Below are 57098 nucleotides of genomic sequence, written 5' to 3'. Positions count from 1 at the left end.
AATGAAGATGGCGCCCATCATGTGGTCGCCAGCCTCTATCAAGGACTGAACGACGTAGGCTTCACCATCCCTGCCAACGGCTGCACCTACTGGGTCGGGCCGGCAATGGGGTCGACGGATTACAAGGATGTGGAAGACCCCGGCGAGAAAATTGGCAAGACCAATGCCATGCTGGCGCGCAACGCCGTGCACCTGGCCAAGCTGCTCAAGCAGGCCGGTTACCCGGGCGCCTCGCTATAACGCTGCGCAAAAAGAAGCCATCGCGAGGATGGCTTCTTTGCAGCTGTAGGTCGGGTGACCTGTCAGGCCAGCGTCTTCAACGCTTCACGGCTAAAGGGCAGGATGTCCTGCATACGCCCTTCCTTCACTTTCAACGCCCAGTCCGGATCGCAGATGAGCGCGCGCCCTACTGCGACCAGATCGAACTCCTGCTTGTTCAGACGCTCCAGCAAGCCTTCGATATTGGCCGGCTGCGCCACTTTGTCAGTCTTGACCATGAACTGCAGAAATTCGCCATCAAGCCCCACGCTGCCGACGGTAATGGTGGGTTTTCCAGTCAGTTGACGGGTCCAGCCAGCAAGATTGAGCTCTGAACCTTCGAACTCTGGCTCCCAGAACCGGCGCGTCGAGCAATGGAAGATGTCCACGCCTGCTGCAGACAGCGGCTCGAGAAATTCGCCCAGCGCCTCGGGCGTGGTGACCAGGCGCGCGGTGTAGTCCTGCTGCTTCCATTGGGAAAAGCGGAAGATAATCGGAAAATCCGGACCTACCGCGGCACGTACCGCCTCGATCAGCTCGATGGCGAAGCGCGAGCGATTGGCCAGACTGCCACCGTATTCGTCGGTGCGCTGGTTGCTTCCTTCCCAGAAGAACTGATCAACCAGGTAGCCGTGCGCACCGTGGATCTCGACACCATCCATACCGATGGTCTGGGCATCTTTGGCGGCCTGAGCAAAGGCCGCGATCACGTCCTGAATGTCCTGTTTGGTCATGCCGTGCACAACCACCTGGCCATCCTTAAGCTTCTCCATCGGGCCATAACCCGGCACTTCCGGCTCCGGCTCGGTTCCCACGTGGCGAACATTGCCCACGTGCCATAGCTGCGGAACGATCTTCCCGCCTTCGGCGTGTACGGCATCGACCACGGCCTTCCAGCCGGCCAGCGGAGCTTCGCCGTAGAAGCGCGGCACCTGCGGATAGCCATTGGAGGCCTTGTGCCCGACCGTGGTGCCCTCGGTGATGATCAGCCCTACACCCGACGCGGCACGACGGCGGTAGTACTCGACGACGTCCGCGGTTGGCACGCCGTTGGGCGAGAAAGAACGGGTCATCGGCGCCATCACGACACGGGTCGGCAGTTGCAAGCTGCCGAGTTGGAAGGGTTGGAACAGGGCGTTCACGGCTGCGGTCATTGCTGTCTCCTTTGGCTTGAAGCAAAAGCGACCGGTCGTCTCGCCGATCGCCAAAAAAAATCAGCGGGGCGTCAGCAGACGCTCCAGCTGGGTCAAAAATATGCTCAATGGCGCTACGCTGCGGCCCACCTTCATACGCAGCAAGGCGCCTTCCCAGGCATTGCCGATGAATTCAGCCAGCGCCAGGCAGTCGGTGTCGGCATCGACCTCACCGGCTGCGCGCGCCTGCTCAAGGCAGCTCGCCAACAGCTGGACCGAACGCATCAGGATCGCCTCGACCTGCTGGCCGATGGGCTGCGAAAGCTCGGCCATCTCAAAGCTCAAACTGCCGATGAAACAGTGATACTCGGGACATTCCTGCCGCGAAAAATGAGCCACAACCTCAGCGTAGTACCCGAGAACCCGTGCCCGCGGGCTCTGCCGAGCATCGAGCAGCGCTGCCTGATAACGCTCAAGCCGCGGTTGATAAAGATGCTCAAGCGCCTGCAGGGCGAAATCTTCCTTGCTGGCGAAGTAGTGGTAGAAGGACCCTTTGGGGATGCCGGCTGCCTGGACGATCTCCAACACGCCGGTGCCGTGATAACCACGACGAGTCATCACCTGAGCCCCTTTGGCCAGGATCAGGTCACGCTTGTCGTTGCGGGCTTGGTTGCTCATGACGACGAGCATATGACCGGTCGTCTAGGACGAACACCATCATCCACGGCGCTTATTGCCGTGCAGTTCTGTCGCGATGGTGCTTTTTCAGAAGAGCGGTCAGCGAACGCCAAACAACCCTGAACGGAGATGGCGCGCTCAGGCGAGCGCGCTTTCGATGGCCTGGATCAGCGCTGGATCATCCGGCGCCGTGCGCGGGGAGAAGCGCGCCAACACGCGTCCGTCTTTGCCCACCAGAAACTTCTCGAAATTCCAGCTGATATCGCCAGGGAAGTCAGCGCCCTCGCCCGCCAACAGGCGATACAACGGGTGACGCTGCGAGCCATTGACCTCGAGCTTGCTGCTGATCGGAAACGTGATGCCGTAGTTCTCATCACAGAATTTCAGGATGTCCGCGTCGCCGCCCGGCTCCTGAGCGGCGAACTGGTTGCAGGGAATGCCCAGCACGCCGAAACCCCGATCCTGATAACGTTCATGCAGTGCTTGCAGACCTGCATATTGAGGCGTGAGACCGCACTCGGAAGCCACATTGACCACCAGTGTCACCTGGGATTTCAACGGCGCCAGGGGAAGTTCCTGGCCCGCAAGGCCGGGCAGAACCAACTCGTGAAACGCGCTCATGTGTCTCTACTCCAGAGTAAAAAAGCGCTCCGGCAGAACCGAAGCGCTTCCATGGCCCGATCGAATCGGGCTTTCGCTGACCAGCCGCCTGCGGGCGCCAATCAGTGTTGGTGACCACCTTCACCATGCACATGGCCGTGAGCGATTTCTTCGTCGCTGGCTTCACGTACATCAACAATCTTCACTTCAAAGTTGAGGCGCTGACCGGCCAGAGGGTGGTTACCGTCGACGATCACATCGTCGCCTTCGACATCACGAATGGTGACGATCTGCATGCCGCCGTCCGGGCCGGACGCATGGAACTGCATGCCCACCTCCAGTTCATCGACGCCTTCGAACATCGCACGATTAAGCGTAGCGACCAGCTCCGGGCTGTACTCGCCATAGGCATCCTGCGGCTCGATGGAGACCTTCACCTCGTCACCACCCTGCTTGCCCTCCAGGGCTTTTTCCAAACCGGCAATGATGTTGCCCGAACCGTGCAAATAGACCAGCGGCGCGCCGCCGGCCGAGCTGTCGATCACTTCACCCGCATCGTTGGTGAGTGTGTAGTCGATTGACACAGCCTTGTTAGCGGCAATCTGCATGAGGCGAAACCTTTGTTGAGGGATGTAAGGCAAAGTCTAACCGCGACCTGCATTGATTGCGAACCGCCGCACGATTTAGGGGACCATCGGCAGCAAGCAAAAACAGCCTGAAGTCATGCGTAGGACGCTACCAAATACAACCTTTGGAGAGCATCGCTGCCCCATCAGGTGTGCAAGAATTCACGCCTGTAAATGTAGGCGACCTATTTCAACAATTAATTTCGCATCCAAGGAGCACCGATGTCAGCTCGAAACATCCTGGTGATTAACTGCGGCAGCTCGTCGATCAAATTCGCGCTGGTCAACGAAGCCCAAGCGACTTTCCCCCTGCAGGGCCTGGCCGAACGTCTCGGCACCCCGGAAGCCGTCGTGCACTGGCAGCTGGGGGACACCAAGCAGAGCCTGAACATTCCGGGTGCCGATCACCGTGCCGCACTCGAAAAACTCCTGCCGGTGGCTCAAGAGGCCGCAGGCGGCAAGCTGGACGGGATCGGCCATCGTGTGGTCCATGGTGGCGAACACTTCACCGGCTCCAGCCTGATTGACGAGCCGGTGCTCAAGGCAATTCGCGACAGCGCGCAGCTGGCGCCACTGCACAACCCGGCCAACCTGGTCGGAATTGATGCAGCGATGGCCCTGTTCCCGGGTCTGCCGCAGGTCAGCGTGTTCGACACCGCTTTCCACCAGACCATGCCGGAGCATGCGTTCCGCTACGCCGTGCCGGAATTCCTTTACAAGGAACACAGCGTCCGCCGCTACGGTTTCCACGGCACCAGCCACAACTACGTCAGCAAGCGTGCCGCCGAGATGACCGGACTTCCGGTCGATGACAGCTGCTGGCTGACGGCTCACCTGGGCAACGGGTGCTCGACCTGCGCCATCGTCAATGGCGAAAGCCGTGACACCAGCATGGGCCTGACCCCGCTGGAAGGCCTGGTAATGGGCACTCGTAGCGGTGATGTCGACCCTAACCTGCACAGCTACCTGAACCGCACCCTGGGCTGGAGCCTGGAGCAGATCGATCGCATGCTCAATCACGACAGCGGCCTGAAAGGTCTGTCCGGACTGTCCAATGACCTGCGCACGCTGCAGGAAGCCCGGGTTGCTGGGCATCCCGGCGCCACCCTGGCGTTCGAAGTCTTCTGCTACCGCCTGGCCAAGTCCCTGGCAAGCATGGCCTGCGCGCTGCCGAAACTCGACGGACTGATTTTCACCGGCGGCATCGGTGAGAACTCGACGGCTGTGCGCACCCGCACCCTCGAACACCTGAAACTGTTCAACTTCAAGCTGGACGAAGACGCCAACGCACGCTGCACGCGGGGTGTCGGCGGGGAAATCCAGGCGGCAGGCAGCCCCCGCGTGCTGGTGGTACCGACTAACGAAGAACGTCAAATCGCGCTGGACACACTGGCGCTGCTCGACGCCTGATAGCGCGCCGACGGTTAGACGCACTGAACGAACCCGACGACCGCAAACGGCGTCGGGTTTCGTCTACTTGGCATCGCCCTTCGCCCGATAGGAGATCATCATGCATACCTTATTCCTCGCCCCCTGCGGTTTTGGCGGCGGCCTCAACTCCATCAGCCTCGGCCTGATCAGCGCACTCCAGCGCGCCGGGTTGAAGGTTGGCTTCTTCAAGCCCATCGCCCAGCCCTTCCCCCACGATCAAGGCCGTGAACGCTCTTGCGTTCTGGTAGAACGCACCCTGAATATCCTGTCGCCCGAGCCGTTGCCATTGGAGCAGGTCGAGCGTCAGCTGGCCGATGGCGAACTCGACCTGCTGCTCGAGGACGTGGTCAGCCGCTATCAGGAGGTTGCCGCGGGCAAGGACGTGGTCATTGTCGAAGGCATGGTGCCGACGCGTGAGTTCAACCACACGTCAAGAATCAACACCCATCTGGCGAAAAGCCTGGACGCGGATGTCATTCTGATTGCAGCGCAAGGCAGTGACACGCTCAAGCGTCTGGCCGAGCGCATCGAGATCCAGGCCCAACTGTTCGGTGGCGCCAAGGACCCGAAAGTGCTGGGCGTGATTCTCAACAAGGTCAAGGGTGACGACGGCGCGCCCGCCTTCATCGACGGCCTCAAGGCGCAGCTGCCCCTGCTGGGCACTGCAGATTTCCAGCTGCTTGGCGCAATTCCTTTCGCCGACAAACTCAACGCTTTGCGGACGCGCGACATCGCCGAACTGCTCGACGCCAAGGTGCTTCATGCCGGTGAAGCGGAGCAGCGTCGCGTCGACAAGATCGTACTCTGCGCCCGCGCCGTCCCCAATACGGTGCAGCTCCTGCAGCCAGGCGTTCTGGTGGTCACCCCGGGCGACCGCGACGACATCATTCTGGCCGCGAGCCTGGCTTCGCTCAACGGCGTCAAACTCGCAGGTTTGTTGCTCTGCAGCGATTTTGCCCCGGACCCGCGCATTCTCGAGCTGTGCAAAGCAGCGCTCGATGGCGGCTTGCCGGTGATGACCGTGCAGACAGGTTCCTACGATACGGCAACCAATCTCTTCGGGCTGAACAAGGAGACCCCAGCGGACGACATCGAGCGCGCCAGCCAGGTTACCGACTTCATCGCGCAGCACCTGCAACCCGAACTCCTGCATACCCGCCTCAGCGTGCCGCGCAGCGAATTGCGACTGTCGCCACCGGCATTTCGCTACCAGCTGGTCAAGCGCGCCCAGCAGGCAAACAAGCGCATCGTTCTGCCGGAAGGCAACGAGCCTCGCACCATTCGCGCCGCAGCCATCTGTCAGGAACGTGGCATAGCGCGCTGCGTGCTGCTGGCCAAGCCGGAAGAAGTCCAAGCCGTTGCGCGCGAGCAAGGCATCCAGCTGCCGGCAAGCCTGGAAATTCTCGACCCTGAACTGATCATCAACCAGTACGTCGAGCCGATGTGCGAAATGCGCAAGGCCAAGGGCCTGACTCCGGACGATGCGCGTGAGCAGCTCAAAGACACCGTGGTACTTGGCACCATGATGCTGGCGCTCGACGAAGTGGACGGCCTGGTTTCCGGCGCCGTGCACACCACTGCCAATACCATCCGCCCGGCATTGCAGCTGATCAAGACTGCACCTGGCTACAGCCTGGTTTCTTCGGTGTTCTTCATGCTGCTGCCGGATCAGGTACTGGTCTACGGTGACTGCGCGGTGAATCCGAACCCGAACGCCACCGAGCTGGCGGAGATCGCCCTGCAGAGCGCCGAATCTGCAGTCGCCTTGGGCGTAAACCCACGCGTGGCGATGATCAGTTATTCCACCGGCACGTCCGGCAGCGGCGCCGAGGTGGAAAAGGTTGCTGAAGCCACTCGCATCGCCCAGGAGCGCGCCCCCAGCCTGCCAATCGACGGTCCGCTGCAGTACGACGCTGCGTCGGTCGCCAGCGTCGGCAAGCAAAAGGCGCCCAACAGCCTGGTCGCCGGTCAGGCTACGGTGTTTATCTTCCCTGACCTCAACACGGGTAATACGACCTACAAGGCGGTTCAACGCAGTGCCAACGTGATCAGCGTCGGCCCGATGCTGCAGGGTCTGCGCAAGCCGGTCAATGACCTGTCCCGCGGTGCTCTGGTAGACGACATCGTGTTCACCATCGCGCTGACCGCTTTGCAGGCCGATAACCAAAAGGCCTGATGGCACCTCGCGCCCGGCCAGCTGGCCGGGCGCTTCGCAATCTCTAGCACTACTTTTTGGCCTTGCAGTTCAGCCCGCAATCGGTACTCTTGCCGCCTTTATTGACGGACATAAGACCCAATCGATGCTGAGCGTCCTTCCTGCCCCGCTCCGGGGCGTCCTGGCCGGCCTGACACTGGCATTGAATACCCTCTTCTGGTGCTGGCCGCTCTTTGCGCTATCACTGCTCAAGCTGGCATTGCCCATCCCGCGTATCCAGCGAGCATTGCGCTTTGGCATGCACTGGATCGCCGAGTCCTGGATGGCGGTCAACAGCTTCTGGATGGACCAGGTGCGCCGCACCGAGTGGGACGTACAGGGACTCGACAAGGTCGACCTGCAGCACTCTTATCTGGTTACCAGCAATCACCAGAGCTGGGCTGACATCCTGATGCTGCAATACCAACTGAACCGGCGAATGCCGATCCTGAAGTTCTTCCTCAAGCAGGAGCTGATCTGGGTGCCGGTTATCGGTCTGTGCTGGTGGGCGCTGGAGTTTCCCTTCATGAAACGCTTCAGCAAGGAGTACCTGACAAAGTACCCGGAAAAGCGCGGCGAGGACCTGGCGACCACCCGCAAGGCCTGCGAGCGCTACCGGACCAACCCGGTGTCGGTGTTCAACTTCCTTGAAGGCACTCGCTTCACCGAGGACAAGCACACTGAGCAGGCATCGCCCTACCGTTACCTGCTCAAACCCAGGGCCGGCGGCATAGCCTTCGTGATCGATGCCATGGGCGAGCAATTGACTTCGCTAGTCAACGTGACCATCCACTACCCGGGCGGCAATCCCAGCTTCTGGGACCTGCTCTGCGGTCGGATAGGTCAAGTCGTCATGCGCATTGGCACGCAGCCGATCCCTGCCGAGTTCCTGCACCGCAGCTACGATCAGGACGAGGCCTACCGGCTGAGCTTTCAGGAGTGGGTCAATGAGCTCTGGAGCGACAAGGATGCCGAACTCGAAAAGCTACACCGGCAATACCCGCCTCGCGATGGCGCTTCAGGCTAACCCGACCGGCCGACACTAGTCGGCCTGTCGATGTTCCAGCTGTAGCCAGTCGATTGACCGCGGAAATTCCAACGCGTCCTCTACGGCCAGTCCTGGCGCGACCAGAAAACCCTGCATCACCTGGCAGTCGTGGGCGATCAGCCACTCACGCTGAGCCAGGGTTTCAACGCCTTCGGCGATCACCTCCAGCCCCAGATTTCGGCCCAGATCGATAATGGTGCTGACCACCGCGGCATCGCGTGGCGAATCAAGCATATTGGCAATAAACAGGCGGTCGATCTTCAGCGTATCCAGATCGAAATGGCGCAGGTAGGCAAGCGATGAGTAACCGGTGCCGAAGTCATCCACCGCCACCCTCACGCCCAGCTCACGCAACTGCCGAAGCTTGTCGCAGCTTTGCTCCAGATCCTGCATCAGTGCGCCTTCGGTGACCTCCAGCTCCAACTGGCGAGGATCTAGCTGATACTCATCGAGCAGGCGTCGCAACTCGTCGATCAATCCGGCCCGGCCGAACTGCACCGGGCTGACGTTGAAGCTCAGCACCAGCTTGTCACCGAATCGCTCACGCCAGTCGCGGCACTGAGCCAGCCCCTCACGCAGTGCCCACTCGCCGACCCGATCAATCAGCCGGGTCTCTTCCAGCAAGGGGATGAACACACTCGGCTCGACCGCACCGCGCCCCGCGTAATTCCAGCGCAGCAAGGCCTCGAAGCCTCGCAACTCGCCTGTCTCAAGCACGACCTGTGGCTGGTAAGCCAAGGCGAAACCATTGCGCTCGATGGTGCTGCGCAAATTCTCTTCCATCATCAGGCGCGCATGGGCCCGCCCATTCATCTCACCGGAGAAGAAGCGATATTGCTGCCGACCGTTGCGTTTGGCCTCGTACATGGCCATATCGGCCGAGCGAAGCAGCTCCTCGACGCTCTGGCCGCAATCCGGGAAATGCGCGATGCCGATACTGGCGCCGAGCGTCACGTCGGTCCCTTCGATGGTATGTCGAACCGAAATCAGCTCAATGAGCTTCTCGGCGACCTTGGCGGCATCTTCCGGGTGGTCCAGCGAGTCCAGCAGCGCGGTGAATTCGTCTCCGCCCATCCGCGCAATGATGTCGTAGGGCCGCATGCAGGCCTCGAGCACGCGCGCCACGCGACAGAGGATCTCGTCACCGGCATCGTGGCCCAGCGAATCGTTGATGCGCTTGAAGCCATCGAGATCGATGTAGAGGATGGCCATGCGTTTGCCGTTCCGGTCGACCCTCGCCAGCGCCGAATCCAGTGCCTGATGAAAGCCACGTCTGTTGAGCAGGCCGGTCAGCGAGTCGGTTACCGCCTGGGTCTCCAGCTGCACGTGAAGACTGCGCACCACGGACATATCCAGGGCGATGACAACCATTGAGCGCTGCTGACGAGGCAATGGCGATGACGACAAGGCCACGGGCAGCGTGTCGCCGTTGGCGGTGAACAGCTGCGCTTCATGAAGACGGTAGGTGCTGCCGCTACGCCAATGCTGGTAGAAATCGGTGTCGCGCCAGGACTGAGGCATCTGCGGCGACGCCAGATGCTTGATCAGTGCGGTCCCCTGCAGATCGTCGACACTGGTGTGCAGCATTTTGGCAATCGCCGGGTTGGCGAAGTTGATGAAACCGTCCTCACCCACCACCAGAATTCCTTCGGCGGCATTGCTCAGCACCGATGCGTTGAACGCGCGGGCACTGTCGAGCTGCTGGCTGAGGACCTGCAAGTCACGCCGATTGTGCTCATGACTGAGCAGCGTATTGATCTTGTGCTTGAGCACCTGCGGATCGAACGGCTTGAGAATGAAATCAACCGCACCCGTGGCGTAACCTCGCAGTACCGACTCACGGGTGTGCGCGATGGCCGAGACAAAGATGATCGGCGTGTAGCGCGAGTGCGGACTGCCGCGCATCAGGCGCGCCACTTCGAACCCATCCATGCCGGGCATCTGCACATCCAGCAGCACCAGCTCGACATCCAGGTCGAGCAGGGCCTGAAGTGCGGCTTCGCCAGAATTAACCGTATGGACCTGCCAGTCACCGTCGCCGAGCAAGGCCTCCATGGCCACCAGGTTCGCTTCGCGATCATCGACGACCAACAATGTACGGGTCCGAGGCTGAGATTGGGGTTGCGACCACGCCATCAGCCAAGCTCCCAGTACAACGTAATGCGGCTTCCGCTACCTGCGCCGACAGGGACGCCAGCTCGGCTTGATCGATGCGTCACACACTTCTCCTTACGGACTTGCATGGGGGCCATCAGTACGCTCCAGACGCCGCAGCAGTTCGACCAGCCGGGCGCTGTCGACCGGTTTGAACAGGATGTCGTCGGCACCGGCCGGAAGCCTCTGCTCTGTCACAGCCGTATCAGAGCCGGCTGCCATTGCCACAATCGGCACCTGACAACCATAGTCGTTTCTGAGCTGATGTATCAGGGCGGGGCCGCCGTTATCCGGCATCGCCAGATCCACCAACGCAAGATCGAACGCATCTTGATCGAAGCGTTCCAGCGCCTCGGCACAGCTTGTGACGGGCACCACCTGCAGCCCCTGCTCGTCAAGCAACGCACTGACGGCATAGATCGCCCGCACGTCCGAATCCACCAACAGCACCCGCTGCCCTAGCAGGGGATGTTCCAGTTCGCCTATTCCCCAAGCAGCAGCATCAACCCCGCCGGGCTTAAGTGCATCTTCCATATGCTCAATTCCTTCTGTTTTTGACAACGCAACCGCCGAATAACGCTTAAGCCGCTGCAGATTCTTTTCCGATAACGTATCTCGACTGGTCAGGATCACCCGGACGTCTTTGAGCGAGCGCAGGCGGTCAAGCGCATCGAGCAGCTCCAGCCCGCTTTCGCCTGAGAGATCGAAGTCGACGATCAGCGCTGCATATCGGTGCTCTGCATAGGCCAGTCGGGCCTCTTCACTGCGTTGGCATTCGCTGACCCGGTAACCGAGCCGCTCGAAATATTCACGCAGTTGACGGCGCCGCTCCGGATCAGTTTCCAGCAGCAACAACCGAGTCGAATTGCCTTCCTGCCGCGACAGATCGACAAACAGGCGCTCCAGCTCCGACTGGGCCACGGGCTTGAGCAAGTAGCGTGAACCGTCATCCGACCAGCCCTGCGGCTGAGGCACGCAAGAAATGATATATACCGGCGTGTCCTGATGCTTGGGGTCGGCTCGCAACGCCCGATGTATCTGCCAGCCGCTGACATCAGGAAGCAGAACATCCAGGATCACCGCCGCGAAGCTGTCGTGAGCGAGTGCATCCAGCCCCTCTTGCCCAGTACCGCATATGACACTGGAAAAACCGTGGGACTGTGCCACCTCGGCCACTACCGAGGCGAAATCGACATCGTCCTCGACAATCAGCAGACCACCACCCTGACCACGGCGCTGCATGGGCCGCAGCGTCCGAATCTCGGCTGTCGCAGACGCTTTCAAGGGCAGCTCGACGGTGAAACTGGAGCCCTGCCCCGGCGAACTTGTAAGACGGATCCCGCCACCCAGCACCTCGGCGAGCTGCCGCGCGATAGCAAGCCCCAACCCCGTGCCGCCGTATTGGCGGCTGATTGAGCCGTCGATTTGCTGAAACGCCTGAAAGATCCGTTCGTGTTGGTCCTCGGCGATGCCGATACCGGTGTCAGTCACGCAGATCTGCAGCATGTCTTCGTCGCCAGGACTTTCGGCCGGCCGGCTGCTCACGTGAATATCAACGGAGCCCTGCTCGGTGAACTTCAAGGCGTTGGTCACCAGGTTGCGCAAGATTTGCTGGAGCCGTGCACGGTCGCTGACGAGCGACGGCGGAACCTCAGGGTCGATCCGGCTAGTAAGGGATAGTCCGTTCTGATCGGCCATCGGTTGCAGTGCAGCCATAAGCTCCGCCAGCAACTCGCCGATATCGAGCGGTTCCGACTTGATTTGCATGTGGCCAGCTTCGATCTTGGCCAGGTCAAGCACGTCATTGATCAGTTGCAGCAGATCATGACCGGCCCGATGCATGATGTCGGCGTGGCGAACCTGCTTCTCGGTCAGGTTGCTCGCCGCGTTCTGTCTCAATTGATCGCTCAGGATGAGAATACTGTTGAGCGGCGTGCGCAGCTCGTGCGACATGTTGGCGAGGAACTCGGATTTGTACCGGTTGGCGGTCATCAACTCATTTGCTTGATCCCGTAGACGCCGCTCCGCGGCTTTGCGGTGAGCGATATCGATCACCACCGCCTGCACCAGTTGCTCTTCTCCGCTGCGCAGTGGCGACAGGCCGACTTCCACGGGCAATAAATGGCCATCCCTGTGGCGGCCGAACAGTTCGCGATTCTCACCCAGGCGACGTGATTCGAGCGACTGGCCAAACCGGTGACGCACCTCGATATAGATCTTGCGCATCGACTCGGGGATCAGCATTTCAACCGGCTGACCCAGCAGCTCTTGTCGGCTGTAGCCGAACAGCAGCTCGGTCTGACGGTTGACCATTACGATCTGCCCTTCTTGATCGAACAGCAGAAAAGCATTCGGCGAGGCTTCGACCACATTACGGAAGCGCTCTTCGTCACGCTTGCGCTGCTGCAAGTCCACCAGATTGAGCAGGTGGTGAACGGTCTTGTCGCGCTTGAAACTGGTCAGACTGAGCGAAACAGGTACGGGAGTGCCATCTTCCCGCAGGGCTTGGCTCTCTTGCTGATTGGCGTCCAGCAGATTCCCGTCCGCCGCCTTCTGGAAAGCTGAAGGGATGTAGTGACTGAGGCGCTCACCGGCGAGCAATCCCGCACTGCTGCCCAGCAGCGCAGCGGCGCTCTGGTTGGCTAGCTCTATGCGTCCTTCATCGCTACACAACACAGTGGCTACCGGCAGCTGTTCGATCAGTTGACGAAACCACGCCTCACGCTCCTGAAGCTGCGCGCCGAGCGCCTGGCTGCTGCGCAGGGTTCGTTCGCGCAAATACAGGTAGCCGCCAATCAAGAGAGAGAACAAAGCGGCTGCGGTCAGCGCCGCCGCAAGATTGAACGCCCGCCCAACCCGATTGAGGATGGCTTCGTATTCCGGTGTGCTGGCGACTTCCAACTGCCAGCTGCGGCCGTACATGTAGATATTGCGGACGCGATGGAAGCTTGCATCTTTACTCACCGGAGCGCGCCCGACCAGCAACGGCTCGTTCGGGGCAGCGGCGTCGAAGAGCTGCAATTGAAACAGCTTGCTGCGCGAGCCCAATACCCCTTCCATCAGATCGGTCAGCCGAAAAGCGCCGTGAAGCGTTCCGGCAAATGATTCCTGCCGTTCCTCCAAGGTCGTGATTGGCGCCCGGGCGCGGTAAAGCGGCAGATACAACAAGATCCCTACCTGGGCATTCTGCTCTGTCTCTTGCTTGAGTCGCACCGGCCCAGTGAGCATAGGGGTGCCGATATTGCGCGCCGCCATAACGGCTTCCCTGCGCGTCTCTTCACTCAGCATGTCGAAACCCAACACACGCCGATTACGCCAGTCGAGCGGATGGATGAAATCGACGATCAGGTAATCGCCGCGTTCACCTCGGGGATACATGCGGAAATCACCGCGACCGCTCTCGCGAATTTCGGCAAGGGTCGAATCGAGGTTGTCCGCGCGCGCATAGCGAGCGAGCGCAATGGCCTGGATACCGGGGTAGAAATCCTGAAGCTGAAGCTGATCGGAAGCTCGATTCCAATCCTGCAGACTGACCTCATCACTGCCGACAAAAAGTCCTGCCAGTCCGCGCAGGACCATCTCGTACGCGCGCATACGCTCACGCAGAGTGCTTTCGACGTCATTGACCGCCAGGTTGAATCGCTGGGCCTGCTCAGCGCGCACGCGCATTTCCTGAACATGCCATTGCCAGCCGACCCATCCTCCGAGCCCCGCCATCAGGGCCAGCGTCACTACCAATGGCAGCCAAGGCTTACGAGAATGGAGAGCGGAACGATCATCCATTCGACCTCCTCAGTGCCACTACATGGCTCGCTGTCACGAGCTTCAGAGTCGTGGATCGCTCAGAGGTTCAATTGAAGCGATAAAAAGCTATAAAGCTGACGCCACCAAAATGGCACAAGCAAAATCCGCGACGACCTTGCCTGTGCCGGGCCGCTTAGAGCGGTCTCAGATTGATTTCCACACGACGGTTCTGCGCGCGACCAGAAGCGGTGTCATTGCTGGCAATCGGCTGGCTCGAGCCCGCGCCATAGGAAGAGATACGCGACGCTGGCACGCCATTGCCTTCCAGGTAAGCCGCAACGCTACGGGCGCGACGATTCGAAAGGTCCTGGTTGAGTTGCTGCGAGCCGGTGCTGTCGGTATGGCCGGTGATGTCGATACCGTTCTTGTTGAATTCTTTGAACACCTGAACCAGCGAATTGAGCGTTGGGTAGAAGCTGCTGGAAATATCGGCGGAGTTGCTTGCGAAGGTGATGTTGCCCGGCATGATCAGCGTCAGGTTATCGCCTTGACGCTGGACCTGTACGCCAGAGCCCTGCAGCGTCTGGCGCAGCTTGGCTTCCTGAGTATCGACGTAATAACCATAGCCGCCGCCCGCAGCACCGCCGACTGTGGCTCCGATCAGGGCGCCTTTGGCGCGATCCTTTTTGCTGGAGGTGGCCGCACCGATCACTGCGCCGCTGACCGCACCAATACCGCCATAAATACCAGCCTTGCCAGCTTCTCGCTCACCGGTATAGGGATTGTTGGTACAGCCGACCAGCAGCGCAAGGGTGGCGGCGAGTGCGGTCAGGTTACTGATCTTCTTCATATCTACTTCCTTCATCTGCGGGACGCCAGCCCGTTACAACACGGACTGGAATGCGCCGTTAGGGTAACACCCGCCCGCCGGCGGAACCGGAACGTCCCGACGAACCCGAAACGATTCGAGCTCCAGGCGGCTGCCGCAAGTCCTTCTTTCGCTGTTGACCTTGAAGGGAAGCCGCCAGCCCGATAAGGGACTGTAGATAGCGACTGTGCGGACCTAATGACCAAGCCACGACCTCGATGAAAGGCCGCAGCGAGATCAAACACAGGCGGGCAAAACCCTATCCTATACCGAGGAAATAACGCTGCTGCCTTCCTCAACCCAGCGCGCGATGTCGACGCGGATACGTTTCTTGTCGAGCTTGCCCACACTGGTCTTGGGAATATCCTCAACCACCGCGATCTGCTGGGGGATGGCCCATTTGTTGATCTGGCCCTGTTCCACGGCGGGCTCGAGGAATGTTTGCAGCGCTCTCGCATCCACCTGCTTGCCTTCGCACAGCACCAGCAAGGCAAAGGGTCGCTCGCCCCAGCGCTCATCCGGCACACCCACCACCGCGACGTCGCGTACTGCCTCGTGCCGGCTGATGAGACCTTCCAGAGCCAAGGAAGACACCCACTCGCCGCCCGTCTTGATCACGTCCTTGATGCGGTCACGAATGTCGATATTGCCCATTTCATCAAGGGTGGCGACATCACCGGTATGCAGCCAACCACCGGCCCACAGCTCTTCACTCTTCTCCGGATTGCCCGCGTAGCCCTGCGTCAGCCAGGGAGCCCGAAGCACCAGTTCGCCCTGGGACGTGCCATCGGCAGGCAGAAAGCTGCCGTCCGGCGCCTGGATTGCCGCATCGACCAACACTACCGGAATCCCGGCTTTGAGCCGGTACGTGATCTGCTCATCCTCGCTGGCGTTACGCAGCTCGTCGTTGATGTGAGCCCCGGAGATCAGCGGGCAGGTTTCCGACATGCCGTAGGCAGCCACCAACTGCATGCCACACGCCCGCGCCGATTCATATAGGCCCCGCGTGAGTGCACTGCCGCCGATGGTGATCTTCCAGCCATTGAAGTCCGTACCGTGCGCTGCTTTGGCTTTGAGCAGCATCTGCACGATGGTCGGCACGCAGTGGGAAAAGGTTACTTTCTCCCGACGCCACAGCTCGATCAGCAGCTCAGGATCGTAACGCCCCGGATAGACCTGCTTGAGGCCCAGCATCGTCGCCACATAGGGCAGGCCCCAGGCATGTACGTGGAACATCGGCGTGATCGGCATGTAGACGTCGCCCGCCGCCATCAACTGGGGATTTTCGCGGCAGCCAACCGTTACCGCGCTGGCCAGGGTATGCAAGACCAGCTGACGATGCGTGAAGTAGACCCCCTTGGGGTCGCCGGTGGTGCCGGTGGTATAGAAGGTGGTCGCTACCGAGTTTTCATCGAAATCGGGAAACTCGTACGTCGCTTTTGCGGCCGCCAGCAAGCTCTCATACTCGCCGATGCAGTTCGGCAACTCGCACTGTTTATCATCAGCATCAGTGATCAGCAGTGTCTTGTCGACCGTGGTCAGCTGCCCGGCAATGGCGTGGTAGAGCGGCGCGAACTCGCTGTTGACGAGGACGACGCGATCCTCGGCATGATTCATCGTGTAAAGAATCTGCTCGGGTGACAGCCGCACGTTGATGGTATGCACCACCGCCCCGATCATCGGAATCGCAAACATGCATTCCAGGTAGCGATGGCTGTCCCAGTCCATCACCGCCACGGTATCGCCCGCCTTCACCCCGGCCTCTGTCAGCACATTGGCAAGCCGAGCAATGCGCTTGCCGAGGGTGCGGTAGTCGAAACGCAGCTGATCGCGATAGACGATTTCGCGGGTGCGCTCGTAGCGCTGCCCCGACAACAGCAGGCTCTTGATCAACAGGGGGTACTGGTAGGCATTCGCGGCGGGTTTGATCACTCGTGTCTGCAGCATAAGGCTTCCTGTTATTGATGTTATGAGACGCACGCTAGACGTTTACGCGGCCACCGGTGCGACGTTCAGCCGTGCCGCCTGCCTTCTTCGGACAATCGGTGCCGCAGTTGTTCAGCCTATGAGACCTCGTGATGCAGCGGCAGTCAGGCGGGCATCATCAAGCGATCTCGCTTGCCGCCAACCTGATACCAAGACCGATCAGCACCGCGCCCGCGACGCGATCGAACCAATGCCCCATGCGGGCGAATCCGGCCCGAACACGCTCGCGGCTGAACAACCAGGCCACCAGGCAGAACCACACTCCGGTCGCGCCTGCCAGATATAACCCATAGGCTGCCTGAACGGCGAGCGGGGTATGGGGGTCGATAACCACGGTGAATAGGGACAGAAAAAACAAGGTCGCCTTGGGATTCAAGCCATTGGTGACGAAACCAACGGTAAAAGCGCGTCGTGGGCTAATCGCAACACTGGACGCGGACGATGCAAGGTTGTCCACCGCGACAGGCTTGGCACGCAGAGCCTGAAAACCCAGATAGAACAGGTAACCTGCCGCTAACCATTTGAAAAGGTTGAATAACATGATCGACTGCGAGACGATCAGACCAATCCCTAACAATGAATACCCCACATGCAGCAAGATGCCGCTGCCGACACCGATGGCCGTCCAGCTGCCGCTGCGCTGACCGCGGGCGACACTTTCGCGCACGACTACTGCAAAGTCAGGCCCGGGACTGGCGACAGCGAGCAAGTGAACCAGCGCCACAGTGAGAAACTCCATCCAGTACATCTAGCGACTCCGTTATTTCCGGGGCGGGACGTCCGCCCGCTGATTCATACGAGTAAAGTCCATGAGCAAGTACCGCGCTGTATTCCTTGATCTATCACCGCTCGACCAGGGCGATCTGGACCTGGCCCCGTTGCAGTCAGCCTTCGCTGAGTTGACCTGCCATAAGGAGACCAGCGAAACGCAAATCGTCGACCGACTGCAAGGCGCGGAAGTTGCCATCGTCAACAAGGTCCCCTTGAGCGATGCCACGCTGGCCGCCTGTCCGGATCTGAAATTGATTCTGGTCGCCGCCACTGGCATCAACAACATCGACCTGGCCGCAGCCAAACAGCGCGGCATCGCCGTATGCAACTGCCAGGCTTACGGCACGGCTACGGTGGCCCAGCACACGCTAATGCTACTGCTCGCACTGGCCACGCGACTACCCGATTATCAGGCCGCCGTGGCGCGCGGCCGCTGGCAGGAAAGCGGACAGTTCTGCCTGCTGGATTTCCCCATCGTCGAGTTGGCGGGCAAGACGCTCGGCGTGCTCGGCCACGGTGAGCTCGGCGGCGCCGTAGCCAAGCTCGCCGAGGCGCTGGGCATGCGTGTGCTGACCGGCAATCTGCCCGGGCGCCCGCCTCGTCCGGACCGACTGGAACTGGACGAGTTGCTGCCGCAGATTGATGCCCTGACCCTGCACTGCCCGCTCACCGAGCAGACACGCAACCTCATCGGTGCGCGCGAACTGCAGCTGATGAAACCCGCGGCCTTCGTCATCAATACCGCTCGCGGCGGCCTGATAGACGAGCAGGCGCTGGCCGACACTCTGCGAAGCGGCCACCTGGGCGGCGCTGCCACAGATGTGCTGATCAGCGAACCACCGAGCAACGACAACCCGCTGCTGGCTGCAGACGTGCCACGCCTGATCGTGACACCCCACAGCGCCTGGGGCAGCCGCGAAGCCAGACAACGCATCGTCGGCCAGCTGTGTGAGAACGCGGAGGCGTTCTTCGCCGGCAGCCCCAAGCGTCAGGTCGGCTGACGCTTCTGCAGCCGGGGACAAGGCTGGTAAGCTCGCCAGCTTTTGTCCGGAGGCAAGATGGATCCGCGAAGCGAAGTACTGCTGCGCCAGACCGAACTGTTCAGCGGTGACCTGCTGCTTGCCGGGCTGCCCGCAGACGACCTGCTCGGCCAACTGCCTGGAGCCATCGGCTGGAGCTGGCACGCCGGGACGCAGCAACGACTGCAAGCGCGTTTCGCCGAGCGTTGCGCATTTGGTGTCGAGCCGCCCATAGCCTCGTTCGACAGCGCTGTTCTGTTTCTACCCAAGTCTCGGGAACTGACTGATTACCTGCTAAGCGCGCTGGCCGCCAGATTGCCGGGCCGTCTGCTGTATCTGGTGGGTGAGAAGCGTGCCGGCGTGGAGCGAGCCGCGAAACAACTGGCTCCCTTCGGCGAAGCGAAAAAACTCGACAGCGCCCGGCATTGCCAGCTCTGGCAGGTCAGGGTCACAAATAGCCCACCGGCTCCAGACTTACAGACCCTGGCTCAGCACTTCGAGCTCCCACTCGCGGACGGCCCACTGCAGATCGTCAGCCTGCCTGGCGTTTTCAGTCATGGTCGCCTTGATCGCGGTACCGCACTGCTGCTGGAACAGCTCGATGGGCTGCCAGCTGGCCGGCTGCTGGATTTCGGCTGCGGCGCGGGCATCATTGGGGCGTCGCTGAAAAGACGGTATCCGGACAGTGAAGTGGTGCTGCTGGACGTCGACGCTTTTGCAGTCGAAAGCAGCCGCATGACCCTCGCAGCCAATGGTTTACAGGCTCAGGTGATCGCCGGGGACGGCATCGATGCTGCCCCGCAAGACTGCACCGCCATCATCAGCAACCCACCGTTTCATCAGGGCATCCACACGCACTACGAGGCCAGCGAAACGTTACTGCAACGCGCGGCCAATCATCTCCGGCCGGGTGGCGAGCTACGACTGGTAGCCAATGCGTTTCTCAAGTACCCGCCCCTGATCGAAACCCATCTGGGTCGCTGCGAAACACTGATCAGCGCGGACGGCTTCCGCATCTACCGTGCTCAACGCCCCTGATCCGCCAACGTCCCGACTTGCGCAACGCGCCACGCTTGGGCAAACTCGCGCCCGTCCTGGGGGAGTAGTCTCCGGCAAGCGCCCTGCTTGCCTGGCATGCGTCAACATACTTGGTCCACAGACCATGGTGCATGCGACCCGCGCGGCCTGTCTCGGCAGCCAGCGCTCGGTTTGACAAGACCCATGACACGTACACCTGACCCGGGGCGGGCAGGCGGTGCGTGTCATGGTGATTAGTCGACCCGCCCCCGCAAGGAAGTCCGTTGGAATCGTTCTACATCCCCACCCTGATCGTCGCACTCGCTGAGATTGGCGACAAAACGCAATTGCTCGCCCTCTTGCTGGCCGCCCGCTACCGGCGTCCAATGCCCATCATCTGGGGCATTGTGGTGGCCACGCTGGCCAACCATGCCGCTGCTGGGGCCATAGGCAATTGGGTTTCGTCGCTGGTCTCGCCTGCCATTCTCAGCTGGATTCTGGCCGCCTCTTTCGCCGCCGTTGCCCTGTGGACGCTGGTACCCGACAAGCTCGAGGAAGAAGAAGCTTCGCGCGGTCGACGCTTCGGCCCCTTCGTGGCGACACTGATTGCGTTCTTCCTTGCTGAAATGGGCGACAAAACGCAGGTGGCTACCGTCATGCTTGCCGCTCAGTATCCTGACTTCATCCTGGTGATCATTGGCACGACCCTTGGCATGCTGATCGCCAATGTGCCGGTGGTGCTGGCCGGTAATTTTGCCGCCGACCGCATGCCACTCACGCTGATTCGCCGAATCGCCGCCGTCGGCTTCGCCGGTTTGGCGCTGTACGCCGTCTATCAGGCCCTGAGCTTGAGCGGCATGCTTCCAGTCTGATACCCAGCGCAAATTGCCTCGCCACGGGTGCTGTTAGAGTGCGTGTTCACCGCATTCTGGCGGCACTTGAGGGGAGCAGGCGGCATGTCACCGGAGGAACGAAAACGGCGGGTTCGGCAGCATATCGACCTGAGCTGGATCAAGGGTCGACTGGCATTGGCTGAACAGCTGCAGAGCCGGTACTTCAGCTACAAGAGCTCGTTCATCTCACAGCCGGTCAACAGTGCCGGTTTCGGTCTGATCGTAAAGGAAATCCGTCAGGCTATTCCGGACCTTGAAGTCGCGGTAGATGAATGCCTCAGCGAAGGCAACCGCGTGGTGACCTCCAGCACCCTGTTCGGCACTCTGGAGAAACCCGTATTCGGCGTCGCCCCGAGCGGCAAAATCCTCACTGTCGCCGCGATGTCGATCTGGACGCTCAATCCGAGCGGCGATATCGAGGAGATCAGTACCCTCTTTGACCTGGAAAGCGCCCGTAGCCAGCTAGGCCTGGAAAGCCCTCTTCCAATCAAGCTGCCGCCGACCTGAGAGCGCCGGCGGCATCTGCATCAGCGGCCCTGTTTATACAGTGGCATCACCTTTGGAATGTTTTCCTGCAGTGCCTGCGTACGGCTGCCTGAAGAGGGATGGGTGCTGAGGAATTCCGGCGGAGCGGAGCCGCCAGCTGCGGCCATCTTCTGCCACAGACTGACCGCTGCGCTCGGGTTGTACCCAGCCCGTGCGGCCAGCTCCAGACCGATCAGGTCAGCCTCGTTCTCATTGCTGCGGCTGTTGGGCAGCGTCATCAGATACTGCACCCCCATGTTGGCCAGTTGCAGGCTGCCATCACCAATCCCGACCGCCGAGCCAATCTGAGTGGCCATCTGCACACCGTACGCCTTGGACATGGCCTCGCGACCGTGCTCCCGCAACGCATGGGCTATCTCATGCCCCATGACGGCGGCAATCTCGTCATCGGTCAGGTTGAGCTTCTCGATCAGCCCGGTGTAGAAGATGATCTTGCCGCCCGGGCCGGCATTGGCGTTCAGCTCGGGGCTGTCGATGACGTTCACGTCCCAGTCCCACTCCGCCGCATCAGGCCGGAAAGCCTTGACCTCGGCGATCAGCCTGCTGGCGATCCGGTTGACCCGCTGAGCGACCGGTGAGTTGTTTTCGAGCACGCCTTTGCTCTTCGCTTGAGACACCGTCTGCTGATACGACTGCGCATACATCTGATTGACCTGCTCGGTCGACAGCATGCTGAACATGTATTGCTTGCGGTCGACGCCAACGGCACCGCTGCTGGTCGTGTTGACGGCCTGACAACCGGCCAGCGTGGCGGCCGCCAGAAAGAGGCTGATTGAATGCAGCTTGAACATGTCGCGTCTCCCGTGAATTCTGCGCCGTATGCTAGAGCGTGCCAGCGCACCGGGCAACCGACTAGCCGCCCATCGCTTCGGCGCAAGCCTGATAGCGCCTTGACTCCCCTTTCGAGGGTTACTGCCAATGCCTAGTTCACTGGCGTCAGGCACTCCGGCGCGTCCAGCTTGGGATCATTGACGAAGGTTGCCAGGGGTCGCTCACGCAACGCAGGTTGTGGTGCAGCCAGTAGCAGCTGCAGCGTTTCCAGCGGAGTCTGGGGATCGAGCCAGGCGGTCATGCCAGCCTGATCCAGCAACAGTGGTCGCCGTTGGTTTGAGGCTGGCCGCGTCACGACGGCCGCACTGAGGTAACTGTGACCTTCTACCGGATAGGCCTCCCAGACCGCCGCGAAATACATCAGCGAGTCTTCCGCCGTCATCCAGTAAGGTCGCTTGCGTGCCGTGCCTCGCCACTCATAGAAACCATTCGCCGGCAGGACGCCTCGACGCTGACGAAAGGCGTCGCGGAACATTGGCTGTTCAGCCAGCGTTTCCGCCCGCGCCTGCGCAGGCGTGCGGGTGAAGTCGCTCAACCATGCCGGCGTCAATCCCCAGCGCACGCGACTCAATTGCAGCGCTTCGTCCACCTGTCGCAGCAGAAGCACCGAAGCGCCAGGCGCCAGGCTCCAGTGCGGCTGCTGATCAGACGGGAAACCAGGCAACGCAGCAAAAGCGGCATTCCAGCGAAACAGGGCATAGCGGCCACACATGTACAAAACTCGATGGGGAAAGGGGGCAGCGGCCAGGGGCAATGCCTTCGCTCTGAGGCATCAGCAGATGAGCTCACCCGGATAACTTTCCGGCTCGTCGCCGGGCAGCGGTTCGGCGACATTGTACTCAGCGATCAACTGCCGCGCGCGCTCGGCCTCATCATCGGCGACCATCAAGCCGAGCAGACCGGCAACAGGCAGCTCGCCTACAGCTCCGATCAGATGCCGGCCATTCAGGTAGACCTCGATACCCTCAGCGTCCAACATGCCACGCAGCATCTCCGCTTCGAGCAGATCACGCGGCTCGTATACCCGCTGCATCTATTCATCCTCCCGCCGTACGTCGAGCTGCCAATCGCTACCATCGGTACGCAGATCGAACACAATCGGCCTGCAGCAGACTGAGCAGTCTTCGATGTACTGCTGATCACCGCCACTCAGATCGAGCAGCGCCTCCACTCCTTCGCCACAATATGGGCATTGATAGTCCTGTGATTCCAGCATCAGCGTCTCCTGCGTGACTTGCCGCTATAATCGCCGTCCTGAGTCTGTTGAGATGCCCCGGTGCGCACTTGTGGCGGACCCGACCGGTGCCACGCGGCATTGCCCGAGCCCGCTGTCATCGCGTCCAAGCAACCACAGACCTAACTTTGACCCTTGAGCGACTGGGTTATTCAGTAGTTACCCTTACAGAGATCATGATGGACGAATTCGAAGCCATCCGACCCTACGCCGATGCTGAAGTCCCCGCCGTGATGGCACGGCTGTTCGCCGACCGGGAATTTCTCGACATACTGGCGCATTTCCGCTTTCCGCGGCTGGCCGGCCCCATGGGCTGGATGCTCAAACCACTTATAGCGCAACGACTGCGGCGTGAGTTCGCCACTATTCATTCGATCGACACGCTGCAGGCGCGGATCGAGATGTACCTCGACCGCACCATCGAGCGCGCCACAGACGGCATTACTTATTCCGGCCTGGAAAAATTGCGGCCGGGCTGCGCCTATCTGTTCATCGCCAATCACCGCGACATCGTGATGGACCCCGCTTTCGTCAACTATGCGGTGTTCCAGGCCAAGATGCGCACGCCGCGCATCGCCATTGGCGACAATCTGCTGCAACGGCCGTTTGTCAGCGATCTGATGCGACTCAACAAGAGCTTCATCGTGCGTCGCTCGGTCACCGGGCGACGCGAAAAGCTCGCGGCTTATCAGCTGCTTTCTGCCTATATCAACCACTCTATCCGTAACGACGGTGAGTCGATCTGGATTGCCCAGGCCGAAGGGCGGGCAAAGGACGGTGACGACCGTACCGATTCGGCCATTTTGAAAATGCTGCACATGAGCCGCAAGGACGAGCCCTTTGCCGAAGCATTGACGACCCTGCGGCCAACGCCGGTGTCGATCAGCTATGAGTACGACCCCTGCGATCAGGCAAAGGCGCGAGAGCTCTATATACGTGCCAGCACCGGCAGTTACACCAAGGCCCCAGGCGAGGATGACACCAGCATCGCCCTCGGCATCACCGGCTACAAAGGTCGGGTGCATGTCAGCTTCGGCACGCCCATCAGCGAAGTCCCGGAGGATGCCAAGCAGCTGGCGGCCGAAATCGACCAGCAGATCCTGGGTGATTACCGTCTGTTTCCGGTGAATTTTTTGGCGCATCGGATGTGGGAGAATCGCGACGAGGCGCTGGCGATACCCGAGCTCAGCGAGCTGTTCAGCCAGGCGGAAATCGAACGTGCCGAGGCCGAATGGGGCAAGCGCCTCGCGGCCTGCCCAAGCGTGCAGCAGCCCTTCCTCATCCAGCAATACGCCATGCCGGTGCGTAATCAGTACCGCTTGAAAGCTGGCTTGAGCCTCTAGGGCTCCACGCTTACGCGACTGTCCGTCAGGTCAGTCGCGTAAGCGAAGAAAGCAGGCAGGCCAGTCCCAGACTGCTGAAACCAAAGCCATAGAAAAACCGGTCGAGACGCCGGGTGGCAGCCCCGGCACCTTGCTCAACGGCCGAGAGGCGAGAATCTGAAAGAGACGTTGAGGTGTTCGACAGCTGCCGACGCCAGCGTGTGGCCAGCAACAGCCAGGCGCCGCCGAGCGCGATCAGCAAGGCCAGTGAGTTGACCAGAGGCGCGACCCGCGCCAGCGTCGAGTAATCGAAATCGAGCAACAACCGTTATCTCCGTTGGCCTTGAACATACAGGCCTGAGCGGCCCGAACTGGGGCAGCGGAGTCTACCGAAACGGCGTTGTCGGCTCAGCCAGTTTCCGACAAAACGGAACACAACCAAGCGATGGCAATTTGCCGGGTATTTGCGCCATTTATGCAGATAGGTGCCGTCTCGATTGTTGACTTATAGTCCCTTCCAGCTTCACCCTCATCTCGCCCCGAACAACCGAAATAGAGCGTGCGCCTGGCTTGAGCAACCAGACGGGACTGCCGCGGGATCGGGCAAATGGCAACTTGTGATCGCTGCGTCTCTGACGTCAGTACCAGGCGTTCATCCCGCCACCGCCTTTGTGGAAGTCGCCATCTGCAAGCGCCGCGCTTACGGCATCGCTTGCAGCGAATCAGTTACCGAGAATCAACAGGACCAAACAATGAACAAGAACAGGTTTAAGACGGGGGCCCTCACACTCTCCTTGCTGGCAAGCGCTGTGCTGGCAAGTGGAGCCATGGCTGCAGTATCCGAATCCGAAGCGGCCAAGCTGGGTAACAGCCTGACGCCGATGGGTGCCGAGAAAGCTGGCAACGCGGCCGGCACCATTCCCGCCTGGACCGGCGGCTTGGCAACCGACGCAGCGGCAGTCGGCGAGGATGGCTTCGTCAGCGATCCTTACCCGAACGACAAGCCAAAGTTCACCATCACTGCGCAGAACTTCGAGCAGTACAAGGACAACCTGAGCCCTGGCCAGATCGCCATGCTCAAGCGCTACCCAGACACCTATCGCCTGCCGGTGTTCGAAACCCATCGCAGCGCAGCCGTACCTCAGCGAATCTATGACGCTGCGCAGAAGAACGCGACCCAGACCAAGCTGGTGCGCGGCGGCAACGGGCTGGAAGATTTCGACACTGCGGTTGCCTTTCCGATTCCTCAGGACGGCCTGGAAGTAATCTGGAACCACATCACTCGCTATCGCGGCGGCTCGGCCCGCCGCACCGTGGCGCAGGCCACTCCCCAGGTTAACGGTAGCTACAGCCTGGTCAAGTTCGTCGACGAAGTCGTCTACACCGATACCCTGACCGACTACAACGCCGAGAAACACGGCAACGTACTGTTCTACTTCAAACAGCAGGTGACTGAGCCTTCACGCCTGGCCGGCAACGTGCTGCTGGTGCACGAGACCCTGGACCAGGTCAAAGAGCCGCGCATGGCATGGATCTATAACGCCGGTCAGCGCCGCGTGCGCCGCGCCCCTCAGGTCGCCTACGACGGCCCGGGCACTGCCGCCGATGGCCTGCGCACCTCCGACAACCTGGACATGTTCAACGGCGCACCGGACCGCTACGACTGGAAGCTGGTGGGCAAGAAGGAAATGTACATCCCCTACAACGCCTACCGCCTGGACTCACCGCAGCTCAAGTACGATGACATCATCAAGGCCGGCCACATCAATCAGGATCTGACCCGCTACGAGCTGCACCGTGTATGGGAAGTCGAAGCTACGCTGAAGCCCGGCGAGCGTCACATCTATGCCAAGCGTACGTTCTTCATCGATGAAGACACCTGGCAGGCCGCAGTGATCGACCATTACGACGGCCGCGATACGCTTTGGCGCGTTGCCGAGGCGCATGCCGAGTACATCTACAACGACCAGGTCCCGCTGTACGCCATGGAGACGCTGTATGACCTGGTCTCCGGTCGCTACCTGGTGATGGGCATGAAGAACGAGGAAAAGAACCCCTACGTCTACAACTACAAGGCCAACTCCAACCAGTACACCCCGGCCGCGCTGCGTAACTCCGGCGTACGCTAAGCCACACCGCTAAGCCAAACCGAAAAGAGAAACGCCCCGACATGCTCGGGGCGTTTTTTTTGCATTACATAAGCGCAATGGCTTGTATCGGTTAGCGGCGTCGGTGTCTGCTATCGCGCAAACGACAGTACGCATCGGGCACCTTACTTGGCTCGCTCCTTGCGCTTGCTCCGCGTACTGCACCGGGGCAACACGATTCGAGCACATTGCCGAAGAGCCGCCGTTACGCCTAAAAACAAAAACCCCGCCGAAAAGGCGGGGTTCTGATCTGTCGCTCGCAACCGCCTAGGCTAGTTGCAACTCACTGCGCCAGCACCTGACCGATGTTCTGATCGCGGAATGTGCGGGTCAGCGCATCGCTGAGCACATCGGTTACCAGCTTGGTGTTGGTCTGCTCATTGGGGGCCATGCCGAAACGTTGGTTCAGAGAAGCGCCGTAGCGACCGGTGTAGCGACGACCGCCGTTCTGTACCTCTACGCGGAACGTAGCGCCAATCGTGGCCTCGGTGACATACAGCCCTTCCTTTGGCGACTGGTACTTCAGCTCGGCCAGGGTCAAGGTCAGCTGCGGTGCGTTGTAGGCGTTGGCCGAGGGCGTAAAGCCCAGCAGGCGGACCGCTGCTTCAGCCTGAGCCTGCAGCTTTGGAACGACCTTTTCTTTCGGCACGATCACCGCACTGGTTTCCGGATACAGGCCGCCACGAGTGCCCAGGGTTGCCGAGGGGCGACCGTCTACTACACGCACCACCACCGGTTGACCTTGGCCGACCGGGTTGATGGTGTCGGTGAGTTTGGGGTTGGGATCGAGCTGTTGGGGGCTGTGGGCGCAGCCGGCAAGCACCAGTGCTGACGCGGCGGCGAGACTGAACAACAGGCGTTTCAGCATGCTGCTTACTCCAGGTTAGGGATGAATGGCGCGCAGTATAACCAGCACCGCAACCGCCTGACAGTGATGCGCTAAAGACCGCCTGCAGGCCGGCCGCGTTCCATTCATTCAACCGTAACGTCCAACTGCGATAACGGCGCGAAGCCCAACGAGCGCTCGGTCATGTCCTTATTCAAAACCCTGTTTCGACATCGTCCACCGCGTCACTACGCCCTGCTGGACGACCAGGATCGCTGCCGCATGCTGCTGACCGCCAAAGAACGCCCTCATGGTGAACGCTGGGTCGAAATAGCAGAAATTCGTCTTGGCTGGATCGGTAAGCCGTTGCCTAGAGCTGATCTACAGCAGCGCCCCGGCCCTATCCCGCAGACATAAAAAAACCGCGCGGCCCTGAGGGGCAGCGCGGTTTGCTTACATGGCGTCGTGGTGGCTAGTCGGCCAACCCCAGATGCTTGTCGACCTTCGCGACAACGTCGCGATAGACCGCCGCATCGGCCTCGAGAACCTTCTCCCGCGCGGGGAAAATCTCGGCGAGCTTGCTGCTCCAGGCCTCGCTCTTGGCCTGCTCCGGAAAGCAGCGCTCGATCAGGTCAAGCATGATCGACACGGTGACCGAGGCACCCGGCGAGGCGCCCAGCAGTGCGGCGATGGAACCGTCCTTGGCCGACACCAACTCGGTGCCAAACTGCAGGATGCCGCCCTTCTTCGGGTCCTTCTTGATGATCTGGACGCGCTGGCCGGCCACTTCCAAGCGCCAGTCTTCGGCTTTGGCTTCAGGATAGAAGCCGCGCAGGGTTTCCAGGCGGTCGTCCATCGACTGCCGGACTTCCTTGATCAGATAGCGAGTCAGATCCATGTTGTCGCGCGCGACAGCCAGCATCGGCTTGAGGTTACCCGGACGGATCGACATCGGCAGATCGAGCGGCGAGCCATGCTTGAGGAACTTGGTGGTAAAGCCGGCATACGGCCCGAACAGCAGCGACGTCTTGCCGTCCACGACGCGTGTATCCAGATGCGGAACCGACATGGGCGGCGCGCCTACCGCGGCCAGGCTGTAGACCTTGGCCTGATGCTGCTTGACGATTTCCGGCTTGTCGCAGCGCAACCACTGACCACTGACCGGGAAGCCACCGTAGCCCTTGCCTTCTTCGATATCGGACATCTGCAGCAACGGCAGTGCTGCGCCGCCAGCACCGAGGAAGACGAAGCCGGCCTTGATTTCACGATTGCTGCTGTCACGGGTGTTCTTGATCTCTACGCGCCAGCCCTTGCCGTCGCGAGCCAGTCCGGTGACCTTCTGGAAGTAGGACATCGTCACGCCGGGCTTGGCCGCCAGATACTGCAGCATCTGCCGGGTCAGCTCACCGAAGTTGACGTCGGTGCCATTCATCGCGCGGGTCGCGGCGATCGGCTCGTCCAGCGGACGGCCCGGCATCATCAGCGGCATCCACTCTTCCATGGTCGCGCGATCTTCGCTGTAGACCATGTCTTCAAAGGCGTGATGGGTCTTCAACGCATTGAAGCGGCGCTTGAGGTAATCGATATTTTTCGTGCCGCGGACAAAGCTCAGATGCGGCACTGCATTGAGGAAGTCGCGTGGGCTGCCGAAGCCTTCACGGCCGGTCAGGTAGGCCCAGAACTGCTTCGAGACTTCGAACTGGGTATTGATGGTGACGGCTTTCTTGATGTCGATCGAGCCGTCTTTGCTGTCCGGTGTGTAGTTCAACTCACAGAGACCAGCGTGACCGGTGCCGGCATTGTTCCAGGGATTCGAGCTTTCAACGGCCCCGGATTCCTGCAGTTCGACAATCTCCAGCCTGATGTTGGGATCGAGTTCCTTGAGCAGTACTGCCAGAGTCGCACTCATGATGCCGGCTCCCACCAGCACCAAATCCACGGCTTCGCTATCGTGTTGCGTCATTAACGCGTTCTCCAGAATCACAGCATTAAACTGTCACGACCGCAGTACGCGATCGCGTAGAACCACCAGCCTGGCGGCTAGAAACGGAGGAGGTTTCTATACCGCTGCTCGGGCTTGTGCCCGAAGGCAGGAACTTGAAAGCACCTACCCGCTGTCGGGAGAGCGGCTTTTGGCCTCCTCCCTCTCGCGCCTCTACTTCCCGGAGCGGGGCGACAAGCCAGGGCTCTACGGGACGCGTGCAGCGAGAAAATCCATTGCGGCTGCTGGTTGCTCAGCCAGGTCATGCTTGAAGCTCGACGGTTACACACGAACTCAGCCGCGCGCGGCCTTGATCAGCTCGATATAGGGCTCGGCCTGGCGCTGATCCGCGATCAAGGCAACGAAGTCCTGCCCATTGGCATCCTTCGCATTCAGGTCGTATCCCGCTTCGACAAAGAATCCGAGAAAACGCTCGAAATCATCGACGCGCAAACCGCGATAAGCCTTGATCAGCTTGTGCAACGAAGGCGGCGTGTCGTCAGCCGGTTCCGGCTCGAGAAACAATTTGATCGACTCGTCGCTGACTTCCTCGCCGATCACCTTCTTCTTGTCTTTACGCATGGTTTCTCCGGTTCGACGGGGCCTTTCGGGGGCGGCAGTTTACTCTGCGAGAACGACGCACTCAACGCGCCAAAGGCCGATAAGACCAAGGTCGTACACGAAAATCCGCGATTTGACCCCGATGTTGCACTCCTACAGGCCCAGCGCTATTGCCAGTGCTTATACTGCCGCTTTGCGCACATGGAGTGTCTGGGATGAAGCTTCCGCCGTTGTTCGCTGCCTGGCGTCAAACCCTGCGTTCGGGCTATGGAGTCCCGGCACTGCGCGGCGACGTCACCGCCGGTTTAACGGTCGGGATCATCGCCATCCCCTTGGCCATGGCACTGGCAATTGCGGTAGGTGTAGCGCCACAGCACGGCCTGTATACGGTGCTGGTTGCTGCACCATTGATCGCGTTGACGGGCGGGTCGCGGTTCAACGTATCCGGTCCAACCGCAGCCTTTGTGGTCATCCTGTTGCCCATCACCCAGCAGTTCGGCCTCGGCGGGCTGCTGCTCTGCACCATGCTCGCCGGGCTGATCCTGATCCTGCTCGGCCTGTTGCGCGCCGGCAGACTGATCGCGTTTGTGCCCTACCCGGTCACGCTGGGTTTCACTGCGGGCATCGGCATCGTCATCGCGACCCTCCAGCTCAAGGACATGCTCGGACTGAGCTTGAGCGAACAGCCTCAACATTACGTCGAACAACTCGGCCTGCTGGTAAGTGCGCTGCCCAGTGCCCAATGGGGAGACGCCCTTGTCGGCCTGATCAGCCTTGGCGTGCTCATCGTCTGGCCGCGCCTGGTGCCCAAGGTGCCGGGCCATCTTATCGCCCTCGTTGTTGGCGCACTGGCGGCCATGGCGCTGGAGTCGATCGGACTGACCGTCGCCACGCTTGGAGAACGTTTCAGCTATGTGGTCGATGATGTGCAGTATCCCGGCATTCCACCATTTCTTCCGGATTTTGCATGGCCATGGCTGTTGCCTGGCCCTGACGGCCAACCGCTGGTGCTGAGCTTCGAGCTGTTTCACCAACTGTTGGCGCCAGCCTTCGCCATCGCCATGCTCGGTGCCATCGAGTCCTTGCTCTGCGCGGTGGTGGCCGATGGCATGGGCGGTGGCAACCACGATCCGAACGCCGAGCTTCTGGGTCAAGGCCTTGGCAACCTGGTCGCCCCGTTGTTTGGCGGCATCACGGCGACCGCCGCTATTGCCCGCACCGCCACCAACGTGCGCGCCGGCGCCTTCTCACCACTGGCGGCGATCATTCATGCCGGTGTGGTCCTGGTGGCGATTCTCTGGCTGGCACCGCTGTTCAGTTACCTGCCGATGGCTGCCCTGGCAGCGCTGCTATTAATGGTGGCCTGGAACATGAGCGAAGCACCCCACGTCGTCAAAACTCTGCGCATAGCACCGCGCAGCGATGTGCTGGTGCTGCTGACCTGCCTGAGCCTGACGGTCCTGTTCGACATGGTGCTGGCGGTGGGCGTGGGTTTGCTGCTCGCGGCCGGGCTGTTCATCAAACGCATGAGCGAGCTGACCGATACCACACCTCTTAACCTTGGGCAGAGCCCGATGCTCAAGGACCTGCCCGAGCACGTCGCCGCTTACGCGATTCGTGGCCCGCTGTTCTTCGGCGCCGCCGAAAAGGCCTTGAGCGTGCTGCGAAAATTCAATCCAGAGGTGAAGGTTGTCATCGTCGACATCAGCGACGTGCCGATGATGGACATGACCGCCCTGGCTGCGCTGGAAAACGTCCTACTGGACTACCGCAAGCAGGGCATTGCATTGATTCTGTCCGGGAGTAATGCGCGATTGCGGCTCAAGCTGCGCCGCGCCGGCATTCACGCGCTCGAAGGACAGCTGTATCACGTGAGAGATCTGGGACAGGCCCGGGCCAAGGCCTTGCGCCTGTTACCCGAGCCAGCCGTCTGAGGGAAAAACGCCGCTTGAGCTGAAGCGTGAAACGCTTATGCAGCTCGAGCGGCCACCGGTGGTTTAACCGGCGTGCTTTTGCAGGTTGGCCATCATTTCCTTCAGCGCTTCCATGTTGTCGGCCGGATGCGCCGCGTTCTCGAAGTCGCAGATCTGCTGCCAGCTGGCGGCAACGTCCTCGGCATCAAAGCCCTTCTTCGGATCGAAACCGGCACCCAGGCTGCGCTCCCAGCGCACCTTGCCCATCCAGCCGCCACCGACCTCGAACAGACCGGAGGTTTCCTGGCATTGCTCGCTGGCGAGAAAGACCACCAGCGGGCTGACCAGCTCAGGCTTGAGCTGCTCGAAGACCTGCGGCGGGATCAGCCCCTCGGTCATGCGCGTGCCACCAGTCGGCGCAATGGCGTTGACCAGGATGTTGTTCTTGCGCCCTTCCAGGGCCAGCGTGCGGGTCAGGCCGTACAAGCCCAGCTTGGCCATGCCGTAGTTGGACTGGCCGAAGTTGCCGTAGATACCGGAGGTCGATGCCGTGAAGATCACCCGGCCATAGCCCTGTTCGCGCATGTGCGGCCAGGCGGCGCGGGTCACCTTGTAAGCGCCCTCGACGTGTACGCGGTAGACCAGATCCCAGTCGGCGTCTTCCATCTTGTGAAAGGTCTTGTCGCGCAGGATGCCGGCGTTGTTCACCACCACATCGATGCGGCCGAAGCTGTCCAGCGCGTGCTGGACGATCTTCTCACCGTCGGTCACAGAGTCATGATTGGCCACCGCAGTACCGCCGGCCTGACGGATTTCCTCGACGACGCGATCAGCAGCCGAGGCGTTGGCCCCTTCGCCCTGGGCACTGCCGCCCAGGTCATTGACCACGACCTTGGCACCATGACGGGCGAACAGCAGTGCGTGGGCACGGCCAAGGCCGCCACCAGCACCGGTCACAATGACCACCTTGTCTTCGAAGCGAATGGCGTCACTCATGGAAATTCCTCCAGCGGATTATTGTTGGATGCATTGCAAAGTCTGTGGCGAGTGTCGGCGACGCCACAGCCGGCCACAATCAAACGGCCGTGAATGAATGCCCGAACATAAGGCTGCAGGATGATTGATAGCGTCAGGGCTGCGGCAGGAACGCGCGGATTGCCTCAGCGACTCGCGACGGGGCCTCCTCCTGCGGTACATGGCCGAGGTCCTCGAACATGACCAACTCACTGCCAGCGATATCGCTCTGGAAGCGGCGCGCATTGAGCGGCGGAATCAAGCCGTCGCGCCCACCCCAGATGATCAGCGTCGGGGTCTGGATGGATGCGATTCGCTCCGTGTTATCAACGGCCGGCACCTGCTTGAAGCGTTCGCGCAGCGCCTCACGATTGCCTTCACGCAAGGTCAGCTCGTAGTAGCGGTCAACCAGCTCCGGCGTAACCTGGTCGGGATCGCCATAGACGCTGCGCGTGCTGGACTCGACCAGCCGACGCGGGAGGATGTTGGCCATCAGCGGCGCCAGCCCCGGAATGCCTGCCAGCTTGAAACCGATGGGCACCGACGTCGATTGACGGGGGTAGCCTGCCGCATCGATCAGCACCAGTCGCTCGACACGCTTCGGCTGGTCCAGCGCCATTTCCCAGGCAAGCTGGCCACCGAAACTGTTGCCGATGAGCACCGCACGTTCGACGTTCAGCCTGTCCAGCAAGGTCGAGAGAAACTCGACGTAGTGACTCATGCGGTAATTGCCGTCGGGAAAGGGGCCGGTCAAACCGAACCCCGGCAGGTCCAGGCTGATCACCCGCCGCTGCGGCTTCAGCTCCTCGACCACGCCTTCCCAGGTATGCAGGCTCGCGGAGGTGCCGTGCAGCAGCACCAGCGGAACGGGGTCGTCACGCCGCCCCTCGTCACGAACGTGCACCTGCATGCCGGATATCTCGATGAACCTGGACGGCTCCGGTGCCCAGCGTTCGGTCAGGCTTTCGACCGACCGTGGCGGCGCCCAGCTGAGTGCCACCAGCACCGCCACGGCCAGGACAAGCAATACAACTACAGCTGCCACGAGTTGCAGAACGATTTTCACCGGTTGTCCTTGTTTGCAGAATGCGTCCGTGATCTTAGGCGGAGTCACTTCACTCGGCAAAGCAGCCCTCTGATCAGCACAGCGGTGTTTCTGCCAATCGCAACGGCCTTCACGCAAGCGGTGCCCGAGCATAGTCGGTGATCAGCCGCGGCAGGTTCTCCAGCGACTCGGTGCACTGCGCGGCACCCAGCTGCAAGGCTTCTTTCGGCATACCGAACACGACACAGCTGGCTTCGTCCTGGGCGACCGTACGCGCGCCAGCCTCGCGCATGGCCAGCAGCCCACGGGCGCCGTCGTCGCCCATCCCGGTCATGATCACGCCCAAGGCGTTATGCCCGGCATGGCGGGCGACGGAGCGAAACAGCACGTCCACCGAAGGCTTGTGCCGGTTGACCGGTGGCCCGTCGAGCACCTCGACGAAATATTGCGCGCCACTGCGCTTGAGCTGCATGTGTTTGCCGCCCGGCGCCACCAGCGCCAGCCCGGAGCGAACCCGATCCAGATGGCGGGCCTCGCGCACCTCGATTTGGCAAAGGCTGTCGAGACGTTGGGCGAATGCGGCGGTGAATTTTTCCGGCATGTGCTGAACGATGACGATGCCCGGTGAATCGACGCGCAGCTGCTTGAGCACCAACTCCAGCGCCTGAGTGCCGCCGGTGGACGTGCCCAGCGCCACGACCCGGTCGGTGGTGGTCAGGGCACCGCCGCCGGCCGGCTCCGCCGGACGCGACTGGGCCGTAATCGTCGGGGCGCGGACCGTTGCCATCCGCGGCCTGGTCGCGGCGGCCTGCTGGATCTGTTTGATCAGGTCACTGGAGAGCTGCAAAAGACTGTCTTTGAGACCGAGCCGCGCTTTGGTGAAGACGCCCACGGCGCCCGCCGCGAAGGCTTCAAGCGTGATGGCCGCGCCGGCCTCGGTCAGGGTCGAACAGATGATCGTCGGCGTCGGCCGCTCAGCCATCAGTTTGCGTAGAAAGGTAATGCCATCCATGCGCGGCATCTCGACGTCGAGCACCAGCACATCGGGCCAGTTGCGCTGCATCTTTTCCAGCGCGAACAGCGGATCGGCGGCCTGCCCGATCACCTCGATGTTCGGGTGGTTTTCCAGGCACGCGGACAACACCTGTCGCACCAGCGCCGAGTCATCGACGATAAAGACCTTGATCATGCGGTGCCCTCCAGCAATTGAGGGGGAGTGAAGGACTGGCAGATCAGGCGCCCGTCCCGGCCGTCGGCCGTCAACCGCCGATAACCCAGGCCACCAAGATCTTGCTCGTCGGCGCTCCAACCGAGCAACGCGAACTGCTCTCGCGCAAAGGCGATGTTCATGCGCCCGATCTGGACGGTGCCATGCCTGCCCGGCTGCAGGCAGGAGCCGCCGCCGTAGAGACCTTTGCGATACTCACCCGGCACAGTGCGGTGACGAGCCATGTCCTGCTGCAGACGGACAAACACTGCCTCACCGCTACGCGTGTCGTCCTGCTCGAAGGCGCCACCGGGCACCACGAAATGGCTCACGGCAAGCAGCCGACGCCGGGGATGCCAAAGCACGACGGCCACGCACGAGCCGAGCAGCGTCACCACCGGCTCGGGATGCTGGCCGAACAGGTATTCACCCGGCATGAGAAAACGGGGCGCGGTCATAGACGCTGAAACACCGAAGCCGCGACGCTGCGCAACGGCAGACCGAAGCCATGCAGGCTTTCGGCATGACCGATGAACAGCAAGCCACCCGCACGCAGGCGCTGGATCAGGCGGGCAACGATGGCGCGCTTGTCCTCGGCATTGAAATAGATGAGTACGTTGCGCAGAAAGATTACGTCGTAGCTGCCAATGTCGTCGGGTAATGGCCGCATCAGATTGAGTTCACGAAAGCGCACCCGCTCGCGCAAACCCTGGGCGAGGCGAAAAGCCCCTTCGTGGTCACCGATACCGCGCAGGCAATGGCGCTTCAGCCAGCCGGGCGGAAAATTGCTCGACTCATCCAGTGGATAGATCGCGGCCTCGGCCTTTTCCAACACCGTGCGACTGAGGTCGCTGCCGAGGATCGACCAGTCAGCCGGCCCATGCTCGGCCAGCACCATGGCCAGGGTGTAGGGCTCCTCGCCTGACGAACAGGCGGCGCTCCAGATTCGCAGCGGCTCGCGCCGGCCGTCCAGCCAGCGGGCAAGAAACTGGAAATGCTGCGGTTCGCGGAAAAAGTAGGTTTCGTTGGTGGTCAGCAGGTCGATCACCAGCCGCTGCTCGGCCTGCTTCGTCGGGTCCTTGAGCAGCAACAGGTAGTCGCGGTAGCTGCTCAGGTTCAGCGCGCGCAATCGGCGCATCAGGCGACCGGCCACCAACGGCCGCTTGCTGTCGCTCAAGTGGATACCAGACGCCTCGACCATCAGCTGCTGCAGGAAGCGAAACTCCTGCTCGCCCAGCACCGGCAGGCTTGACGTCGGCATGCTCAACTCGCCTGCGCCATCGCCTGGCTGATCTGCAGGATGTCATCCAGCGACAACACCTTGCGCACGTCCAGAATGATGGTGAAGCCGCGCTCGTCACGCGCCATGCCGGCGATGAATTCGGTACGGATTCCAGCGCCGAATGCCGGTGCGGGCTCGACATCGGCAGCCTGGATGTCTAGTACCGCGTCGACTGCATCGACCACCAGGCCGATGCGTTGCAGCGATTCGTTCAGCTCCAGTTCGATGATGACGATGCAGGTCCGCTTGCTCGGCAACGTGCGTTCCATACCGAAGCGCGCCGCCAGGTCCAGCACCGGTACTACATTGCCGCGCAGGTTGATCACCCCGTGGATGCACGCCGGCATCATCGGCACGCTGGTGATCTGCCCGTACTCGATGATCTCGCGCACCAGATCAATGGGCAGCGCGTAGCGTGCCTGGCGCACCCGGAACGACAGGTGCTGGATGTCAGCCGGTGCGGTGCTGGCAGCACCGCTAACCTGTGGAAGGTTCATCTGCGCCCCCTTATGTGAAGCTGACGAACTGGCCGTCATCAGCCATGGCGGTCGGTTTGCGGATGCTGCGCACCGAACGGTTGCTGCTGGGCTTGACGCTGGGCGCCTGTGGCTGGCGACCAAGGCCCTGAGCGGCCCCATCGCGCGCATCGAGACGGAAGAAGCCGATCAGCTCAAGCAGTTGCGAGGCCTGGGCGTTCATCTCCTCGGAAGTGGCAGCCAGCTCTTCGGACGCCGAGGCGTTCTGCTGGGTGATCTGGTTCATTTGACCCATGGCGATGTTGATCTGACCGGCGCCGGTGCTCTGCTCCTGAGAAGCCGCGGTGATCTCCTGCACCAGGTCCGAGGTCTTCTGAATGTTCGGCACGATATCGTCGAGCAGGCGCCCGGCCTGCTCGGCCAGCTGCACGCTGCTGCCCGCCACGCCACCGATCTCCTGCGCGGCGACCTGACTGCGCTCGGCGAGCTTGCGCACCTCGGCAGCCACTACCGCAAAACCCTTGCCATGGTCACCGGCACGCGCCGCCTCGATGGCCGCGTTGAGCGCCAGCAGGTTGGTCTGGTAGGCGATGTCATCGATGATGCCGATCTTGTCAGCGATCTGCTTCATGGCAACGACCATGTCACGTACGGCGCGGCCACCGGCCACGGCGTCGTTCGCGGCCTTGCCGGCAATGCTGTCGGTGATCTTGGCACTTTCGGTATTCTGCGCGATCGACGCGGACATCTGCTCGACCGAGGCGGTGGTCTGCTCGACGCCGGCCGCCTGCTCGCTGGCCGCCTGGCTCAGCGATTGCGAAGTAGCGCTGACTTCCTCCGAGGCCGAAGACAACGAGTCGGCGGCGCTGCGCACATCGCCCATGACGCTGCGCAGACGCTCGGTCATGTTCTGCATGGCGTTGAGCAGCTGGCCGGTTTCATCCCTGCTATCGGACTCGACCTGGATGCCGAGATCGCCAGCGGCGAGCGAGTCAGCCACTGACACCGCGCGGTTGAGCGGTCGGGTGATGCTGCGGGTCACCAGGATACCGATGCCGAAGCCGAGCACGGCGGCGATGATCACCAGCGCGATCATTTGGGTGCGCGAGTCAAGGTAGATGCCGGTAATTTGCTCGTTGGCCTCTTTGGCACGCGAAACCTTGCGCTCGACCAGCGCGGTCAGCAGGTCGTCGGCCTTGTTTCCGGTGTCACGCAGTTGCGGCAGCATCACCGTCAGTTCGTCGGCCGGGCGCACCTCGCTGGACGTCTCGCGCAACTTGAGCACCTGCTCGACGATCTGCACATAAGCGGCCATCGGCTCGCTGAGCGCCTCGAACTGGGCGATGCCCTCGGCAGTCACGAAGCTCGGGCGGGTGAGCTCGATGAACTCGTACATCTTGTCGATCGCGCCGCGGGTCTGGCGAATGGCGAAATCACGCTCCTCCAGACTGGTCGCCAGCATGCTCGAGCGCAGGCCACGGCCGACATAGACCAGCTGCACGTTGGCCGACTGAATGTTGTTCAACGCGATCAACTCGCGGTCATACATCTGGTCCGACAGCTCGTTGACCTGCTCGAGTTTATGGATACCCAGCGTGCCGACCGTGACGGTCATCGCCACCACGATCAGAAAGCCCGCGATCAGACGCGTCCCTATTTTGAAGTTACCGAATACATTCATGGGTGTTTCTCCTTACTGGCCTGCGAGGTCCTGGCGGGGTTGGCTGATGCGCTGGGCAGCAGGATTCGCGTCGACGTGGTTTTGCAGGTAACGGAACAGACTGGGTATATCCAGGATCAGGGCGACCTGCCCAGTTCCCAGGATGGTGGAGCCACCAATGCCTTGCAGGTGCTGGAACAGCTGCCCGAGCGGCTTGATGACGGTTTGCAGTTCACCGTGAAGGTGATCGACGATCAGCCCGGCCTGTTGCCGGCCCTGGCTGACGACAATGACGTTGCGACGTTTGCCGTGGCTTTCCGGCAGGTTGAAGTGGGCCGCCAGTGACAGGCAGGGCAACGGCTTGCCACGCAGATTGAGGTAGCCGTACGCGCCTGAACTCAGCTGCTCGGCGTCCATCTCCAGGCACTCGGTGACCATGTCCAGGGGGATGACGAAATAGTCATCACCGAGGCTGACGAGAAAGCCGTCGATGATCGCCAGGGTCAGCGGCAAGCGGATGCGGAAGGTGCAGCCCTGCCCCTCTTTTGAATCGATCTCGATGGTGCCGCGCAAGGCATCGATGGCGCTGCGCACCACGTCCAGCCCCACGCCCCGGCCGGACAGGTCGGAGACGCTCTCGGCAGTGGAGAAACCGGCGGCGAAGATCAGCGCCTGGATATCGGCCTCGGGAAGGTTCGCCTGGGCATCGATCAGGCCACGGGCAATAGCTTTTTCGCGGATACGTGCAGTGTTGAGCCCGCGCCCGTCGTCGGCCACTTCGATCACGATCATCCCCGACTCGTGATAGGCGTCCAGGCGCAGATGACCCTCGACCGTTTTGCCGGCGGCGACTCGGCCCTCGGCCGATTCGATACCGTGGTCGATGGCGTTGCGCACCAGGTGCGTCAGGGGGTCGGCCAGCTTGTCGATGACCGCCTTGTCGAGTTCGGTGTCGGCGCCACGAATCTCCAGGCGGATGTCCTTGCCCAGTTGCTGGCTGACGTCACGCACCACACGCTGGAAGCGGTTGAAGGTGTCGCCGATCTCGATCATGCGCAGCTTTAGCGCGGCCTCGCGGATCAGCTCGACGTGCTGGTTGACCGTCTGGGTGCTCTCGATGCACCCCGCGTCGCCATGCGAACGGGCGCGCAGCTGTGCGCCGGCGGCGCTGATGACCAGCTCACCGACCAGGTTGATCAGCTCGTCCAGCTTGTTGGCTGCTACACGGATCAGGCTGCTTTCCTGGCTGCGCTTGTCGCGCGCCACCTGCTGCTTGGCCAGGGCGGCGTTGACCACCTGGGGCGCGACGATGCCTTCATTGACCAACACCGTCCCCAGCGGCGGCTTGACCTCGACCGTTTCCGCGGCCTGCAGGGCCAGGCCTTCTTCCAGTTCGCGCTCGGTCAACAGACCACTGGCGACCAGAATCCGGCCGATCTGCGCGTCCGTTTCCGGCAAATCGTGGATCAGCTGCAGGTAGTCTTGCAGCTCACTGGACGGCGGCAGGATGCGCAGGGTGCAGAAGTCCTCGATGAACTCGAAGACTTCTTCGATCTCGGCCTTGCCGGCCGGGGTGCACAGCGCAATTTCCAGCCCCAGGTAGCAGCTCTCGGGCTGCAACTCGGCCAGCGACGGCAGCGATTGCGTAATCGTCTGCAGATGCAGGATGTCGCCCAGTCGGCCCAGGAAGCGGACAAACGAGCTGGGCTCGAAGCCGTTGCGCAGCAGATCGGCGTGAAACCGCAAGGAAATGTGCCAGGCGCCATCGGCTTCGCAGCTGGCGCAGCGCTCCAGCTGACCGCGGCTGTTGCAACTGTCCTCGGGCAGCATGACGACCGGAATGTGGTGCATCGGCGGCGGCGCGTCGGTGCAACTGGCGAGCTCGGCCAGCAGCGGTTGCTGGCGACTGTCGTCGACCAGTAGCTCGCCCTTGTCGGTGTCGATCAGCTCGATCATCGCGCTGATCTCATCCAGGCAACGCAGCATCAGCGAGATCAGTGCCGGCGACAGGCTCTGCGCCCCGTCACGCACCGCCATCAACAGGTTTTCCAGATGATGGGTAAAGCCCACCAGCGGCCCCAGCGAAAACAGGCCCGCCGAACCCTTGAGCGTGTGCATTGCGCGGAACAGCCCGTTGATCGCCTCTTCGTCGGTCGGGCACTCGTCGAGCAGCAGCAGGTACTCTTCTGCCTGCTTGGCCAGGTCACGGGCCTCTTCGACAAAGCTCAGCAGCAGCTGGCTCCATTGTTCGCCATCAAGCATCACGGTTTCCTTTCAGCGATGGGCCAGTAGGACGTCGGGGTACAGGGTTTCCAGGCGCAACAGCTCGAGCACCTCGGTCACCGCGGCGGCCGGACCCTGCACCTTCAAACTGCCGCCGGCCGCCTCGAAATGACGCTGGGTCGCGAGCAGCAGCTGCGCCCCGGCGGTGTCGAGGTCTTCCAGCGCTTCGAGGTCGAGCAGACAGGGGTGCGCCTCCGGCGTGGCCAGCATGCTCAGCAAAGTCGTGTGCGCCTCGCCGACCTCGTAGATGGTCAGGCTGCCGGTCAGGCAGAGCCGGGTCGGCTCCACGCTGCGGTCGTAGGTGATTTCAAGCATGTCAGCCGACCAGCTTTTCGACGGCCGTCAGCAGTTGCTGCGGCTGGAACGGCTTGACGATCCAGGCTTTCGCCCCGGCCGCCTGGCCCTCGGCCTTCTTGCCCTGCTCGCTTTCGGTGGTGAGCATGACGATGGGGGTAAAGCGGTACGCCGCGTTGGCCTTGACCGCCTTCACCAGGCCGATGCCATCGAGGTTCGGCATGTTCACGTCGCTGATGATCAGGTTGATCTTCTGCCCGTTGAGCTTGGTCAGCGCGTCCTTGCCATCAACGGCTTCGATAACCTGATGGCCCGCGCCGGTGAGGGTCATCTTCACCAGCTGGCGCATGGAGAGCGAGTCGTCGACGATGAGAATGGTCTTGGCCATGTGATGCTCCTTGTTGAATCAGAAAAAGGTCACGTCGTCGCCGGAGCTCTTGCTACGGGTTTTGCCGTGGCGCTCCTCGTCGGTGGTGAAGTGCTGGTGCAGCTCGCGCAGCCAGCGCTTCGGGTCGCTCACGCTGCCATCGCCGACGCGCACGGCCTGATCCAGGCGTTGCATGTCGTGCTGCAGGTGGTCGAGCATCTGGTCGGTGCGGTCCTGGAACTGCAGGCTGACGACGATCTCCTCGATGGTCGCCTGGGTGACGCGGGTCTCCTGCTGCAGCTGCAGCGAGGTGACCGAGAGTTCGTTGAGGCTCTGTCCCAACCCCTGCATGACGTCGCCCGCCACGCTGTCGAGGTAGCTGAGGTTGTCGCGCTCGCTGGTGGTCAGTTCGCCGGCCGCGGTCACAGTGGCGCGAATCGCCTGGTTGATCTCGCTGACCTTGTTGCCCATCTGCTGGCCGGTCTCGGCCGACAGCGTCGACAGCTTGCGCACCTCGTCGGCGACCACCGAGAAACCACGGCCGTAGTCGCCGGCACGGGCCGCTTCAATCGCGGCATTGAGCGCGAGCAGGTTGGTCTGGCTGGCAATGTCCTGCACGTGCTTGGCCATGGACTGCAGTTCTGCGGCGTACCCGTTGAGGTCGGCGATAGTGCCCAGCAATTCAGCCTTGCGGCCGCTGGCGGCATGGAACGCCGAGGTCACTTCGTTCAAGCGGTTCTGTGCCTGACGCAGGCTGCTGGCCATACCATCGCCGCCGATCACGTTGTCCGACTTACTCAGGGTCTGGCTGAGCCGATCCGACAATCCGGCGAAGTGTTCGAACAGCTGGCGCACACTGTTTTGCTGGATGTCACGCACCTGCCCGAGGTTCTTGTCCCAGGTCGGTAACACGGCATTGAGCAGCGGCTCCACCGCTGGGGCGGCAGCCGGCGCTGCGACCACTGGCTCGGAGTTGATCGCCGCGCGAGACGCTCGCGGCTTGAGAAAGACTGCCGCAGCCACGCAGACAGCGCTGCCCGTGCCAGCGATCCAGGGCGAGCCCAGGGCCAGGCCAGCGAGCCCGGTGGCGATTCCAATCCAGAGTGCAGGGTAGGCAAACACAGTGCGGCCTCGCAGGGCAGAGTCGAATGACCGGCACGATAGGCAGCCGCCATCAACGGCGGTATCAGGCAAAACCCTAGGCGGCCCTAGGGTGTCCTAAGGTGTCGGAGCCCTAAAGTTTCCGCCGCCGCTGCCGGGGCATGCATACGCCGCCTTACCTCATCATCCGGCTGCACGTTGCGAGGAACTGCGCGCGGACTAGGCTGAATAGAGCGCTCGCGCAGAAAAACAGCTACCCCTGGGGGCGCCGCACACAGCGGCACCCATCGACCACAGGTAACAGTTCTCAAATGACGGAGCGTGTATCGGACATCGCTGACCGGCTAGGCCCTTCCCCGCAGTTGTTGCGCTGGATGCCCTGGGCCATCGCTACGCTGCATGCGGCTTTTGTGCTGCTGGGCGGCTTGTTGATGGGTGCTCAGCCCTCGGTGGCCATCGTCTGGAGCCTGCTGGCGCTGCTGTTGTCTTCGGCGCTGTGGTCGCTGGCCATCCAAGTCATGCTCCGTTCGATGCGGGCGCAACAGTCAGCTGTCGCCGGAGCTGCAAGCACCCGCGACGCGGACGTTGCTCCTTCGCCGCCAGCCGAGCCGACCGCCACCTATTCGCCGCGGATTTACGAGCGGATGGTCGCCAGCCTGCCCGATGGCGTGGTGATCATTCGCAGCGGACAGGTCCGCTTCTGCAATGCGGCGGCCGGCAGCCTGTTCGATCCGAAAGGCGAGGCTCCCTCGGTCACTGGCGAATGGCAGCCCTACATTGCCCCGCATCTGCGGGCACGCGAAACCGAGCGACTGGACCGCCTGCAGTGCGGCGTGATCAGCCCGCTGTGCTTTCGACACGTCATCCTGCTGCGCGTCGACGGCACCCCGTTTCAGGCCGAAGTATGCGAGCTGCTACTGGAAAACGACGGGTACCATGATGTGCTCCTGCTGCTGCGTGACATCAGCGAATCGGAGCGAATGCAGCGCGAGCTGGAACAGGCCAACCAGCGGCTGCAACATCTGTCGCAGCGGCTGATGGAGGTGCAGGAAAGCCAGCGCCGCCAGCTCGCCCGCGACCTGCATGACGACATCGGCCAGCAGCTGACCGCCCTCAAGCTGCACCTGCAGCGGCTGCGCTTGTCATTGGCCCATGAACCGGCGCTGGCCAAGCTGGCCGGCCAGCTCAGTGATGCCGCCGACGAGGCGCTGGGCAAGGTTCGCAGCCTGTCGCTGGCACTGCATCCCCTGCAGCTCGAGACGCTCGGGTTGCAGGCTGCCGTGCAGTGGCATCTGTCGCGCTTCCTCGAAGCTGCGCACACCCGTTGGTCGCTTAAGCTCGAGGGCAAAACGGTCGACCTTTCTCCCGATGTCGCCCTGGTGGCGTTCCGCATCGTTCAGGAAGCGGTGAACAACGTTGCCCGCCATGCCTGCGCCGGCCGTGTGGACGTGCTCATCTGCCGCACAGACGATGCCCTGCGCGTCGAAATCATTGATGACGGCGTCGGCTTCGACGTTCGAGCGGCTCGCACACGCGCTCAAAGTCTGGGCCTGACCAGCATGGAGGAACGCGCCGCGGCGTTGAGTGGAGAATTGAACATAGCCAGCCTCAGCGGGGTCGGCACACGGGTAACCATGCAGCTGCCGATCGTAGCTGCATGTCCGCACACTGGAGTAAAGGCATGAAACGGGTAGCACTGATCGACGATCATGGACTGGTCAGAGCGGGCCTGCGGGCGCTGGTGCAGGACCAGCCGGGATACGAGGTGGTGGCCGAAGGGGCCGACGGCAGCGAAGTGCACGGCATTCTTTCCCGCCTCAAGCCGGACATCCTGCTGCTGGACATCAGCATGAAGCACATGAGTGGCCTGGACGCCCTGCGTCAGTGGCGCACAGAGTTCCCGGACGTACAGATTCTGATCCTGTCGATGCACACCACGCCGGACTACGTCTTGCAGGCGCTGCGCCTGGGCGCCAGCGGTTACCTGCTCAAGGACGCCGCCGCGCAGGAACTTGAGCTGGCACTGAGGGCGCTGTCGCGCAACGAGTCCTACCTCAGCCCCGGCATCGCGCAAACGGTCATCCAGTCGGCGGTGATCGAAGGCGGCCAGCGCGCCGAGCCTGCTGCCGCGCAGCTGACGCCACGCCAGATCGAAATCCTGCGGCTGATCGTGCGCGGCGTGTCGACCCGTGAGATTGCGAGCGGCCTGGGCCTGAGCGTGAAGACTGTCGATGCGCACCGGGCGCAGATCATGGATCGGCTCAAGCTGCGCGACGTGCCTTCGCTGGTGCTGTATGCGCTGCGCAAGGGCCTGGTGAGCGAAGAGGACTGAGCCGGTGGCAACGCCAGCAGCCCAGTCGGAAGGTCTAAAAAGGCGCGACGGGCCGATTGGTTAATTTTCAGCCAACCCGCCGCATGCCACGCGGGGCGCGGCCTGGCGTTTCGTTTCCCCACGTTATCCACAGAGCGCCCCACAAGAATACTGAACAACTCACAGCGGCATTTCGACGTGTCAGAGGAAGCGAACAGTCAAGCGAAAATGCTCATCGAACAATCACTTATAGGCGGATCGCAAATACTGATCAGTAAGTGATCAGTTACCGCAACGCCAATGCATCCGCGGCGTTCAGACATTCACCAATAGGTTATCCACAGAAAGCTGCACAGCCGTCGGGGATAAGTATTCTCCAAGCTATCGAAGCGATCAGGAAAACCTACGAGGCGGCTCCCCGCGACACGCTTAGGCTTGTCTTCACACCCCAAGGAGCCGCCGCCATGTCCAGCCTGGAAATGATTCAGACCCTGTTTGCCAACTATGCGCTGGGAATCAGCGGTGCCTGCATTGGCGAGCCCTGCTGAGACTTGGCCAGGCGGGACCATGGCGTTACGCTGCCTGCCGTTCAACCTGACGGAGTCGATGATGTCCCTGCGTTCGATATGCGTGTTCTGCGGCGCCAGTACTGGCCATGATCCAATCTACCGAGAGGCGGCCGAGAATTTGGGCCAGACGTTGGCCGAACGCGGCATCCGGCTGGTCTACGGCGGCGGTGCGGTCGGCCTGATGGGAGTGGTAGCCGATGCCGCGATGGCGGCTGGCGGTGAGGTCATCGGGATCATTCCCCAGAGCCTCAAGGACGCCGAGGTCGGCCACACCGGACTGACACGGCTGGAGGTGGTCGACGGCATGCATGCGCGCAAGGCGCGGATGGCCGAGCTCTCGGATGCCTTCATTGCGCTTCCGGGCGGCCTCGGCACGCTCGAAGAGCTGTTCGAGGTCTGGACCTGGGGACAGTTGGGCTACCACGGCAAACCGCTTGGCCTGCTCGACACGAATCAGTTCTACAGCAAGCTCAGCCACTTTCTCGACCATCTGGTGGACGAGGGCTTCGTCAAGGCTCCACACCGCGGCATGCTCCAGCGCAGCGACTCGCCCGAGGCGTTGCTGAAGCTCCTCCACGACTGGCAGCCGAGCGCCGAGACGCGCTGGGGCAAGCGCGCACCGGCGTAAGTGCTCGCCGCCCGGCCTGTACAGAAAACAACCAGATCTGTGCAGGCAGCGTGCTCCGTGGCTTGCAATGGGTTCGCCGATGGTTATCCACAGCACCCTCCACAGTAACCGGGGATAACTAGAAGAAGCCCACCAGGCGAGGCGGCAAACATACCCGAAAAGCCTTGCATAACCTTTGCTGCCGTGCAGTCTTACAGCCCACAAGCGGTTCGATCAAAAAACGACCAAACCGCTGCAAGCCTCGTGATTCATGGCGTACAGCCTTCAACCCAAAGCTTATCCACAGAACGCCTAACAGATATCCGGGATAACCTCATCAGCGGAAAGCTGCACCCTCGCCAACAACGAACTTCCCTGGGGACAACGCCTCCAATCGCATAGGCCTACTCAAGGAACCTCTCATGTTGTCCCGGTCAGCTGCTGTCATCCCGCGCCCTCATTCAACTCGCCTGTTGATGTCGGTGCCGCTCCAATGATGAGCTTCCTCGCCATGGTGTTGGCGGCTTTCGTCTGCTTTGCGCTGGTTTTTTTCATCAAGCAACGACAGTACAACCACCCAGCCCTGCGCCTCCCCTACGCGCTGAAGCAGCCGCTGTTCCAACCCAGCGAACGTGAGCTGCTAGAGCTGTTGCAGGCGGCGATGGGCGAGCGTTTCGTCATCCTTGCCAAGGTGCGCCTGGCGGACGTCGTCGACGTGACCGCCATCCCGCGCCGTTCGCACTGGTACCGGGCAGTCAACCGCATTTCGGCAGCCCGCTTCGATTTTCTGCTATGCGACAGGACGACATTGGAGCCGCAATGCGCCATCGAAATGGAACCGGCAAACGCGGCCAATACCTTTGTCGATGAACTGTGTCAGACCATCGGCCTGCCGCTGGTTCGCCTGTCGGCGGAAACGGCGCGCGCCTATGACCGGCTGCGTGCCGCCGTCGAGCAGGCCATTGAAACTCGGCCATAGGCAGCTAGGCACGCCACGACCGCCGCAGGGAGCTGTGATTATTCGGCTCGCCGGTGATCGAATCGCGGCGGGTTTCGCGCGACAATCGCAGGGCAGCGGCCCTACATAATGCCGCGCCCTTTCCCGGAGACACCCCGCTCGTGAGCACCCCATGCCGTTGAAAGCCCGCCTGCAGGCGCTGTTCGGGCTTGCTTCTCGTCTGATAAGCCGTTACCCCGGAACCTTTGCACTGTTCGGTTTCTGCTCGGGCCTGGCCAGTTTCGTGCTGGTTGAACGTCAGGCCGGGTTAGCCAAGTTCATCGCCGCGCTGATGTTGGTCAGCTGGCTCTGGCTGATGCTGGAAAAAAGTCTGCGCACCGGCCTGGAACGTCGCCTCGGCTGGAAGGTGCCGCCGCCGCTGCTGCGTTACGTGACGCAGATGGTCCACCAGGAAAGCCTGTTCTTCATCATTCCCTTCTTCTTTATCACCACCACCTGGAACAGCGGCCAGGCCGCATTCACCGTGCTGCTGGGCGTGGCAGCACTGGTCTCGCTGGTTGACCCGCTCTATTACAAGTGGCTGGCGCCGCGACGCTGGGTCTACCTGGCTTTTCACGCGCTGACACTGTTCGCCGTTCTGCTGACTGCGCTGCCGATCATCTTTCACCTGTCGACACCGCAGACCTACCTCTGGGCATTGGGCATCGCCGTGGTGCTGGCCCTGCCGAGTCTCGGCGGGTTGTTCACCTCATGGAACTGGAAAAGCGTGCTGGGGATACTGTCTCTCGCCGCCGTGGTCGGCCTGGCCGGCTGGCTGGGACGCACCTGGGTGCCGCCGGCGACGCTCTGGCTGACGGATGTTGCAGTGACCATGACCCTCGACGATGAGTCGCGCAAGCCTGGCAATCGCCTGCGTGAACTGACCAGCCAACAGCTGCATGGCAATGGCCTCTATGCGTTCACCGCGATCAACGCGCCGCGCGGCCTGAAAGAGCGCATCTATCATGAGTGGACACACAACGGACGACGAGTCGATCGTATTCCCCTGGAGATCAGTGGCGGCCGGGATGCCGGCTACCGCGCATGGACTCACAAGCGCAACTTCCCCGCGCAGGCCCAAGGTAAATGGCGCATACGGGTGATGACCGAGGCCGGCCAGATGATCGGCATGCTGCGCTTCGAGGTCGTCGAGTGAACCGCTGAAGCCAGGCGGCACTCGAACGGCAAAGGGCGTCCGCTACTGGCAAGGGAGGAATGCATGGAATGGTGGGACATCTTGAGCCGCACCGTCGCCTCGGAATTCTCCGACATCCCTGACTTCGAACATGCGATTCGCGTCACCGTACGGCTGGTTCTGGCCGCGTTTCTGGGGGGTGTGCTCGGCTACGAACGGGAATACAAGGGCAAGGCTGCCGGCCTGCGAACCCACATGCTGGTGTCGCTCGGCGCTGCCCTCTTCGTGCTGGTGCCCCTCGAAGCAGGAATGCCCATCGAGGACCTCTCACGCGTCATGCAGGGCATTGTCACCGGCATTGGCTTTCTTGGCGCCGGCACTATTCTCAAGGGAAGCTCGGTTCAGGACGTCAAAGGCCTCACCACCGCCGCCGGCATCTGGCTGACCGCCGCCATCGGGGTTGCCACGGGGCTGGGTCACGAATCAACCGCGGTGATGACCACGGCCTTCGCACTGGTGATCTTTTTGCTGATGCCTCGCCTGGAGCAGCATGCGGCGCATAGGTCAGCCGGTGCCGAAAAGAAGGGGCGTGATCAGGATGACGCCCCATGACAACCGCCTGCAGCTTTCCTTCAGGAGTAGATCATGCATAACCGTTACGCTTACCTGACCACCGGAGCGCTGATGCTTGGTCTGGCCGGCTGCGGCGATACCGCCACACTGCCAGTCGAAGCCGGCTACGGACCGGACCCAGCGCTGCCCGCACCAAACAAGACGCTGATCCCGACTGTCAACATCGCCGAAGCCACCGGATGGCCTGAGGGCCGCACTCCACAAGCGGCCGCCGGACTGCAGGTTCGAGCATTCGCCGACAACCTCGACCACCCGCGCTGGCTCTACGTGCTGCCCAATGGCGACGTGCTCGTGGCCGAAAGCAATGCGCCCGCAAAACCGGACGACGGCCAGGGCATTCGTGGCTGGATCATGAAAAAGGTCATGGCGCGGGCGGGCTCCGGCGGCGAGAGCGCCGACCGTATTACGCTGCTGCGTGACCGCGATGGTGACGGCACGCTCGAAGATCGCTCGGTATTTCTCGAGGGATTGCACTCACCGTTCGGCATGGCGCTCATAGGCGATCAGCTGTATGTCGCCAACACGGATGCTCTGGTGCGCTTCCCCTATAAACAAGGCGCTACCCGCATCGACGCGGCGGGTGAGAAAGTCGTCGACCTGCCCGCAGGGCCGATCAATCATCACTGGACCAAGAACGTCATCGCCAGCCCGGACGGATCACGGCTGTACGTCACCAGCGGCTCCAACAGCAACGTTGCCGAGAACGGCATGGAAGCGGAAGAAAACCGCGCCGCCATTCTCGAAGTTGACCCGCAGAACAAAACGCTGCGGCTGTTCGCCTCCGGCCTGCGCAACCCCAATGGCCTGGCGTGGCAACCCGACAGCGGCAAACTGTGGACCACAGTGAATGAGCGCGACGAAATCGGCAGCGACCTGGTGCCGGATTACATGACCTCTGTACAGGACGGTGGCTTCTACGGCTGGCCCTACAGCTATTACGGTCAGCACGTCGACGAGCGAGTCAAGCCGCAACGCCCAGATCTGGTGGCCAAAGCCATCGTGCCCGACTATGCGCTTGGCGCACACACAGCCTCTCTCGGCCTGACCTTCTATGAAGGGTCGCTGCTGCCGGAGCACTACCGACACGGTGCTTTCATCGGCCAGCATGGTTCATGGAACCGCAAGCCGCGCAGTGGCTATAAAGTGGTTTTCGTACCTTTCAACAATGGCGAGCCGGACGGCACTGCCCAAGACGTGCTGACCGGCTTTCTCAACGAGGATGAGCAGGCCATGGGTCGCCCGGTAGGCGTGGCAGTGGACAAGGCCGGCGCGCTGTTGGTGGCTGATGACGTCGGTAACGTGATCTGGCGGGTAACACCGAGCCGCCGGTAAAGGGTGCGAATCGCGACCGGGCCCTGCCGGTCGCGCCAGGCCTGGTCAGAGAATGACCGGCAACGGACGTACCAGCCGGATCTCTTCAGGCGACAGCTCGACACCATAGGCCAGCACTTCGACGCCCGCCTCCACAGCATCCCGCAGCGCGGCGGCGTAGCGCGGGTCGATCTCGCCAGCAGGGCGCACGGCCTCGATACCAGTGAGGTTGACGCAATACAGTTGTACTGCCCGTAGGCCCTGACGCGCCAGCACCGCCAGTTCGCGCAAATGACGAGCGCCGCGGTCCGTCACCGCATCGGGAAAGGCCGCAACAGCCGTATCAGCGAACCCCAGGGTCACGCTTTTGACTTCAACGAACGCCGGCCCGGTGGGATAGTCGAGCCGAAAGTCCACGCGGCTGTTTTCGAGCCCGCAGGCCACCTCCCGCTTGAGCGCGGTGAAGCCGTTCAATTCCCCAATCAAGCCTGCCAGCAGGGCTTCTTCGACCAGTCGATTAGCGCGTGCCGTGTTGACGCAGGCTAGGCGCCCCTGCGGCGTTTCCACCAGCTCCCAGGTTCCCGGCAGCTTGCGCTTGGGATCGTTGTTGCGCTGGAACCAGACGCGCGCGCCCTCGCCCATGCAATTGAGCATTGAGCCGGTGTTCGGGCAATGAATGCACAGCTCGTCACCCGCATCGGTGACCACGTCGGCAAGGAAGCGTTTGTAGCGCCGAATCAGGCGTCCCCGCTCGAGCGGCGTCGAGAACTGCATCAGCCTTTCCAGCTCTGCAAACCGCGGGCAATGCGTTCCACCGCCTGCTCCAGCCGGGGCAGATCCTGGGTGTAGGCGAAACGTACATGGTGACCGGCCTGGTGCCGTCCGAAATCCAGCCCGGGCGTGATGGCGACAAATTCGGTTTCCAGCATGTGCTGGCAGAAGGTATAGGCATCACCGCCGAAGGCGCTGATATCGGCGTATAGATAAAAAGCGCCTTCCGGCTCCACCGCGATACCGAAGCCCAGTTCGCGCAACGCCGGTAGCAGGAAATCGCGTCGCTTGGCGAATTCGCGGCGACGTGCCTCGAGGATCTCGAGCGTGGCCGGCTCGAAACAGGCCAGAGCAGCATGCTGCGCCATGGTCGGCGCACTGATGTAGAGGTTCTGCGCAAGCTTTTCCAGTTCGCTCACCGCCTGAGGTGGCGCGATCAGCCAGCCGAGGCGCCAGCCGGTCATGCCGAAGTACTTGGAAAAGCTGTTGAGCACAAAGGCCGAATCGTCGACTTCCAGCACACTGGCCGCATCGGTGCCATAGGTGAGGCCGTGGTAGATCTCGTCCACTACAAGATGTCCGCCACGCGACTTCAGCGCAGCGGACAACGCCGCCAGCTCGTCACGGGTCAGCAGGGTGCCGGTGGGGTTGGCCGGCGAGGCCACCAGGGCGCCAACGCTGTCCTTGTCCCAGTATCGCTCGACCAGATGGGGCGTCAGCTGATAACGCACGTCCGCACCCACCGGCACCAGCTGCGCAGCACCTTCGATCAGGCGCAGGAAGTGCCGGTTGCACGGGTAGCCGGGATCCGCCAACAGCCAATGCTTGCCTGGATCGACCAACAGACTGCTGGCCAGAAGAAGCGCACCGGATCCGCCGGGAGTAATCAGCACGCGTTCGGGGTCAATAGACAGTTGATAGCGCTGCTTGTAGAAACCGGCAATCGCCTCGCGCAACTGCGGCAGCCCTCGGGCAGCGGTGTAGCGGGTATGACCAGCAGCGAGGGCAGCCTGACCGGCCGCAACAATGGGCGCGGCGGTGGTGAAGTCCGGCTCTCCGATTTCCAGGTGAATGACATCATGTCCAGACGCCTGTAATTGATTGGCCCGGGCCAGCAATGCCATGACGTGAAAGGGTTCGATTGCACGGCTACGCGCGCTATATGACGAGGTCATCTGACCTTCCTGACGAGTACAAAACGTGAATTCTACCGAAGGTCCCCCTGACACCGCAGCCACCGTGATATTCGGGAGTAGCGCACCCCGATACGATCTGGTAAGTTCGCCCGCTTGCAGCCGCAGGGCCGGCACGGGCCGGCAGAGGGATTTCACTATCCTGCGCAATGGACATAGCGAGAGGCGTTCATCCATGCCCATTACTAAGACGACACCCAGCAACCAACTGATCCGCGCCTTCGTTCCTTATAAGGAGTCCAAGGGCGAGGAATACATGAGCGATGACATGCGCGCTCATTTCACCGGCATCCTCAACAAGTGGAAGCTGGAGCTGATGGAAGAAGTCGACCGCACCGTGCATCACATGCAGGACGAAGCGGCCAACTTCCCTGATCCGGCCGACCGCGCCAGCCAGGAAGAAGAGTTCAGCCTGGAACTGCGTGCCCGTGACCGCGAGCGCAAGCTGATCAAGAAGATCGACGAGACGCTGCAGCTGATCGAAGACAATGAGTACGGCTGGTGCGATTCCTGCGGCGTCGAAATCGGTATCCGTCGCCTGGAAGCCCGCCCCACCGCCACGCTGTGCATTGATTGCAAGACGCTGGCGGAGATCAAGGAAAAGCAGATCGGTTCCTGATCCCGAACGGGGCGCTACGGCGCCCCGCCTCATTTGCGCCCTCCCGCGCCCCAGCTTCACCCCGCCTCGACGCCCTTTATCCGAGCCGGCTCATGTCCACACCCTCTCCATATATAGGCCGCTTCGCGCCGACCCCCAGTGGTTACCTGCACTTCGGCTCGCTGATTGCCGCCCTCGCTTCCTATCTCGACGCCCGTGCCGTGGGTGGTCGTTGGCTGTTGCGCATGGAGGACCTCGATCCGCCGCGTGAAATGCCAGGCGCTCAGTCTGCGATTCTCCGGGCGCTGGAAGCCTACGGGTTTCAGTGGGATGGAGAGATGGTCCGCCAGAGCGATCGGCTTGATGTCTATAACACGGTGATCGAGCGGCTCAGGCAGGACGGCCATGCGTATGCCTGCACCTGTTCGCGCAAACAATTGCAGGCGTTCGCCGGACTGTACCCAGGCTTCTGCCGCGAAGCAGGACGCGACACCCAGGACGCCGCCATTCGCCTGCGCGTGCCGGATCGAACCTACAGCTTCAACGACCGCGTCCAGGGCCAGTACAGCCAGGACCTGGGTCGTGAAGTTGGCGATTTCGTCATTCGCCGCAGAGACGGGCTGATCGCCTATCAGCTGGCAGTGGTGCTCGACGATGCCTGGCAAGGCATCACCGACGTTGTCCGTGGCGCCGATCTGCTCGACTCCACACCGCGCCAGCTGTTCCTGCAGGAGCTGCTTGGCCTTTCCCGCCCGCGCTATCTGCACGTGCCGCTGATCATCCAACCGGACGGCCATAAGCTGGGCAAGCGTTACCGCTCGCCGCCACTGGAGCCGGCCGAAGCCACACCGCTGTTGCTGCGCGCGTTGCGCGCGCTCGGCCAAACCACTCCGAGCGCGCTGACCGATGCCCTGCCCGATGAGGTACTGACCTGGGCAATCGCCCACTGGGATGCCGAGCGCATTCCGCGCTGTCGCACCCTTGCCGAGTCGCAGCTGCGCTGAGGCAGCATCTTTACCTTCGGCGTGAGACAAACCGACCCGCGCCGCTCTTTTCTGCCAGCCTGTGGCCTGCCGCTTGCCGCTTCCTTTACCATCCGCCTACTTTCGACACGAGTTCCAGCATGTATATCTACCGACTGGTGCTGCTCCTGGTGGTGGGGATCTATCTGTTTTCCCCTGCCATCATGGACTGGTGGATTGACCCCAACGGCGCGTGGTACCGGCCTTATCTGTTGTGGCTGATCCTCATCGTGGTGACCTTCATTCTTCAGAGTCAACGCGATGCAGACGAGCTTTAGCCTCAGCCACCTGATTCTGATCAGTGTCGCCTACCTGCTGGTGCTGTTCGGCGTCGCCTGGGTCAGCGAGCGCGGGCTGATCCCGCGCAGCATCATTCGCCATCCGCTCACCTACACGCTGTCCCTTGGCGTCTACGCCAGCGCCTGGGCTTTCTATGGCACGGTGGGTCTGGCCTATCAGTACGGGTACGGTTTCCTCGCCACCTACCTGGGCGTGTGCGGCGCATTTCTGCTGGCGCCGGTACTGCTTTATCCGATACTGCGCATTACCCGGACCTACCAGCTGGCGTCGCTGGCGGACCTGTTCGCCTTCCGCTTCCGTAGCACCTGGAGCGGTGCACTGACCACGGTGGTCATGCTGATTGGCATGTTGCCGCTACTCGCCCTGCAGATTCAGGCCGTCGCCGACGCCATCGGGATTCTCACCCTAGAGCCTCTGCAGGAAAGGGTCGCGCTGGGTTACTGCGTGATGATCATGCTGTTCACCATCCTCTTCGGTGCCCGCCATATCGCCACGCGGGAAAAGCACGAAGGGCTGGTGTTCGCCATCGCCTTCGAATCGGTGGTCAAGCTGCTGACCTTCGGCGCGATCGGTTTGTATGCACTGTTTGTCGTGTTTGGCGGGCCGCATCAGCTGGAAATCTGGCTGCTGCAGAACCAGTCGGCGCTGCAGGCCCTGCACACGCCGCTGCAGGAAGGCCCGTGGCGCACTCTGCTGCTGGTGTTCTTCGCCTCAGCGATCGTGATGCCGCACATGTATCACATGACCTTTACCGAAAACCTCAACCCGCGCGCCTTGGTCAGCGCCAGCTGGGGCCTGCCACTGTACTTACTGCTGATGAGTCTGGCCGTACCGCTGATTCTCTGGGCCGGACTCAAGCTTGGCGTCAGCACCAATCCTGAATACTTCACCCTCGGCCTCGGTATTACGGCGCAGAGCGAGACATTGACGCTGCTGGCTTTCGTCGGCGGACTTTCGGCCTCCAGCGGGCTGATCATCGTCAGCACCCTGGCCTTGTCGGGCATGGCGCTCAACCACCTGGTACTGCCGCTCTACCAGCCGCCCACCGAAGGCAACATCTACCGCTGGTTGAAATGGACCCGGCGCAGCCTGATCCTCGCCATCATCATGGCCGGCTACGGCTTCTATTTGTTACTCGGTGCGGAACAGGACCTGTCGAACCTAGGCATCGTCGCTTTTGTGGCGACCCTGCAGTTTCTGCCTGGTGTGCTGTCGGTGCTGTATTGGCCTACCGCCAATCGCCGGGGCTACATTGTAGGGCTGCTGGCCGGCATCGCCGTCTGGGTTGTGACCATGCTGCTGCCGCTGGTAGGCAACCTTGATGGTTTCTATATCCCGCTGTTCAACGTGGTCTACGTGCTCGACGACACCAGCTGGCACCTGGCGGCAATCGCCTCGCTGGCGGTCAACGTGCTGGCGTTTTCGCTGTTCTCGTTGTTCACCGAGACCAGCGCCGAGGAGCAAGCCGCCGCCGAAGCCTGTGCAGTGGAAAACGTACGCCGACCGCAACGTCGTGAACTGGCAGCTGCGTCGCCACAGGAGTTCGCCACCCAGCTGGCCAAGCCGCTCGGCGCCAAGACCGCGCAGCGTGAGGTTGAGCAGGCGCTGCGCGATCTGCAGCTGCCCTTTGACGAGCATCGCCCCTATGCCTTGCGCCGGCTCCGCGACCGGATCGAGGCAAACCTTTCAGGCCTGATGGGTCCGAGCGTTGCCCAGGACATCGTCGAGAATTTCCTCTCGTACAAGAACGGTGCGGACAGCTACGTCACCGAAGATATCCATTTCATCGAGAGTCGCCTGGAGGATTATCACTCGCGCCTGACTGGCCTGGCCGCCGAGCTCGATGCACTGCGCCGCTATCACCGGCAGACCCTGCAGGAGCTGCCGATGGGCGTCTGCTCGCTGGCCAAGGATCAGGAGATCCTGATGTGGAACAGAGCGCTGGAAGAGCTCACCGAGATTCCCGCGCTGCAGGTGGTGGGCTCGCGCCTGTCGACCATCGCCGAGCCTTGGCAGAGTTTGTTGAGCGACTTCACTCAGCAGCGCGAAGAGCACCTGCATAAACAGCGGCTGCAACTGGACGGCCACAGCCGCTGCCTGAACTTGCACAAGGCCGCGATTGCCGAGCCATTGGCACCGGGCAGCAGCGGGCTGGTACTGCTGATCGAAGACCTCACCGAGACCCAGCAGCTTGAAGATCGGCTGGTCCACTCCGAGCGCCTGGCCAGCATTGGCCGACTGGCGGCCGGGGTCGCCCACGAAATCGGCAACCCGATCACCGGCATCGCCTGCCTGGCGCAGAACCTACGCGAGGAGCGCGAGGCAGACCCGGAGATCATCGAGACCAGCAACCAGATCGTCGAGCAGACAAAGCGGGTCTCGCGCATCGTTCAGTCGCTGATGAGTTTCGCCCACGCTGGCGGCAGACAGCAGGACCGGTACCCGGTAAGCCTGGCCGAGGTGGCTCAAGATGCAATTGCCCTGCTCTCACTCAACCGCCACGGCACCGAGGTGCGCTTTTTCAACCTCTGCGACCCCGGTCATGTGGCCGAGGGAGACCCGCAGCGGCTCGCTCAGGTACTGATCAACCTGCTGTCCAATGCCCGCGACGCATCGGAGCCCGGCGGCGCCATCCGAGTACGCAGCGAGGTCTCCGAACAGACCGTCTATCTCATCGTCGAAGACGAAGGCAGCGGCATTCCGCAGTCGATTCAGGATCGACTTTTCGAGCCATTTTTCACCACCAAGGACCCCGGCGAGGGCACAGGGCTGGGCCTCGCACTGGTCTATTCGATCGTGGAAGAGCATTATGGGCAAATCAATATTGATAGCCCGGCCGACCCGGAAACCCAACGCGGCACGCGTTTCCGCATCACCCTGCCGCGTCATGCCGAGGCAACAGATTCCGGTGATTGACGAGGCGACGGCAGTTTTTAGCCCGGTCTCGACCATGAGTGACCCAGCGTATAGCTGGCCCCGCCGCGACCTGGGTGAAGATGACGCTGGCGCCCCGCAGCCGCACCGCGGCGGCTTGCACAGGTTCGTAAACGAGCCCTCTTCAGCGCCGTTTCCAGCCAATGTGTAGCCGCTTTCAGACCGTCGAGAGAGTACTGATGTCCCATATTCTGATCGTCGAAGACG

55 protein-coding genes and 1 riboswitch (2 of these 56 only partly in view) are annotated in these 57098 nt (G+C 61.8%); of the genes, 25 read left to right on the top strand and 30 right to left on the bottom strand.

From position 1 onward, the window contains the following. A protein-coding gene (locus tag CXK96_RS06445) for a flavodoxin family protein (protein WP_102835653.1) crosses the window boundary here: on the top strand, positions 1-240 show its final stretch. It extends 372 nt beyond the left edge of the window; only the last 240 of its 612 coding nucleotides appear in the window; the start codon falls outside the window, past its left edge; its stop codon occupies positions 238-240. A 62-nt stretch (positions 241-302) separates the two neighbouring features. On the opposite strand, the gene CXK96_RS06440 is transcribed toward CXK96_RS06445, so the two are convergent. From CXK96_RS06440 to CXK96_RS06425, 4 genes are all read right to left on the bottom strand, one after another. Next, a complete protein-coding gene (locus CXK96_RS06440; protein WP_102835652.1) occupies positions 303-1412 on the bottom strand; it encodes an NADH:flavin oxidoreductase in 1110 nt (369 codons plus the stop codon). Between the two features lie 60 nt (positions 1413-1472). After that, positions 1473-2069, bottom strand: a complete 597-nt coding sequence (locus CXK96_RS06435; RefSeq protein WP_102835983.1) for a TetR/AcrR family transcriptional regulator — start codon at positions 2067-2069, stop codon at positions 1473-1475. 138 nt (positions 2070-2207) lie between these two features. Then, positions 2208-2690, bottom strand: coding sequence for a glutathione peroxidase (locus CXK96_RS06430; RefSeq protein ID WP_102835651.1), 483 nt, complete (start codon positions 2688-2690; stop codon positions 2208-2210). Between the two features lie 101 nt (positions 2691-2791). Beyond that, a complete protein-coding gene (locus tag CXK96_RS06425; RefSeq protein ID WP_102835650.1) occupies positions 2792-3277 on the bottom strand; it encodes an FKBP-type peptidyl-prolyl cis-trans isomerase in 486 nt (161 codons plus the stop codon). 240 nt (positions 3278-3517) lie between these two features. Between CXK96_RS06425 and CXK96_RS06420 the strand changes: the two genes are divergently transcribed. From CXK96_RS06420 to CXK96_RS06410, 3 genes are all read left to right on the top strand, one after another. Beyond that, on the top strand, positions 3518-4705 hold the full coding sequence (locus tag CXK96_RS06420) for an acetate kinase (RefSeq protein ID WP_102835649.1): 1188 nt from the start codon (positions 3518-3520) through the stop codon (positions 4703-4705). 100 nt (positions 4706-4805) lie between these two features. Beyond that, on the top strand, positions 4806-6902 hold the full coding sequence (pta, locus tag CXK96_RS06415; protein WP_102835648.1) for a phosphate acetyltransferase: 2097 nt from the start codon (positions 4806-4808) through the stop codon (positions 6900-6902). 124 nt (positions 6903-7026) lie between these two features. Continuing rightward, positions 7027-7947, top strand: coding sequence for an acyltransferase (locus CXK96_RS06410; protein WP_102835647.1), 921 nt, complete (start codon positions 7027-7029; stop codon positions 7945-7947). A gap of 15 nt (positions 7948-7962) precedes the next feature. Here the strand turns inward: CXK96_RS06410 and CXK96_RS06405 are convergent, their stop codons facing one another. The 5 genes from CXK96_RS06405 to CXK96_RS06385 form a co-directional block, all read right to left on the bottom strand. Then, positions 7963-10104 carry a two-component system response regulator gene (locus CXK96_RS06405; RefSeq protein WP_102835646.1) on the bottom strand — a complete coding sequence of 714 codons (2142 nt, stop codon included), beginning with the start codon at positions 10102-10104 and terminating at the stop codon, positions 7963-7965. Between the two features lie 93 nt (positions 10105-10197). Beyond that, positions 10198-13905 (bottom strand): CHASE domain-containing protein, encoded by a 3708-nt coding sequence (locus CXK96_RS06400; RefSeq protein WP_102835645.1) that lies wholly within the window; start codon positions 13903-13905, stop codon positions 10198-10200. 154 nt (positions 13906-14059) lie between these two features. Further along, a complete protein-coding gene (locus tag CXK96_RS06395; protein ID WP_102835644.1) occupies positions 14060-14716 on the bottom strand; it encodes an OmpA family protein in 657 nt (218 codons plus the stop codon). 282 nt (positions 14717-14998) lie between these two features. Continuing rightward, on the bottom strand, positions 14999-16681 hold the full coding sequence (locus tag CXK96_RS06390) for a fatty acid--CoA ligase (protein ID WP_102835643.1): 1683 nt from the start codon (positions 16679-16681) through the stop codon (positions 14999-15001). Positions 16682-16838: 157 nt separating this feature from the next. Continuing rightward, positions 16839-17468 carry a LysE family translocator gene (locus CXK96_RS06385; protein ID WP_102835642.1) on the bottom strand — a complete coding sequence of 210 codons (630 nt, stop codon included), beginning with the start codon at positions 17466-17468 and terminating at the stop codon, positions 16839-16841. Between the two features lie 61 nt (positions 17469-17529). On the opposite strand from CXK96_RS06385, the gene CXK96_RS06380 reads away from it, so the two are divergent. From CXK96_RS06380 to CXK96_RS06365, 4 genes are all read left to right on the top strand, one after another. Next, positions 17530-18492 (top strand): 2-hydroxyacid dehydrogenase, encoded by a 963-nt coding sequence (locus CXK96_RS06380; RefSeq protein ID WP_102835641.1) that lies wholly within the window; start codon positions 17530-17532, stop codon positions 18490-18492. 57 nt (positions 18493-18549) lie between these two features. Continuing rightward, complete coding sequence (locus CXK96_RS06375; protein ID WP_102835640.1) at positions 18550-19548, top strand: class I SAM-dependent methyltransferase; 999 nt, start codon at positions 18550-18552, stop codon at positions 19546-19548. Positions 19549-19595: 47 nt separating this feature from the next. Beyond that, positions 19596-19714, top strand: a riboswitch (yybP-ykoY riboswitch). A 97-nt stretch (positions 19715-19811) separates the two neighbouring features. Continuing rightward, positions 19812-20399, top strand: a complete 588-nt coding sequence (locus CXK96_RS06370) for a TMEM165/GDT1 family protein (protein WP_102835639.1) — start codon at positions 19812-19814, stop codon at positions 20397-20399. 84 nt (positions 20400-20483) lie between these two features. Continuing rightward, on the top strand, positions 20484-20927 hold the full coding sequence (locus CXK96_RS06365; RefSeq protein ID WP_102835638.1) for an ester cyclase: 444 nt from the start codon (positions 20484-20486) through the stop codon (positions 20925-20927). Between the two features lie 20 nt (positions 20928-20947). On the opposite strand, the gene CXK96_RS06360 is transcribed toward CXK96_RS06365, so the two are convergent. The 4 genes from CXK96_RS06360 to CXK96_RS06345 all read right to left on the bottom strand — a co-directional run bounded on the left by CXK96_RS06360 (position 20948) and on the right by CXK96_RS06345 (position 23013). Then, the gene (locus CXK96_RS06360) at positions 20948-21757 is read right to left on the bottom strand and encodes a M48 family metallopeptidase (protein WP_102835637.1); all 810 of its coding nucleotides are present in this window, start codon (positions 21755-21757) and stop codon (positions 20948-20950) included. 131 nt (positions 21758-21888) lie between these two features. Further along, on the bottom strand, positions 21889-22509 hold the full coding sequence (locus CXK96_RS06355) for an SOS response-associated peptidase (protein WP_102835636.1): 621 nt from the start codon (positions 22507-22509) through the stop codon (positions 21889-21891). A gap of 60 nt (positions 22510-22569) precedes the next feature. After that, positions 22570-22830, bottom strand: coding sequence for a DUF2007 domain-containing protein (locus tag CXK96_RS06350; RefSeq protein ID WP_102835635.1), 261 nt, complete (start codon positions 22828-22830; stop codon positions 22570-22572). After that, entirely contained in the window at positions 22831-23013 is a 183-nt protein-coding gene (locus tag CXK96_RS06345; protein ID WP_102835634.1) for a CPXCG motif-containing cysteine-rich protein, read from the bottom strand. A 197-nt stretch (positions 23014-23210) separates the two neighbouring features. Here CXK96_RS06345 and CXK96_RS06340 point away from each other — a divergent pair, with 197 nt between their 5' ends. Further along, a complete protein-coding gene (locus tag CXK96_RS06340) occupies positions 23211-24374 on the top strand; it encodes a 1-acyl-sn-glycerol-3-phosphate acyltransferase (protein WP_180981498.1) in 1164 nt (387 codons plus the stop codon). 25 nt (positions 24375-24399) lie between these two features. On the opposite strand, the gene CXK96_RS06335 is transcribed toward CXK96_RS06340, so the two are convergent. Beyond that, positions 24400-24678: a hypothetical protein gene (locus CXK96_RS06335; protein WP_102835632.1), complete on the bottom strand. Its 279-nt coding sequence runs from the start codon at positions 24676-24678 to the stop codon at positions 24400-24402. Between the two features lie 427 nt (positions 24679-25105). Here CXK96_RS06335 and CXK96_RS06330 point away from each other — a divergent pair, with 427 nt between their 5' ends. Next, a complete protein-coding gene (locus CXK96_RS06330) occupies positions 25106-26482 on the top strand; it encodes a DUF1329 domain-containing protein (RefSeq protein ID WP_102835982.1) in 1377 nt (458 codons plus the stop codon). A 301-nt stretch (positions 26483-26783) separates the two neighbouring features. On the opposite strand, the gene CXK96_RS06325 is transcribed toward CXK96_RS06330, so the two are convergent. Then, positions 26784-27368 carry a YajG family lipoprotein gene (locus tag CXK96_RS06325; RefSeq protein ID WP_102835631.1) on the bottom strand — a complete coding sequence of 195 codons (585 nt, stop codon included), beginning with the start codon at positions 27366-27368 and terminating at the stop codon, positions 26784-26786. 162 nt (positions 27369-27530) lie between these two features. On the opposite strand from CXK96_RS06325, the gene CXK96_RS06320 reads away from it, so the two are divergent. Then, entirely contained in the window at positions 27531-27743 is a 213-nt protein-coding gene (locus tag CXK96_RS06320; protein WP_102835630.1) for a hypothetical protein, read from the top strand. Between the two features lie 55 nt (positions 27744-27798). Here the strand turns inward: CXK96_RS06320 and mqo are convergent, their stop codons facing one another. Next, entirely contained in the window at positions 27799-29310 is a 1512-nt protein-coding gene (gene mqo, locus CXK96_RS06315; protein WP_102835629.1) for a malate dehydrogenase (quinone), read from the bottom strand. 291 nt (positions 29311-29601) lie between these two features. Further along, a complete protein-coding gene (locus tag CXK96_RS06310; protein ID WP_102835628.1) occupies positions 29602-29889 on the bottom strand; it encodes a PA4642 family protein in 288 nt (95 codons plus the stop codon). A 194-nt stretch (positions 29890-30083) separates the two neighbouring features. Here CXK96_RS06310 and dauA point away from each other — a divergent pair, with 194 nt between their 5' ends. Then, positions 30084-31802 carry a C4-dicarboxylic acid transporter DauA gene (gene dauA / locus CXK96_RS06305; RefSeq protein WP_102835627.1) on the top strand — a complete coding sequence of 573 codons (1719 nt, stop codon included), beginning with the start codon at positions 30084-30086 and terminating at the stop codon, positions 31800-31802. A 63-nt stretch (positions 31803-31865) separates the two neighbouring features. Here dauA and CXK96_RS06300 read toward each other — a convergent pair whose 3' ends face one another. The 11 genes from CXK96_RS06300 to CXK96_RS06250 form a co-directional block, all read right to left on the bottom strand. Beyond that, the gene (locus CXK96_RS06300; RefSeq protein ID WP_102835626.1) at positions 31866-32777 is read right to left on the bottom strand and encodes an SDR family oxidoreductase; all 912 of its coding nucleotides are present in this window, start codon (positions 32775-32777) and stop codon (positions 31866-31868) included. Between the two features lie 133 nt (positions 32778-32910). Then, positions 32911-33861, bottom strand: coding sequence for an alpha/beta fold hydrolase (locus CXK96_RS06295; protein WP_102835981.1), 951 nt, complete (start codon positions 33859-33861; stop codon positions 32911-32913). A gap of 109 nt (positions 33862-33970) precedes the next feature. After that, entirely contained in the window at positions 33971-35029 is a 1059-nt protein-coding gene (locus tag CXK96_RS06290) for a protein-glutamate methylesterase/protein-glutamine glutaminase (protein WP_102835625.1), read from the bottom strand. After that, positions 35026-35505 (bottom strand): chemotaxis protein CheD, encoded by a 480-nt coding sequence (locus CXK96_RS06285; protein WP_102835624.1) that lies wholly within the window; start codon positions 35503-35505, stop codon positions 35026-35028. The genes CXK96_RS06290 and CXK96_RS06285 overlap by 4 nt, the downstream gene beginning before the upstream one ends. Then, entirely contained in the window at positions 35502-36308 is an 807-nt protein-coding gene (locus CXK96_RS06280) for a CheR family methyltransferase (protein WP_064481654.1), read from the bottom strand. The genes CXK96_RS06285 and CXK96_RS06280 overlap by 4 nt, the downstream gene beginning before the upstream one ends. Positions 36309-36310: 2 nt before the next feature. Further along, a complete protein-coding gene (locus tag CXK96_RS06275; protein WP_231107967.1) occupies positions 36311-36826 on the bottom strand; it encodes a chemotaxis protein CheW in 516 nt (171 codons plus the stop codon). A gap of 10 nt (positions 36827-36836) precedes the next feature. Beyond that, a complete protein-coding gene (locus CXK96_RS06270; RefSeq protein ID WP_102835623.1) occupies positions 36837-38486 on the bottom strand; it encodes a methyl-accepting chemotaxis protein in 1650 nt (549 codons plus the stop codon). A gap of 12 nt (positions 38487-38498) precedes the next feature. After that, the gene (locus CXK96_RS06265) at positions 38499-40727 is read right to left on the bottom strand and encodes a chemotaxis protein CheA (protein WP_102835622.1); all 2229 of its coding nucleotides are present in this window, start codon (positions 40725-40727) and stop codon (positions 38499-38501) included. A 12-nt stretch (positions 40728-40739) separates the two neighbouring features. Continuing rightward, entirely contained in the window at positions 40740-41063 is a 324-nt protein-coding gene (locus tag CXK96_RS06260) for an STAS domain-containing protein (RefSeq protein WP_064481650.1), read from the bottom strand. 1 nt (position 41064) lies between these two features. After that, positions 41065-41430 (bottom strand): response regulator, encoded by a 366-nt coding sequence (locus tag CXK96_RS06255; RefSeq protein WP_064481649.1) that lies wholly within the window; start codon positions 41428-41430, stop codon positions 41065-41067. 18 nt (positions 41431-41448) lie between these two features. Further along, positions 41449-42531 carry a methyl-accepting chemotaxis protein gene (locus CXK96_RS06250; protein ID WP_064481648.1) on the bottom strand — a complete coding sequence of 361 codons (1083 nt, stop codon included), beginning with the start codon at positions 42529-42531 and terminating at the stop codon, positions 41449-41451. A gap of 290 nt (positions 42532-42821) precedes the next feature. Between CXK96_RS06250 and CXK96_RS06245 the strand changes: the two genes are divergently transcribed. From CXK96_RS06245 to CXK96_RS06215, 8 genes are all read left to right on the top strand, one after another. Beyond that, entirely contained in the window at positions 42822-44195 is a 1374-nt protein-coding gene (locus CXK96_RS06245) for a histidine kinase (protein ID WP_064481647.1), read from the top strand. Continuing rightward, the gene (locus CXK96_RS06240) at positions 44192-44842 is read left to right on the top strand and encodes a response regulator (protein ID WP_102835621.1); all 651 of its coding nucleotides are present in this window, start codon (positions 44192-44194) and stop codon (positions 44840-44842) included. The genes CXK96_RS06245 and CXK96_RS06240 overlap by 4 nt, the downstream gene beginning before the upstream one ends. A 257-nt stretch (positions 44843-45099) precedes the next feature. Further along, positions 45100-45369 (top strand): hypothetical protein, encoded by a 270-nt coding sequence (locus CXK96_RS20620; protein ID WP_146030694.1) that lies wholly within the window; start codon positions 45100-45102, stop codon positions 45367-45369. A gap of 61 nt (positions 45370-45430) precedes the next feature. Beyond that, a complete protein-coding gene (locus CXK96_RS06235; RefSeq protein ID WP_102835980.1) occupies positions 45431-46018 on the top strand; it encodes a TIGR00730 family Rossman fold protein in 588 nt (195 codons plus the stop codon). A gap of 475 nt (positions 46019-46493) precedes the next feature. After that, positions 46494-46976: a DUF2726 domain-containing protein gene (locus tag CXK96_RS06230; protein WP_102835979.1), complete on the top strand. Its 483-nt coding sequence runs from the start codon at positions 46494-46496 to the stop codon at positions 46974-46976. A gap of 151 nt (positions 46977-47127) precedes the next feature. Next, positions 47128-48150, top strand: coding sequence for a DUF5924 family protein (locus CXK96_RS06225; RefSeq protein WP_102835620.1), 1023 nt, complete (start codon positions 47128-47130; stop codon positions 48148-48150). A gap of 63 nt (positions 48151-48213) precedes the next feature. Beyond that, complete coding sequence (locus CXK96_RS06220) at positions 48214-48741, top strand: MgtC/SapB family protein (RefSeq protein ID WP_102835619.1); 528 nt, start codon at positions 48214-48216, stop codon at positions 48739-48741. 33 nt (positions 48742-48774) lie between these two features. After that, positions 48775-50094, top strand: coding sequence for a PQQ-dependent sugar dehydrogenase (locus tag CXK96_RS06215; RefSeq protein ID WP_102835618.1), 1320 nt, complete (start codon positions 48775-48777; stop codon positions 50092-50094). A 45-nt stretch (positions 50095-50139) separates the two neighbouring features. Here the strand turns inward: CXK96_RS06215 and sfsA are convergent, their stop codons facing one another. Then, a complete protein-coding gene (gene sfsA / locus CXK96_RS06210; protein WP_102835617.1) occupies positions 50140-50847 on the bottom strand; it encodes a DNA/RNA nuclease SfsA in 708 nt (235 codons plus the stop codon). After that, positions 50847-52019: a pyridoxal phosphate-dependent aminotransferase gene (locus tag CXK96_RS06205; protein ID WP_102835616.1), complete on the bottom strand. Its 1173-nt coding sequence runs from the start codon at positions 52017-52019 to the stop codon at positions 50847-50849. Before CXK96_RS06205 ends, sfsA begins: the two co-directional genes overlap by 1 nt. 193 nt (positions 52020-52212) lie before the next feature. Here CXK96_RS06205 and dksA point away from each other — a divergent pair, with 193 nt between their 5' ends. The 5 genes from dksA to CXK96_RS06180 form a co-directional block, all read left to right on the top strand. Beyond that, the gene (gene dksA, locus CXK96_RS06200) at positions 52213-52656 is read left to right on the top strand and encodes an RNA polymerase-binding protein DksA (RefSeq protein ID WP_064481641.1); all 444 of its coding nucleotides are present in this window, start codon (positions 52213-52215) and stop codon (positions 52654-52656) included. Positions 52657-52748: 92 nt separating this feature from the next. After that, complete coding sequence (gluQRS, locus tag CXK96_RS06195; RefSeq protein ID WP_102835615.1) at positions 52749-53639, top strand: tRNA glutamyl-Q(34) synthetase GluQRS; 891 nt, start codon at positions 52749-52751, stop codon at positions 53637-53639. A gap of 119 nt (positions 53640-53758) precedes the next feature. Next, positions 53759-53935 (top strand): hypothetical protein, encoded by a 177-nt coding sequence (locus CXK96_RS06190; RefSeq protein ID WP_003095129.1) that lies wholly within the window; start codon positions 53759-53761, stop codon positions 53933-53935. Then, the gene (locus tag CXK96_RS06185) at positions 53919-56873 is read left to right on the top strand and encodes a sensor histidine kinase (protein ID WP_102835614.1); all 2955 of its coding nucleotides are present in this window, start codon (positions 53919-53921) and stop codon (positions 56871-56873) included. Before CXK96_RS06190 ends, CXK96_RS06185 begins: the two co-directional genes overlap by 17 nt. Positions 56874-57070: 197 nt before the next feature. Continuing rightward, positions 57071-57098: the beginning of a sigma-54-dependent transcriptional regulator gene (locus tag CXK96_RS06180; protein ID WP_102835613.1), read on the top strand. The gene runs 1397 nt beyond the window's last position; the window shows 28 of its 1425 coding nt (coding positions 1-28); the start codon lies at positions 57071-57073; its stop codon lies off the right edge, out of view.

The organism is Stutzerimonas stutzeri, assembly GCF_002890895.1.
In the GTDB taxonomy this organism is placed as follows: Bacteria; Pseudomonadota; Gammaproteobacteria; order Pseudomonadales; family Pseudomonadaceae; genus Stutzerimonas; species Stutzerimonas stutzeri_AB.
Note: the sequence above shows the minus strand (reverse complement) of the source record. Positions and strands in the feature narration are given on the sequence as shown.

Coding starts and splice junctions, on each gene's coding strand:
- CXK96_RS06350 (WP_102835635.1), bottom strand. CDS start 22,830: ATGCAGCGGGTATACGAGCCGCGTGATCTGCTCGAAGCGGAGATGCTG.
- CXK96_RS06375 (WP_102835640.1), top strand. CDS start 18,550: ATGGATCCGCGAAGCGAAGTACTGCTGCGCCAGACCGAACTGTTCAGC.
- CXK96_RS06310 (WP_102835628.1), bottom strand. CDS start 29,889: ATGCGTAAAGACAAGAAGAAGGTGATCGGCGAGGAAGTCAGCGACGAG.
- CXK96_RS06430 (WP_102835651.1), bottom strand. CDS start 2,690: ATGAGCGCGTTTCACGAGTTGGTTCTGCCCGGCCTTGCGGGCCAGGAA.
- CXK96_RS06345 (WP_102835634.1), bottom strand. CDS start 23,013: ATGCTGGAATCACAGGACTATCAATGCCCATATTGTGGCGAAGGAGTG.
- CXK96_RS06230 (WP_102835979.1), top strand. CDS start 46,494: ATGAGCTTCCTCGCCATGGTGTTGGCGGCTTTCGTCTGCTTTGCGCTG.
- CXK96_RS06325 (WP_102835631.1), bottom strand. CDS start 27,368: ATGCTGAAACGCCTGTTGTTCAGTCTCGCCGCCGCGTCAGCACTGGTG.
- CXK96_RS06300 (WP_102835626.1), bottom strand. CDS start 32,777: ATGAGTGACGCCATTCGCTTCGAAGACAAGGTGGTCATTGTGACCGGT.
- CXK96_RS06260 (WP_064481650.1), bottom strand. CDS start 41,063: ATGCTTGAAATCACCTACGACCGCAGCGTGGAGCCGACCCGGCTCTGC.
- sfsA (WP_102835617.1), bottom strand. CDS start 50,847: ATGCAGTTCTCGACGCCGCTCGAGCGGGGACGCCTGATTCGGCGCTAC.
- CXK96_RS06215 (WP_102835618.1), top strand. CDS start 48,775: ATGCATAACCGTTACGCTTACCTGACCACCGGAGCGCTGATGCTTGGT.
- CXK96_RS06255 (WP_064481649.1), bottom strand. CDS start 41,430: ATGGCCAAGACCATTCTCATCGTCGACGACTCGCTCTCCATGCGCCAG.
- CXK96_RS06400 (WP_102835645.1), bottom strand. CDS start 13,905: ATGGATGATCGTTCCGCTCTCCATTCTCGTAAGCCTTGGCTGCCATTG.
- CXK96_RS06355 (WP_102835636.1), bottom strand. CDS start 22,509: ATGTGTGGCCGCTATGCCCTGTTTCGCTGGAATGCCGCTTTTGCTGCG.
- CXK96_RS06380 (WP_102835641.1), top strand. CDS start 17,530: ATGAGCAAGTACCGCGCTGTATTCCTTGATCTATCACCGCTCGACCAG.
- CXK96_RS06330 (WP_102835982.1), top strand. CDS start 25,106: ATGAACAAGAACAGGTTTAAGACGGGGGCCCTCACACTCTCCTTGCTG.
- CXK96_RS06190 (WP_003095129.1), top strand. CDS start 53,759: ATGTATATCTACCGACTGGTGCTGCTCCTGGTGGTGGGGATCTATCTG.
- CXK96_RS06235 (WP_102835980.1), top strand. CDS start 45,431: ATGTCCCTGCGTTCGATATGCGTGTTCTGCGGCGCCAGTACTGGCCAT.
- CXK96_RS06290 (WP_102835625.1), bottom strand. CDS start 35,029: ATGATCAAGGTCTTTATCGTCGATGACTCGGCGCTGGTGCGACAGGTG.
- CXK96_RS06265 (WP_102835622.1), bottom strand. CDS start 40,727: ATGCTTGATGGCGAACAATGGAGCCAGCTGCTGCTGAGCTTTGTCGAA.
- CXK96_RS06285 (WP_102835624.1), bottom strand. CDS start 35,505: ATGACCGCGCCCCGTTTTCTCATGCCGGGTGAATACCTGTTCGGCCAG.
- CXK96_RS06225 (WP_102835620.1), top strand. CDS start 47,128: ATGCCGTTGAAAGCCCGCCTGCAGGCGCTGTTCGGGCTTGCTTCTCGT.
- CXK96_RS06435 (WP_102835983.1), bottom strand. CDS start 2,069: ATGAGCAACCAAGCCCGCAACGACAAGCGTGACCTGATCCTGGCCAAA.
- CXK96_RS06245 (WP_064481647.1), top strand. CDS start 42,822: ATGACGGAGCGTGTATCGGACATCGCTGACCGGCTAGGCCCTTCCCCG.
- CXK96_RS06275 (WP_231107967.1), bottom strand. CDS start 36,826: ATGAACCTTCCACAGGTTAGCGGTGCTGCCAGCACCGCACCGGCTGAC.
- CXK96_RS06365 (WP_102835638.1), top strand. CDS start 20,484: ATGTCACCGGAGGAACGAAAACGGCGGGTTCGGCAGCATATCGACCTG.
- CXK96_RS06340 (WP_180981498.1), top strand. CDS start 23,211: ATGGACGAATTCGAAGCCATCCGACCCTACGCCGATGCTGAAGTCCCC.
- CXK96_RS06395 (WP_102835644.1), bottom strand. CDS start 14,716: ATGAAGAAGATCAGTAACCTGACCGCACTCGCCGCCACCCTTGCGCTG.
- CXK96_RS06270 (WP_102835623.1), bottom strand. CDS start 38,486: ATGAATGTATTCGGTAACTTCAAAATAGGGACGCGTCTGATCGCGGGC.
- CXK96_RS06405 (WP_102835646.1), bottom strand. CDS start 10,104: ATGGCGTGGTCGCAACCCCAATCTCAGCCTCGGACCCGTACATTGTTG.
- CXK96_RS06320 (WP_102835630.1), top strand. CDS start 27,531: ATGTCCTTATTCAAAACCCTGTTTCGACATCGTCCACCGCGTCACTAC.
- CXK96_RS06390 (WP_102835643.1), bottom strand. CDS start 16,681: ATGCTGCAGACACGAGTGATCAAACCCGCCGCGAATGCCTACCAGTAC.
- CXK96_RS06360 (WP_102835637.1), bottom strand. CDS start 21,757: ATGTTCAAGCTGCATTCAATCAGCCTCTTTCTGGCGGCCGCCACGCTG.
- CXK96_RS06220 (WP_102835619.1), top strand. CDS start 48,214: ATGGAATGGTGGGACATCTTGAGCCGCACCGTCGCCTCGGAATTCTCC.
- CXK96_RS06185 (WP_102835614.1), top strand. CDS start 53,919: ATGCAGACGAGCTTTAGCCTCAGCCACCTGATTCTGATCAGTGTCGCC.
- dksA (WP_064481641.1), top strand. CDS start 52,213: ATGCCCATTACTAAGACGACACCCAGCAACCAACTGATCCGCGCCTTC.
- dauA (WP_102835627.1), top strand. CDS start 30,084: ATGAAGCTTCCGCCGTTGTTCGCTGCCTGGCGTCAAACCCTGCGTTCG.
- pta (WP_102835648.1), top strand. CDS start 4,806: ATGCATACCTTATTCCTCGCCCCCTGCGGTTTTGGCGGCGGCCTCAAC.
- CXK96_RS06440 (WP_102835652.1), bottom strand. CDS start 1,412: ATGACCGCAGCCGTGAACGCCCTGTTCCAACCCTTCCAACTCGGCAGC.
- gluQRS (WP_102835615.1), top strand. CDS start 52,749: ATGTCCACACCCTCTCCATATATAGGCCGCTTCGCGCCGACCCCCAGT.
- CXK96_RS06240 (WP_102835621.1), top strand. CDS start 44,192: ATGAAACGGGTAGCACTGATCGACGATCATGGACTGGTCAGAGCGGGC.
- CXK96_RS06425 (WP_102835650.1), bottom strand. CDS start 3,277: ATGCAGATTGCCGCTAACAAGGCTGTGTCAATCGACTACACACTCACC.
- CXK96_RS06280 (WP_064481654.1), bottom strand. CDS start 36,308: ATGCCGACGTCAAGCCTGCCGGTGCTGGGCGAGCAGGAGTTTCGCTTC.
- CXK96_RS06410 (WP_102835647.1), top strand. CDS start 7,027: ATGCTGAGCGTCCTTCCTGCCCCGCTCCGGGGCGTCCTGGCCGGCCTG.
- CXK96_RS06385 (WP_102835642.1), bottom strand. CDS start 17,468: ATGTACTGGATGGAGTTTCTCACTGTGGCGCTGGTTCACTTGCTCGCT.
- CXK96_RS06420 (WP_102835649.1), top strand. CDS start 3,518: ATGTCAGCTCGAAACATCCTGGTGATTAACTGCGGCAGCTCGTCGATC.
- CXK96_RS06205 (WP_102835616.1), bottom strand. CDS start 52,019: ATGACCTCGTCATATAGCGCGCGTAGCCGTGCAATCGAACCCTTTCAC.